Origin of the sequence: Pseudomonas sp. Au-Pse12, assembly GCF_021341665.1 — a bacterium.
Classification (GTDB): domain Bacteria; phylum Pseudomonadota; class Gammaproteobacteria; order Pseudomonadales; family Pseudomonadaceae; genus Aquipseudomonas.
This window is the reverse complement of record NZ_JAJTTH010000005.1, coordinates 224,857-281,311: the sequence shown is the minus strand read 5'-3', so window position 1 is coordinate 281,311 and position 56,455 is coordinate 224,857. Positions and strand designations below refer to the sequence as shown.

General features: G+C 62.5%; 55 protein-coding genes and 2 pseudogenes (2 of these 57 running past the window's edge). 10 read left to right on the top strand and 47 right to left on the bottom strand.

The features are described 5' to 3' along the window. From LXM55_RS16280 to LXM55_RS16270, 3 genes are all read left to right on the top strand, one after another. A protein-coding gene (locus LXM55_RS16280; RefSeq protein WP_233321314.1) for a crotonase/enoyl-CoA hydratase family protein crosses the window boundary here: on the top strand, nt 1-664 show its 3' portion. It extends 26 nt beyond the left edge of the window; the window shows 664 of its 690 coding nt (coding positions 27-690); the start codon falls outside the window, past its left edge; it ends in the stop codon at nt 662-664. A 216-nt stretch (nt 665-880) separates the two neighbouring features. Further along, a complete protein-coding gene (locus LXM55_RS16275; RefSeq protein ID WP_233321313.1) occupies nt 881-1,603 on the top strand; it encodes a lysophospholipid acyltransferase family protein in 723 nt (240 codons plus the stop codon). A gap of 146 nt (nt 1,604-1,749) precedes the next feature. Next, nucleotides 1,750-2,721, top strand: coding sequence for a magnesium and cobalt transport protein CorA (locus tag LXM55_RS16270; RefSeq protein ID WP_233321312.1), 972 nt, complete (start codon nt 1,750-1,752; stop codon nt 2,719-2,721). A gap of 42 nt (nt 2,722-2,763) precedes the next feature. On the opposite strand, the gene LXM55_RS16265 is transcribed toward LXM55_RS16270, so the two are convergent. The 3 genes and pseudogenes from LXM55_RS16265 to LXM55_RS16255 form a co-directional block, all read right to left on the bottom strand. Continuing rightward, entirely contained in the window at nt 2,764-3,486 is a 723-nt protein-coding gene (locus LXM55_RS16265) for an amidotransferase (protein WP_233321311.1), read from the bottom strand. Between the two features lie 105 nt (nt 3,487-3,591). Then, nucleotides 3,592-5,735: pseudogene (locus LXM55_RS16260) on the bottom strand (3-hydroxyacyl-CoA dehydrogenase NAD-binding domain-containing protein). Nucleotides 5,736-5,760: 25 nt separating this feature from the next. Next, nucleotides 5,761-6,966, bottom strand: a complete 1,206-nt coding sequence (locus LXM55_RS16255; protein WP_233321310.1) for an acetyl-CoA C-acetyltransferase — start codon at nt 6,964-6,966, stop codon at nt 5,761-5,763. 609 nt (nt 6,967-7,575) lie between these two features. Between LXM55_RS16255 and LXM55_RS16250 the strand changes: the two genes are divergently transcribed. Beyond that, nucleotides 7,576-7,914 (top strand): rhodanese-like domain-containing protein, encoded by a 339-nt coding sequence (locus LXM55_RS16250; protein ID WP_233321309.1) that lies wholly within the window; start codon nt 7,576-7,578, stop codon nt 7,912-7,914. Further along, entirely contained in the window at nt 7,911-8,717 is an 807-nt protein-coding gene (locus LXM55_RS16245) for a c-type cytochrome (RefSeq protein ID WP_233321308.1), read from the top strand. Before LXM55_RS16250 ends, LXM55_RS16245 begins: the two co-directional genes overlap by 4 nt. Nucleotides 8,718-8,767: 50 nt before the next feature. Here the strand turns inward: LXM55_RS16245 and LXM55_RS32445 are convergent. The 12 genes and pseudogenes from LXM55_RS32445 to LXM55_RS16180 form a co-directional block, all read right to left on the bottom strand. Next, a pseudogene (locus tag LXM55_RS32445) lies at nt 8,768-9,406 on the bottom strand (circularly permuted type 2 ATP-grasp protein); the annotation flags it as partial. Nucleotides 9,407-9,747: 341 nt separating this feature from the next. After that, nucleotides 9,748-10,089, bottom strand: coding sequence for a ribonuclease E inhibitor RraB (locus tag LXM55_RS16230; protein ID WP_011060150.1), 342 nt, complete (start codon nt 10,087-10,089; stop codon nt 9,748-9,750). Between the two features lie 212 nt (nt 10,090-10,301). Continuing rightward, entirely contained in the window at nt 10,302-10,535 is a 234-nt protein-coding gene (locus tag LXM55_RS16225; protein ID WP_233321307.1) for a hypothetical protein, read from the bottom strand. A gap of 143 nt (nt 10,536-10,678) precedes the next feature. After that, on the bottom strand, nt 10,679-11,287 hold the full coding sequence (locus LXM55_RS16220) for an START domain-containing protein (RefSeq protein WP_233321306.1): 609 nt from the start codon (nt 11,285-11,287) through the stop codon (nt 10,679-10,681). A 43-nt stretch (nt 11,288-11,330) separates the two neighbouring features. Next, a complete protein-coding gene (locus LXM55_RS16215; protein ID WP_233321305.1) occupies nt 11,331-11,585 on the bottom strand; it encodes a YkgJ family cysteine cluster protein in 255 nt (84 codons plus the stop codon). A gap of 169 nt (nt 11,586-11,754) precedes the next feature. Beyond that, nucleotides 11,755-12,249 (bottom strand): translation initiation factor 2, encoded by a 495-nt coding sequence (locus LXM55_RS16210; protein ID WP_233321304.1) that lies wholly within the window; start codon nt 12,247-12,249, stop codon nt 11,755-11,757. Nucleotides 12,250-12,325: 76 nt separating this feature from the next. Next, nucleotides 12,326-13,765 carry an aminotransferase-like domain-containing protein gene (locus tag LXM55_RS16205; RefSeq protein ID WP_011060145.1) on the bottom strand — a complete coding sequence of 480 codons (1,440 nt, stop codon included), beginning with the start codon at nt 13,763-13,765 and terminating at the stop codon, nt 12,326-12,328. 208 nt (nt 13,766-13,973) lie between these two features. Beyond that, nucleotides 13,974-14,786, bottom strand: a complete 813-nt coding sequence (locus tag LXM55_RS16200; RefSeq protein ID WP_233321303.1) for an OmpA family protein — start codon at nt 14,784-14,786, stop codon at nt 13,974-13,976. Beyond that, nucleotides 14,783-15,139, bottom strand: a complete 357-nt coding sequence (locus LXM55_RS16195; protein ID WP_233321302.1) for a DUF4398 domain-containing protein — start codon at nt 15,137-15,139, stop codon at nt 14,783-14,785. The genes LXM55_RS16200 and LXM55_RS16195 overlap by 4 nt, the downstream gene beginning before the upstream one ends. Nucleotides 15,140-15,148: 9 nt before the next feature. After that, a complete protein-coding gene (locus LXM55_RS16190; protein WP_233321301.1) occupies nt 15,149-15,973 on the bottom strand; it encodes a substrate-binding periplasmic protein in 825 nt (274 codons plus the stop codon). 82 nt (nt 15,974-16,055) lie between these two features. Beyond that, entirely contained in the window at nt 16,056-16,985 is a 930-nt protein-coding gene (locus LXM55_RS16185; protein ID WP_025128724.1) for an electron transfer flavoprotein subunit alpha/FixB family protein, read from the bottom strand. 2 nt (nt 16,986-16,987) lie between these two features. After that, nucleotides 16,988-17,737, bottom strand: a complete 750-nt coding sequence (locus LXM55_RS16180; RefSeq protein ID WP_015634720.1) for an electron transfer flavoprotein subunit beta/FixA family protein — start codon at nt 17,735-17,737, stop codon at nt 16,988-16,990. Nucleotides 17,738-18,287: 550 nt separating this feature from the next. On the opposite strand from LXM55_RS16180, the gene LXM55_RS16175 reads away from it, so the two are divergent. Further along, nucleotides 18,288-19,952 carry an electron transfer flavoprotein-ubiquinone oxidoreductase gene (locus LXM55_RS16175; protein WP_233321300.1) on the top strand — a complete coding sequence of 555 codons (1,665 nt, stop codon included), beginning with the start codon at nt 18,288-18,290 and terminating at the stop codon, nt 19,950-19,952. Between the two features lie 95 nt (nt 19,953-20,047). On the opposite strand, the gene LXM55_RS16170 is transcribed toward LXM55_RS16175, so the two are convergent. Beyond that, nucleotides 20,048-20,938, bottom strand: a complete 891-nt coding sequence (locus LXM55_RS16170; protein ID WP_233321299.1) for an AraC family transcriptional regulator — start codon at nt 20,936-20,938, stop codon at nt 20,048-20,050. A gap of 180 nt (nt 20,939-21,118) precedes the next feature. Here LXM55_RS16170 and LXM55_RS16165 point away from each other — a divergent pair, with 180 nt between their 5' ends. Next, complete coding sequence (locus LXM55_RS16165; RefSeq protein ID WP_233321298.1) at nt 21,119-22,171, top strand: NAD(P)-dependent alcohol dehydrogenase; 1,053 nt, start codon at nt 21,119-21,121, stop codon at nt 22,169-22,171. A gap of 98 nt (nt 22,172-22,269) precedes the next feature. Here LXM55_RS16165 and LXM55_RS16160 read toward each other — a convergent pair whose 3' ends face one another. Then, nucleotides 22,270-22,749: a GNAT family N-acetyltransferase gene (locus LXM55_RS16160; RefSeq protein ID WP_185699527.1), complete on the bottom strand. Its 480-nt coding sequence runs from the start codon at nt 22,747-22,749 to the stop codon at nt 22,270-22,272. Between the two features lie 211 nt (nt 22,750-22,960). On the opposite strand from LXM55_RS16160, the gene LXM55_RS16155 reads away from it, so the two are divergent. Next, nucleotides 22,961-24,187 (top strand): MFS transporter, encoded by a 1,227-nt coding sequence (locus tag LXM55_RS16155; protein WP_233321297.1) that lies wholly within the window; start codon nt 22,961-22,963, stop codon nt 24,185-24,187. Nucleotides 24,188-24,299: 112 nt separating this feature from the next. On the opposite strand, the gene LXM55_RS16150 is transcribed toward LXM55_RS16155, so the two are convergent. The 20 genes from LXM55_RS16150 to LXM55_RS16055 form a co-directional block, all read right to left on the bottom strand. Then, complete coding sequence (locus tag LXM55_RS16150) at nt 24,300-25,220, bottom strand: PfkB family carbohydrate kinase (protein WP_233321296.1); 921 nt, start codon at nt 25,218-25,220, stop codon at nt 24,300-24,302. After that, nucleotides 25,213-26,679 (bottom strand): purine-cytosine permease family protein, encoded by a 1,467-nt coding sequence (locus LXM55_RS16145; RefSeq protein WP_233321295.1) that lies wholly within the window; start codon nt 26,677-26,679, stop codon nt 25,213-25,215. The genes LXM55_RS16150 and LXM55_RS16145 overlap by 8 nt, the downstream gene beginning before the upstream one ends. 143 nt (nt 26,680-26,822) lie before the next feature. Beyond that, entirely contained in the window at nt 26,823-27,821 is a 999-nt protein-coding gene (locus LXM55_RS16140; RefSeq protein ID WP_233321294.1) for an ADP-ribosylglycohydrolase family protein, read from the bottom strand. After that, nucleotides 27,818-28,531, bottom strand: a complete 714-nt coding sequence (locus LXM55_RS16135; RefSeq protein WP_233321293.1) for a GntR family transcriptional regulator — start codon at nt 28,529-28,531, stop codon at nt 27,818-27,820. Before LXM55_RS16135 ends, LXM55_RS16140 begins: the two co-directional genes overlap by 4 nt. A gap of 70 nt (nt 28,532-28,601) precedes the next feature. Next, entirely contained in the window at nt 28,602-29,165 is a 564-nt protein-coding gene (locus LXM55_RS16130; RefSeq protein ID WP_233321292.1) for a DUF1285 domain-containing protein, read from the bottom strand. Nucleotides 29,166-29,183: 18 nt separating this feature from the next. Further along, the gene (locus LXM55_RS16125) at nt 29,184-29,786 is read right to left on the bottom strand and encodes a DUF4823 domain-containing protein (RefSeq protein ID WP_233321291.1); all 603 of its coding nucleotides are present in this window, start codon (nt 29,784-29,786) and stop codon (nt 29,184-29,186) included. 100 nt (nt 29,787-29,886) lie between these two features. After that, nucleotides 29,887-30,855, bottom strand: a complete 969-nt coding sequence (locus LXM55_RS16120) for a GTP 3',8-cyclase MoaA (RefSeq protein WP_233321290.1) — start codon at nt 30,853-30,855, stop codon at nt 29,887-29,889. 139 nt (nt 30,856-30,994) lie between these two features. After that, complete coding sequence (locus tag LXM55_RS16115; RefSeq protein WP_011060125.1) at nt 30,995-31,633, bottom strand: TetR/AcrR family transcriptional regulator; 639 nt, start codon at nt 31,631-31,633, stop codon at nt 30,995-30,997. A 769-nt stretch (nt 31,634-32,402) separates the two neighbouring features. Next, nucleotides 32,403-33,188, bottom strand: a complete 786-nt coding sequence (locus LXM55_RS16110; protein ID WP_233321289.1) for a TatD family hydrolase — start codon at nt 33,186-33,188, stop codon at nt 32,403-32,405. Between the two features lie 83 nt (nt 33,189-33,271). After that, a complete protein-coding gene (locus LXM55_RS16105; RefSeq protein ID WP_233321288.1) occupies nt 33,272-34,258 on the bottom strand; it encodes a DNA polymerase III subunit delta' in 987 nt (328 codons plus the stop codon). Continuing rightward, nucleotides 34,251-34,883: a dTMP kinase gene (tmk, locus tag LXM55_RS16100; RefSeq protein ID WP_233321287.1), complete on the bottom strand. Its 633-nt coding sequence runs from the start codon at nt 34,881-34,883 to the stop codon at nt 34,251-34,253. The genes LXM55_RS16105 and tmk overlap by 8 nt, the downstream gene beginning before the upstream one ends. Before the next feature lie 19 nt (nt 34,884-34,902). Further along, complete coding sequence (gene mltG, locus LXM55_RS16095; protein WP_233321286.1) at nt 34,903-36,075, bottom strand: endolytic transglycosylase MltG; 1,173 nt, start codon at nt 36,073-36,075, stop codon at nt 34,903-34,905. Between the two features lie 3 nt (nt 36,076-36,078). Then, nucleotides 36,079-36,894 carry an aminodeoxychorismate lyase gene (gene pabC, locus LXM55_RS16090; RefSeq protein WP_233321285.1) on the bottom strand — a complete coding sequence of 272 codons (816 nt, stop codon included), beginning with the start codon at nt 36,892-36,894 and terminating at the stop codon, nt 36,079-36,081. Continuing rightward, on the bottom strand, nt 36,894-38,138 hold the full coding sequence (gene fabF, locus LXM55_RS16085; protein ID WP_233321284.1) for a beta-ketoacyl-ACP synthase II: 1,245 nt from the start codon (nt 38,136-38,138) through the stop codon (nt 36,894-36,896). Before fabF ends, pabC begins: the two co-directional genes overlap by 1 nt. 110 nt (nt 38,139-38,248) lie before the next feature. Further along, the gene (acpP, locus tag LXM55_RS16080; RefSeq protein ID WP_003175607.1) at nt 38,249-38,485 is read right to left on the bottom strand and encodes an acyl carrier protein; all 237 of its coding nucleotides are present in this window, start codon (nt 38,483-38,485) and stop codon (nt 38,249-38,251) included. Nucleotides 38,486-38,681: 196 nt separating this feature from the next. Next, nucleotides 38,682-39,422, bottom strand: a complete 741-nt coding sequence (gene fabG, locus LXM55_RS16075; protein WP_047284730.1) for a 3-oxoacyl-ACP reductase FabG — start codon at nt 39,420-39,422, stop codon at nt 38,682-38,684. Nucleotides 39,423-39,438: 16 nt separating this feature from the next. Next, entirely contained in the window at nt 39,439-40,377 is a 939-nt protein-coding gene (gene fabD, locus LXM55_RS16070) for an ACP S-malonyltransferase (RefSeq protein ID WP_016968270.1), read from the bottom strand. 126 nt (nt 40,378-40,503) lie between these two features. After that, a complete protein-coding gene (gene plsX / locus LXM55_RS16065) occupies nt 40,504-41,514 on the bottom strand; it encodes a phosphate acyltransferase PlsX (RefSeq protein WP_233321283.1) in 1,011 nt (336 codons plus the stop codon). A gap of 3 nt (nt 41,515-41,517) precedes the next feature. Continuing rightward, nucleotides 41,518-41,700 carry a 50S ribosomal protein L32 gene (gene rpmF / locus LXM55_RS16060; RefSeq protein WP_003179396.1) on the bottom strand — a complete coding sequence of 61 codons (183 nt, stop codon included), beginning with the start codon at nt 41,698-41,700 and terminating at the stop codon, nt 41,518-41,520. Between the two features lie 13 nt (nt 41,701-41,713). Further along, nucleotides 41,714-42,241 carry a YceD family protein gene (locus tag LXM55_RS16055; protein WP_009047832.1) on the bottom strand — a complete coding sequence of 176 codons (528 nt, stop codon included), beginning with the start codon at nt 42,239-42,241 and terminating at the stop codon, nt 41,714-41,716. 105 nt (nt 42,242-42,346) lie between these two features. On the opposite strand from LXM55_RS16055, the gene LXM55_RS16050 reads away from it, so the two are divergent. Then, nucleotides 42,347-42,925, top strand: a complete 579-nt coding sequence (locus LXM55_RS16050; protein ID WP_233321282.1) for a Maf family protein — start codon at nt 42,347-42,349, stop codon at nt 42,923-42,925. A gap of 54 nt (nt 42,926-42,979) precedes the next feature. Here the strand turns inward: LXM55_RS16050 and sppA are convergent, their stop codons facing one another. The 3 genes from sppA to rluC are packed head-to-tail and all read right to left on the bottom strand — an operon-like array spanning nt 42,980 to nt 45,599. Continuing rightward, complete coding sequence (gene sppA / locus LXM55_RS16045; protein ID WP_233321281.1) at nt 42,980-43,969, bottom strand: signal peptide peptidase SppA; 990 nt, start codon at nt 43,967-43,969, stop codon at nt 42,980-42,982. Between the two features lie 21 nt (nt 43,970-43,990). Next, nucleotides 43,991-44,653: an HAD-IA family hydrolase gene (locus LXM55_RS16040; RefSeq protein WP_233321280.1), complete on the bottom strand. Its 663-nt coding sequence runs from the start codon at nt 44,651-44,653 to the stop codon at nt 43,991-43,993. Further along, entirely contained in the window at nt 44,643-45,599 is a 957-nt protein-coding gene (gene rluC / locus LXM55_RS16035; RefSeq protein WP_011060111.1) for a 23S rRNA pseudouridine(955/2504/2580) synthase RluC, read from the bottom strand. Before rluC ends, LXM55_RS16040 begins: the two co-directional genes overlap by 11 nt. A 723-nt stretch (nt 45,600-46,322) precedes the next feature. Between rluC and rne the strand changes: the two genes are divergently transcribed. Next, on the top strand, nt 46,323-49,550 hold the full coding sequence (rne, locus tag LXM55_RS16030) for a ribonuclease E (protein ID WP_233321279.1): 3,228 nt from the start codon (nt 46,323-46,325) through the stop codon (nt 49,548-49,550). Nucleotides 49,551-49,615: 65 nt separating this feature from the next. Here rne and LXM55_RS16025 read toward each other — a convergent pair whose 3' ends face one another. The 7 genes from LXM55_RS16025 to kdsB form a co-directional block, all read right to left on the bottom strand. After that, nucleotides 49,616-50,212, bottom strand: coding sequence for a nucleotidyltransferase family protein (locus LXM55_RS16025; protein ID WP_233321278.1), 597 nt, complete (start codon nt 50,210-50,212; stop codon nt 49,616-49,618). After that, on the bottom strand, nt 50,209-51,204 hold the full coding sequence (locus tag LXM55_RS16020; protein WP_233321277.1) for an XdhC family protein: 996 nt from the start codon (nt 51,202-51,204) through the stop codon (nt 50,209-50,211). The genes LXM55_RS16025 and LXM55_RS16020 overlap by 4 nt, the downstream gene beginning before the upstream one ends. Further along, entirely contained in the window at nt 51,204-53,519 is a 2,316-nt protein-coding gene (locus tag LXM55_RS16015; RefSeq protein ID WP_233321276.1) for a xanthine dehydrogenase family protein molybdopterin-binding subunit, read from the bottom strand. The genes LXM55_RS16020 and LXM55_RS16015 overlap by 1 nt, the downstream gene beginning before the upstream one ends. After that, nucleotides 53,516-53,986, bottom strand: a complete 471-nt coding sequence (locus LXM55_RS16010; protein WP_233321275.1) for a (2Fe-2S)-binding protein — start codon at nt 53,984-53,986, stop codon at nt 53,516-53,518. The genes LXM55_RS16015 and LXM55_RS16010 overlap by 4 nt, the downstream gene beginning before the upstream one ends. A gap of 240 nt (nt 53,987-54,226) precedes the next feature. After that, on the bottom strand, nt 54,227-55,246 hold the full coding sequence (gene murB, locus LXM55_RS16005; RefSeq protein WP_233321274.1) for a UDP-N-acetylmuramate dehydrogenase: 1,020 nt from the start codon (nt 55,244-55,246) through the stop codon (nt 54,227-54,229). Beyond that, nucleotides 55,243-55,707: a low molecular weight protein-tyrosine-phosphatase gene (locus tag LXM55_RS16000; protein WP_233321273.1), complete on the bottom strand. Its 465-nt coding sequence runs from the start codon at nt 55,705-55,707 to the stop codon at nt 55,243-55,245. Before LXM55_RS16000 ends, murB begins: the two co-directional genes overlap by 4 nt. Continuing rightward, on the bottom strand, nt 55,707-56,455 hold the 3' portion of the coding sequence (gene kdsB, locus LXM55_RS15995) for a 3-deoxy-manno-octulosonate cytidylyltransferase (RefSeq protein ID WP_233321272.1). Its footprint extends 16 nt past the window's final position; the window shows 749 of its 765 coding nt (coding positions 17-765); its start codon lies beyond the right edge, outside the window — the gene reads right to left on this strand; its stop codon occupies nt 55,707-55,709. The genes LXM55_RS16000 and kdsB overlap by 1 nt, the downstream gene beginning before the upstream one ends.

Here is a 56,455-nt window from a genome sequence, read left to right as displayed (position 1 = left end):
CGAAGACGGTATCGCGACCCTGACCTTGAGCAATGGCAAGGTCAATGCCATCTCCCCGGACGTGATTGCGGCCTTTAATGCGGCGCTGGATCAGGCCACCGCCGACCGTGCGGTGGTGATCATCACCGGCCAGCCCGGGATTCTTTCCGGTGGCTACGACCTCAAGGTCATGACCGCCGGCCCCAAGGAAGCCGTAGCCCTGGTCACCCAGGGCTCGACCTTGGCGCGCCGCCTGCTCGCTCACCCTTACCCGGTCATCGTCGCGTGCCCGGGGCACGCAGTGGCCAAGGGCGCGTTCCTGCTGCTGTCGGCGGACTACCGGATAGGCGTCGAAGGCCCTTTCAGCATCGGCCTCAATGAAGTGCAGATCGGCATGACCATGCACCACGCCGGAATCGAACTGGCCCGCGACCGCCTGCGTCGTTCGGCTTTCCATCGTTCGGTCATCAACGGTGAGATGTTCACCCCCGAGAGCGCCGTGGATGCCGGCTTCCTCGACAAGGTGGTAACCCCCGATGAACTGCAAGGCGCCGCCCTGGCTGCCGCACGCCAGCTGAAGAAGATCAACATGCTGGCCCACAAGAACACCAAGCTGAAGGTGCGCAAGGCGCTGCTGGACGCTCTGGACAACGCGATCATCCTGGACCAGGAACACCTGGGCTGAACGTCCCCGGTGTCCGCTTGAACAAGCCCGGCCCACGCGCCGGGCGTTTTACTGCCGGCCTCGGCTACCGTTGGCAAGCGCTCTAGACCAGCATTGCCAGGCATCGCCGGAAACATGCACTTAAACATCGCCCATCTCCGGGCTGAGAACGGCAATTGCCGAAAACAGTGCACATCCGTACACTGCGCCACCTTTTGTCCCCGGTGGGCCGTTTAGATGCTGTATCTGTTTCGTATGTCGTTGATGGGCTTGCACTTTGTCCTGGCGGGCAGCTTGGGCCTGCTGCTCGGCCTGTGCCGCCCATTCAACCCGGACAACAGCCGCCTATGCGCCCGCCTCTACGCCTGGCCGGCGATGTGCATCCTGCGCCTGCGGGTCAAGGCCGAGGTCGGCCCGCTGATGGACAAGCCCCAAAGCTGCGTGATCATCGCCAACCACCAGTCCAACTACGACCTGTTCGTGTTCGGCAACGTGGTGCCCCGGCGCACCGTGTGCATCGGCAAGAAGAGCCTGAAATGGGTTCCGCTGTTCGGCCAACTGTTCTGGCTGGCGGGCAACGTCCTGATTGACCGCGGCAACCCGCACAAGGCGCGGCGTTCGATGCTCACCACCACCCATACGCTGCAACACAAGGACACCTCGATCTGGGTCTTCCCGGAAGGCACCCGCAACCTCGGCGAAGAGCTGCTGCCCTTCAAGAAAGGCGCCTTCCAGATGGCCATCGCCGCCGGTGTGCCGATTGTCCCGGTGTGCGTCAGCAGCTACATAAAGCACATGCGCCTGAACCGCTGGAATGCCGGCAAGGTCCTGATCCGTTCGCTGCCGGCCATTCCCACCGCCGGGCTGACCCTGGACGACATGCCGCTGCTGATCGCCCAATGCCGCGAGCAGATGCGCGAATGCATTGCCAGCATGGATCGGCAACTGCAAGCCGCCTGAAGCTGAGCAACACCGAAAGCCCGCCTTGCGCGGGCTTTTATTTGTCGGCGAACTCGCGCGCGGCCAGTGACTCTGATGGAGCATTGCAGGCTAAGCTGCACCAGATCTGTCACCGCCCCATTGATAAGAAGAAGTGAATCAGAACCATGGGTAGAGTTGTTGCTGCCGCCGTCTACAGCGGCGGAAAGAAAGTCACGGATATCAGCCTCGACGAAGGCGCTGCCTGGGCCGCCAAACCCGGCCACTTTGTCTGGATCGGCCTGGAAGAACCCAACGCCCACGAGCTGGCCAACCTGCAGCGCCAGTTCAAGCTGCACGAACTGGCCATCGAGGATGCCCTGGAAAAGCACAGCCGACCGAAGCTGGAGACCTTCGGCGATGCGCTGTTCATCGTCACTTATTCGCCGGTGCGCACGCAGGGCAAGCTGGAGTTCATCGAAACCCATATCTTCGCCGGCAACGGCTACATCATTACCGCGCGCAACGGCCACTCCGCCTCCTACGGCTACGTTCGCCAGCGCTGCGAGGCGCGCCCGCTGCTGCTGGAGCACGGCGAAGACTTCGTGCTCTATGCACTGCTGGATTTCGTTACCGAGAACTACCAGCCGGTCAGCGAAGCCATCCACGCGGAAATCGACGAGCTGGAGCGCAATGTGCTCTGTGACTCCCTCAACGAGCGGGACATCCAGCACCTGCACGGCCTGCGCCGCGATGTGCTGCGCCTGCGGCGCCACGTGGCGCCCATGGTGGAGATCAGCGAAGAGCTGCAGAAACTCAGCTTTCCCTTCATCGACAAGAACATGCGGCCGTACTTCCGGGATGTGCAGATCCACGTCACCCGGCAGATGGAAGACCTTTCGACCCTGCGCGATATCGCCAGCCAGACCATCGAGATCGGTGTACTGCTGGAGGCTTCACGGCAAAGCATCGTGCAACGCAAGTTCGCCGCCTGGGCAGCGATCCTGGCGTTTCCGACAGCGGTAGCGGGGATCTACGGGATGAACTTCCAGAACATGCCGGAGCTGAGCTGGCACTACGGCTACTTTGGCGTCCTGGGTTTCATCACTGTGGGCTGTGTCGGCCTCTGGGCCAGCTTCAAGCGTTCCGGCTGGCTCTGAGAACCAACGGCCCTGCACAGTGCGGCAGGGCCATGACCTGGCTCAGGCGGCCTCGGGCTTGTGGGCAACGAAACGCATCATCCACTCCGCCACGGTAGCGCCGTGGTGTTCATGCTCGAGGCTGGCCACGCCCTTCTGGTAGATCTGCTCGCCGAGAAACTCCTGGCGCAGGTCCAGCAGGGCCCGGGAATAGTCGTGGATGAACTCGGGGTGGCCCTGGAAGCACAGCACCTGATCGTTGATGTGGTAGGCCGCGAACGGACAGAAATCGCTGGAAGCGATCACCGTGGCGTTTTCCGGCAAGGCGGTGACCTGATCCTGATGGCTGATCAGCAACGTCAGCTCCTCCACCACCGGGCTCATCCACGGTGCCTTGGCCGCCAGTTTGTAGTTGTGGGTACCGACACCCCAGCCCTGGCTCGCCCGCTCGCTCTTGCCTCCCAACAGCAATGCCAGCAGCTGGTGACCGAAGCAGATGCCCAGCAATTTGTCGCCACGCTCATAGCGGCCCAGCAGGTAGGTCTTGAGGGTCTGGATCCACGGGTCGGTGCCAAAGGAGTCGGCCTTGCTGCCGGTCACCAGATAAGCGTCGAACTCCAACTCATCACTGGGGTAATCACCCTGGACCACGTTGTAGACGCTGAACTGAGCAGCGATGGGCTGCTGGGAGAACAGGCGCTGGAACATCTGCCCGTAACCCTGATATTGATCGACCAGTTCGGGACGCAGGATATCGGTTTCAAGAATGCAGATGCGTAGCGACATAAAAAATTCCTGACAAGGCGATGGCAATAATGAACAGCCCAGAGCCTGCCTTGAAAGACCACGACAAGGCAAGCCCCGGAACGGCTCATTTAGCGCCCGCAGGTGTCAGAACAACTGACCCTGGCGGGCCTTTTCCAGCAGCAGGGTCGGCGGCCTGAAACGCTCGCCGTACTGCTCCGCGAGGTACTGCGCACGGGCGACGAAATCCTGTACCCCGTACTGGTTGATGAACTGCAGGGCGCCACCGCTCCAGGCGGCGAAACCGATGCCGAAGATCGAGCCGATGTTGGCGTCCGCGGTGGACTGCAACACCCCCTCCTCCACACAGCGCACGGTCTCGATGGCCTGGACGAACAGCAGGCGGTCGCGCACATCCTGGGGCGAAATCTGCCCGTCAGCCCGGTAGAAACGCGTGCGCAACTGCGGCCACAGATGCTTCTGGCCATTGGCCGGGTAATCGTAGAAACCGCCACCGGCGGCCTTGCCCGGACGTTGGTACTCGTTGAGCAGCAGGTCGATCACGGCAAACGCTGGATGCTCGATGGGCGGCTTGCCCTCAGCCTGCAGGTCCTTGGCGGTCTGTCGGCGAATATGGCTCATCAGGCTCAACGAGACTTCGTCGGAAATCGCCAGCGGCCCCACCGGCATCCCGGCCTTGCGGGCCTCGGTCTCGATCATGGGCGCCGCGATGCCTTCGCCGAGCATGGCGATCCCTTCGTTGGTGAAGGTGCCGAACACCCGCGAGGTGAAGAAGCCGCGGCTGTCGTTGACCACGATTGGGGTCTTGTTGATCTGCAGCACGAAGTCGAACCCACGGGCCAGGGTTTCATCGCTGGTCTGCGCGCCCTTGATAATTTCCACCAGGGGCATCTTTTCCACCGGGCTGAAAAAATGCAGGCCGATGAACTTGTCCGGATTCGGCACCGCCGTGGCCAGCCCGGTGATGGGCAAGGTCGAAGTGTTGGAAGCGATCACCGCTTCGCTGCCGACCACTTGCTGCGCGGCCCTGGACACCTTGGCCTTGAGCTCGCGATCCTCGAACACCGCCTCGATGATCAGGTCGCAACCGGCCAGGTCGGCGCTGCGGCGGTGGTGCGAATCCGCGCCAGGGTCGCGTCACGCTGCTCGCGGCTCAGTTGCCCGCGAGCCACCTTTTTCTCCAGCAGCGCCGCCGAGTGGGCCTTGCCCTTCTCTGCCGCCTCCAGGCTGATGTCCTTGAGTACCACCTCGATACCCGCCACCGCGCTGACGTAGGCAATGCCCGCGCCCATCATGCCGGCGCCAAGCACCCCGAGCTTTTTCGTGGTTTGCGGCGGCACGCCCTGGGGCCGCGAGCCACCGGCATTGATCTCGTTGAGCTGGAACCAGAAGGTGCCGATCATGTTCTTCGCCACCTGGCCGGTGGTCAGCTCGGTGAAATAGCGGGTCTCGATCAAGTGCGCGGTGTCGAAATCCACCTGGGCGCCTTCGACGGCGGCGCAGAGAATCTTCTCCGGCGCGGGGAAGCAGCCCTGGGTCTTGGTCCGCAGAATCGACGGGGCGATGGCCAGCATCTGCGCAACCTTCGGGTTCGATGGCGTGCCGCCGGGAATCTGATAACCGCGCACATCCCAGGGCTGCTGGGCGGTCGGGTTGGCGAGGATCCAGGCCCGAGCCTTGGCCAGCAGGTCGTCGCGGTCCGTCGCCAGGGCATCGATCAGGCCGGCCTGCAACGCTTGCTGCGGGCGCACTTTCTTGCCTTCCAGCAGATACGGCAGGGCTTTTTCCAGGCCCAGCATGCGCACCATGCGCACCACCCCGCCGCCACCGGGCAACAGGCCCAGGGTGACTTCCGGCAGGCCGATCTGCACCGCCTTATCGTCCAGGGCAACGCGGTGATGGCAGGCCAGGCAGATTTCCCAGCCACCGCCCAGGGCCGCACCATTGATCGCCGCAACCACCGGCTTGCCCAGGGTCTCCAGCGCGCGCAGCTGGCCCTTGAGGGTCAGCACCCTGTCGTAGAACGCCTTGGCCTCGGGCTTGCCGACCGTGATCAGCTCATTGAGGTCGCCGCCGGCAAAGAAGGTCTTTTTCGCCGAGGTGATGATCACCCCGGCAATCGACTCCTGCTCGGCCTGCAGCCGCGCCACGGCAGCAGCCATGGCGTCGCGGTACACCGCGTTCATGGTGTTGGCGCTCTGGCCCGGCATATCAATGGTCAGAACAACGATCTGGTCCTGGCCTTTTTCGTAACGGATGGCATCGCTCATGAAAGGAATTCCTTGAAGTCGGGGCTCAGAGGCGTTCGATGATGGTGGCGATACCCATGCCGCCGCCGACGCACAGGGTCGCCAGGCCATAGCGCTGGCGCCGGGTTTCCAGTTCATCGAGCAAGGTGCCGAGGATCGCGCAGCCGGTGGCGCCCAGAGGGTGGCCCATGGCGATGGAGCCACCGTTGACGTTGACCTTGGCCGGGTCGATTGCCATGTCCTTGATGAATTTGAGCACCACCGAGGCAAAGGCTTCGTTGACCTCGAACAGGTCGATGTCCTCGACCCGCAACCCGGCCTTGGCCAGGGCCTTGCGGGTGGCCGGTGCCGGGCCGGTGAGCATGATGGTCGGGTCGGTGCTGGTGACCGCCGTGGCGACGATCCGCGCCCGTGGCGTGAGCCCCAGTTCACGGCCCTTGGCCTCGGAGCCGATGAGCATCAGCGCCGCGCCGTCGACAATCCCGGAACTGTTGCCCGGGGTGTGCACATGGTGAATGCGCTCCACGTGGCTGTAGACCCGCAACGCGGTGGCGTCGAAGCCCATCTGTCCCATCATCTCGAAGCTTGGCTTGAGCTTGCCCAGCCCCTCCAGGGTCGAATCGGCGCGAATGAACTCGTCATGGTCCAGCAGCACGATGCCGTTCTGGTCCTGCACCGGCACCAGCGACTTGGCGAAGGCGCCACTGGCCCGAGCCTGGGCGGCCTTTTGCTGGGATTGCAAGGCGAAGTGGTCGACGTCCTCCCGAGAGAAACCCTCCAGGGTCGCGATCAGGTCGGCGCCAATCCCCTGGGGGGTGAAATGGCTGTGCAGGTTGGTTTCCGGGTCCAGCACCCAGGCACCGCCGTCGCTGCCCATGGGCACCCGCGACATGGACTCGACGCCGCCGACCACCACCAGCTCCTCGAACCCGGAACGCACCTTCATCGCCCCGAGGTTGACCGCCTCCAGCCCGGAAGCGCAGAAGCGATTGATCTGCACCCCGGCCACGCTCACGTCCCAGTCCGCAGCCTGGACCGCTGTCTTGGCGATGTCGGCGCCCTGATCGCCGATCGGGGTCACGCAACCCAGGACGACGTCGTCCACCTGGCTGGTGTCCAGCTCGCAGCGCTGCTGCAGAGCCCGCAGCAGGCCCGCGGTGAGATTCACCGGTTTCACGCTGTGCAAGGCGCCATCGGCCTTGCCTTTGCCGCGGGGCGTGCGTAACGCATCGAATATCAAAGCTTGGGTCATGACGTCCTCGAACCGCTGTGCAGGGGGAAATGTCGAGCCCCCACCTTAGGCCCGGCAGCCCGGGATTCAATGACCGATGCGCTCAGCCGCCTTGACGTCGACGCTCAGACGAACGGTAGCCAGCTAAGGGCTCTGCCGATGAAGGGTCGCAAGCTGTCTAGCCAGAGGGCGACCAAGGGACGACCAGGCAGATATATAGCGCTTTAATAAACTCCACCGATAACTTCATATGAATTGGATCTAAGCCAGAGGATTCAAGGCCCCTAAGGTAGAGACTGTAGGAAGCTCCAGACGGATTCTGCACTGGAGCAGGTCAGAAAAAGGACACATAGCCGGTTCATAGTGACTCAGAGTGGAGTACACCAACCGGCATGCATTGATGCTCAGGAATAACAACAAAAGGCATTCAGCCATGTTCAAACATTCGAAAGTACGTCAAGCGGGGCTCATCCTCTTCGCAACCACACTGCTGTTGATCTTGCCGAATCTCACCAAGGTGATCGGCTGATCTGTGGCTGCTCGATCCACCAGACGGAAAATTGTCCCCGGCTCGTACCGGGGCACGATCCTGTGCACCCGTCTTTCCGAGGCTCGCCACGGACAAGACTGATGCGCCATTGGAATGCCCTTGCGCCCTTGCTCGGTGCCTCTACCGCTCAGGCTGGAATCGTCGACATCACCCGCGTGGTGGACGAAATCAACGACGGCGCACTGATCCTCGGCCTGCGCAAGGTGGTGCGAGCCTCCAAGGCCACCGTGGCAATCGACAGCGACACTGAACAGCACGCCTTGAAAGCCGAAGACACCCTGGTCAAACACGGCTATTTCGGTATCGTGAACGGCGGCAACTACGAAGAACTCCGGGACGCCCCGTTCGACCCTGTGTCACGACCGGACGGCATGCTTCCCGGCAACGACCTCACCGACGATCCGACGGCCATCAATTGAAAATTTTCCTCCTTGGCGCTGCCCTGCTGTTGAGCAGCCCGCTGCATGCTGCGCAATTACTGATCGACCTGGGCTCCGCCAGCCACACCTGGCAGACCGAGGACCTGCTCAAGCATCCACAGGCCCGGGACATCACCGTCAAGGACGATGTTTCCTACAACCGCGACATGCAGTACCGGGCCGTGCCCATGGCCGCCCTGCTCAATGGCCTGAAGGCCGAAGATCACCTGCAAGCGGTGGCCCTGGACGGTTTTGCTGCGGAGCTGAACGCCGCGCCGCTGCTCAATCGCCAGGGGGCCCAGGCCTGGCTGGCCGTGGAAGACCCGAGCCAGCCCTGGCCTGCACTGGCCACCGACAAACCCAGTGCCGGGCCCTTCTACCTGGTGTGGACCCACCCCGCCGCCGGGCATATCAGCCCCGAGCAATGGCCGTTTCAAGTGGCACGCATCCAGCGCTTGGCGCCAGTGGCGGAACGCTTTCCGGCGCTGACCCCGGATGCCCGGCTGGCGGCCAATGACCCGATCAACCAGGGCTTTGCCCTGTTTCAGAAAAACTGCCTGGCCTGCCATCGACTCAATGGCGCCGGCGACTCACAGTTTGGTCCGGACCTGAATATTCCCTACAGCCCGACCGAGTATTTCAGTGGCGACTTCCTCAAGCGCTATATCCGCGACCCGCAGAGCATGAGGCGCTGGCCCCAGGCGAAGATGCCCGGGTTCAACAACAGTGTTCTGCCGGACGAAGAGCTGGAGTTGTTGCTGGGGTATCTCAAGCACATGGCGGGGCGCAAGCAGGTTCCCTGAGCCGTGCTGCATTGCCTGCGCCGGCAAGCCGGTTCCTACAGGGGCACGGGTTATTGCTGGAGCATCCTGGCGTGCATTTGCTCTCCCGCGGCGCCCCGGCGCATGCCCCGCACCGGGCAGGCATCCAGGTAATCCAGGCCGACGGCCAGCTTGAGGTGGCGCTCGGGCCGTGCCAGTCGATGGGTCACATCGAAGCTGTACCAGGCGCCCCCCAGCCAGGCTTCAGCCCAGGCGTGGGCAACCAGTTGCTCACGGTTGTCGCGATACAGGTAGCCGGAAACGAAGCGCGCCGGAATCCCCAGGCTGCGGGCACAGGCGAGAAAGGCATGGGTATGGTCCTGGCAGACGCCGCTGGGGGTGCGCAGGTTGTCTTCGAGCACGCAGTAATGGCCATCGCCATCACGTACCAGGTCAATCCCGCAGACATGGGCGTAGACATCGCCATGCAGATCCAGCCCTTGCATGGCCAGCTGGTATTGCTGGTTGGCCAGAACCTGCTCGGCAGGAATCACGCCTGCGCGAATGATCCGTTGCTGGTGGTAGAGATCGGCGAGAAACAGGTTCAACGCCCGCACCCGCTGAATGCACCCTTGCTCGATGATTCGCCATTCCCGGGCCGGGATGATGCGAGGAATGGTGTCAAAGGGAATCAAGCGCTCAGTGCCCTGCTCGTCGCCGTACAGGGTGAATCAGTCAGCAGCACCAGAAGGATCGCGCCCGCCCCGGCCCCTGGCGGGTGCGGGTTTTGGCTATCACCAGCATAGTCAGAGTTGATTTCACTGCTCGCTGCCAGCTGCGGATAATCGCGTCCATCGAGCAAACACTTCGCCAGCCTGATGAAGTCGCTGCTGCAACCTTGATGACGCCGATGACAACCGGGTCCGGGCTCTCTCGACCGGTTCCCTCTCCTGACCGGTCTTCCCTTTTAGCCACCCTCTCGGGTGGCTTTTTTTACCTTTTGCAGGCTCAGAAACACAATTGGCCGACCCGGGGGCCAGCCAATTGCCTGTCTCGATCTACGTGCTGCGGGCTATACCAGCCGTCCACGAATCTCCTGTTTCACTCCCCAGCCCTCAATGATGCCGCCCAGGGGCTCGACCACCGCCTCGAAGTCCTGTTCAAAATCCCCGATGCCGCCATAGGTGGCGTACATCACCTTGCTCAACTCCAGATACCAGGCGCCGTCGTCACGCACGCTGACCTGGGCATTCAAGGATTCACCGCGAAAATGTCCTGCCGCCCTGCGCGCCCGCTCCTCGTCCGGGAAAATGGCGTAGAACTCGATGGGGTGGAATCGTGAAAAGTCAAAACCGCCTTCTTTCATGCGGCGCAGCACACTGCTGCTGATGTCTTCTTGAACGGCTGTGCTCATGAAACGTCCTCCTAAAACCGATGGATAGACTTTCCGTGCTTCCCGACTCGCCGGCCAAGGGGGCCGACATCACGGCCCGGGCGGGCCGTCAGGAAACAAGCATGGAGCTGACAAGATCAGAGCTTAGCGAAGAATTCGCTGATCTCGTTTGCAGATTAGCGCCTACCTCTGGACGTCGCCAGAAATTGCTGCACCAGCGCGCTCTACCTTCTCTAGATCGGCGCGATTCCGAGAATCTGAATACTGTTCTGCTCTTTCAGACTCTTGAGAGTGGGGGCCTCCGTACGCCCGTCCAGGTCATTCAGATCCAGTTCGGCACTCACCGGCAGCAGCTTGGCCCGCACCAACTGTGCGGCGCGCTCCATCGTCGGTTGCTGATCGCAATCGAAATGCTCGACGGACTGGACACCATGATCATCAACGAAAGTGATTTGCCACTTTTGCATCAGTGCCTCCTCGATAGCCCCATGGGTGGGCTGACAACATCTCGACCCTGGGCAACGGGCAATCGTTCCACCGCCCGGGCGAAACGCAGGAACGACAAGGCCGCCCGGAGGCGGCCTTGGTCAATCTGCAGAAGCCCAGCCTGTTAAGGCTTTTCAGCCCGTGCCTTGAGTGCCTTGAGGGTGTTGAATGGCGCATCCACCACAAACTTGTTGGCCAACCAGGACGGCACGCTGCCACCCGGCTCGGTGTGCACCTGATAGGTCACTTCGACCTGATCGGCGCCCTTGGGCACGAACTTCCAGTAGCCCTCGACCTGGGCCACGCGCACGAAGCCTTTCTCCTCGGGGATGTAGGTCGGCACGCCTTCCAGCTTGCGGGTCAGGCTGCCGTCGGCCGCTTCGCTGGTGGTGATGTGCAGCACCGAGTCACGGGCCGTGACCGGCCATGGGGTATTGAACTGGGTGTAGGTCCAGGTCTGATCACCCTCGTGCTTGAGCAGCTTCTGGGTCTTGCACTCATGAATCCAGGAGCAGGCGCCCGCTACGTCTTCCTGCAGCGCACGGAGCTTGGCGATAGAGGTCTTCATGGTGGTCACACCACGGTAGGCCTTGTATTTGGAGCCGGCCACTTCGCTCAAGGAGATCTTGATGCCGTCTTCATCCTTGGCGGTCTGCCAGTCTTCGGCCTGGGCCGTTGCCGACAACAGCACGGTTAAACCACAGAGCACAGCCATTCGTTGCAGCGAACCCATTGTCTTATTCCTTATTGTTGAAGTTCCGTTCATTGAGAACACTCTATGCCGCGGTCACTTGTTCCCACCATCCGAGCAAGCGGATGGCGTCTTCCCGGCTTTCGCCACAGACCTCGGGATCTGCCTGAAACGCCCCACACACTGCCGGTCGCTCCGGCAGGCCGAACAGCCCACACAGGTGGTCGACAGAAAGATGCAGGCAACGTTCTCCCGCCGGCTTGCCATTGGGCATTCCGGGAATCGGGGTGCTGATGGAAGGGGCAATGCAGCAGGCGCCACAACCTTCACGGCAGTTCATGGGGAAAAGCTCCTTGCGACAAGCAAAGTGTTGAATGACACCCGCCAAGAGTAACCGCTAAAACAGCTGTTTAAAATTACTCAAAGAACGGATTTAACGCACAACCCTGCGTGACTGATCAGTCTCCGACAAAGTGTCGAGCAAACCCGTCACGGAGAAGACGAAAAATTTACTGCTTGAACTCGAAATCCAGGGCTGCGCCTTCGATCTCGCGGCGCTCCTCGTTGCGCAGCTGCAACTGCATTTCATTGCTGAGCAGGCGGCCGTTGAGCTGGAACGGGCTGCTTTCCTTGGGTTTCTCGCCGAACATCTGCGGCAGCAGCGGCTCACGCTTGGGCAAGGGTACGCTGCCGACCGGCTGCAGGTGCTTGACCATTTCCGGCGGCAGGCTCAAGTCCACCTTGGCGCTGGGCAACGGCGTCTTGATGTCCTGATAAGCCCATTTGGACTTGGGCTTGGCTGGCGCCTTCTGGGCTGCGGCTTTGCTCTTGCTGGCGGCGGGCTTGCCCTTGCTGGCCGGAGCCTTCTTGGCAGCGGCCGCCTTGCTGGAGTGAGCAGCCCCGGCAGCCGGTTTGTCCTGGGTGGAAGCCGCCTGCGCAGGAGCCACAAGTACGCATCCCAACAGGCAGGCACTTAACCAGAGAGCGGGTAAAAAGGCTTTCATAAAGACAGGTAGATCGACAAAAGGTCCTCTATGCTCGCTTGTTGCAGGCCCTATGACAAGCACGGGGCCACACTGATTAAAATCCGCCTGCCGCCTCCTGGCACAACTGGCTGGCCAGCATTCCCAACGTCATCAGCGCACGCTCGGCCTCGCGATTCCAGGGTGTCCCGCAGTTCAAGCGCACGCAGTGGTTGAACTGCTCGGTGTTACTGAAGATCAGCCCCGGGGCAATGCTGATGCCCTGCTGCAAGGCGCGCACATGCAGTTCCTGGGTATTGACCCGCCCCGGCAGGCTGACCCAGAGGATGAAGCCGCCATTGGGCCGGGTAATCTGCGTACCCTCCGGGAAGTACTGCTGTACCGCCAGTTGAAAGGCACTGAGGTTCTTCCGGTATTCCTGGCGGATGTACCGCAAGTGCCGGTCATAACCGCCGTTCTCCAGGTAAGCCGCAACGCCCATCTGGGTCACGCTGCACGCCGAATGAGTACTGAAAGTCTGCAGGCGCTGGATTTCCTGCTGGTACTTGCCGGCGATCATCCAGCCAATGCGCACGCCCGGCGACAGGGTCTTGGAAAAGCTCGAGCAGTAGATCACCCGGTCCAGGCGGTCATAGGCCTTGAGGGCCTTGGTGCGCCCGACCTCGAACATCAACTCGCCGTAGATATCGTCCTCGACCACCTGGATATCAAAGTCCGACGCCAGGCGCAGCAACTGCTTCTGCCGCTCTTCGGGCATGGTGCCGCCCAACGGGTTGCTCAAGCGCGTGGTCAGTACCAGAGCCTTGATCGACCATTGATTGGCCGCCAGTTGCAGGGCCTCCAGGCTCATGCCGGTGGACGGATCACTGGGTATCTCGATGACCTTGAGCCCCAACAGGTCCGCCAGTTGCAACAGGCCGTAGTAGGTCGGCGACTCCGCGGCAATCAGGTCCCCCGGGCGGGTCAGCACCCGCAGCGACATCTGCAGGGCATCGACACAGCCGTGGGTAATCACCACTTCGGAAGGATCGACCACCACCCCTGCATCGCGCATGCGAATGGCCACCTGGCGCCGCAGGGGCTCGAAGCCCGGGCTGAACATGTAGCTGAACGCCCGGGGGCTGTGAAATCGCGTGACCTTGGCCAACTGCTGATGCAGCGCCCGCACCGGCAAATAGTCGACGCTGGGCACCGCGGCCCCCAGGGGAAAAACCCCTTCGCGACGGGACTCCACCAAGACCTGCTGGATGATACTGCTGCGGGTCACCAGCCCCGGACGCTCGACGCGGGCGATATCCGGCGTGGGCGCGGTCAGCGCCGGCGTCTGGTGCACGTAGTAACCCGACTGGGGACGCGCGCGGATCAGCCCCTGGTCTTCAAGGTTGGCGTAGGCCTGGAGCACCGTGGCATGGCTGACATTGAGCTGCGAGCTCATCTTGCGCACCGACGGCACGCGCTCCCCCGGCTGGTAGACACCACGGCGAATATCCTCAGCCAGTTGCTGAGCGATACGTTGATAGAGCAAGAGATTGGTCATGGCGCAGCACTCGATTTCACGGCGTTTTATTCTTGTGTGAAACAATACCGGCACAGTTTAGAAGTGTACTGGGACAGTTTCTACAATAGTCGAGGACACAGGGCAGTGAAAAGCATAACTGTAGGGTTTTTGTGAACCTCTTGGCAGGCATAAAAAAACCCGACGCGGGCAAGGCGTCGGGTTTTTCCAGGGCAATCGGTGGATGCTGTCAGCGTGAAGCGCCGAGCTGGCCCTGCTCGTCAGAGAAGACGATCTCGACCCGGCGGTTCTGCGCCCGCCCCCGCTCGGAGGCATTGGCCTCTACCGGGTAGTCATCGCCATAACCTTCGACCTGGATGCGTTTTTCATCGATGCCCAGGTCCACCAGCACATCGGCCACGGCTTGGGCACGGTCGCGAGACAATTGCAGGTTGTTCTGGCGCTCACCGGTGTTGTCGGTGTAACCCTCGATACGCACCACGCGCTTGGGGTTCAACTGGAGAAACTGCACCACCTTGAGCACCGTGCGGTTCGCCGAGTTCTTCAGCTCTGCTTCACCGGTATCGAACAGCACGTCCCCCAGGGTCATCACCAGGCCACGATCGGTCTGAGTGGTGGCCAGACTGATGATCTGTTCCTCCAGCCATTTGCCCTGTTGCTGCACGCTGAGCAGCTTGGCTTCGCGCAGGGCCAACTGCAGGCGCTGGCGCTCCAGCTCCAGCTTGGCCGCACGCTCGTGGTTCAACGCCTGCTCGGTGTGCTCGCGGGCAATCTCGCTGTAGCGCCGACTCAGGTAGGCGTAGTGCTCCACATCAGCACCACTGCCCCAATACGTAGACAGGCGATCGGCACGGGCTAGGGACTCGCCGGCACGGATCACGTCCTTGGGCGCGATGCGCAGCACATTGGAGTCCTCCTTGACCTTCTGGAAGTCGTTGCTGGCCTGTTGCAGCGCCTCTTCACTGTGCTGGCCGGCGCAACCGTAGAGACTGGCACAGGCCAACAGCAGGGTACTGCCGAAAATCCGGGTAGGGAGGCTCATTGGGCATCCCCCAGTTGTTTGCGCAGACGAGTGATGCGGGTATTGAGCACGTCCACCTGTTCCTTGCTCTTCTGGGTCAGGACCTTCGCCTCAGCCAACCGCGCATCCAGCTCCGCCTGCTCGGCGCGCATCCGCGCTTTCTTGTAGGACTCATCCTGCATATTGCCCTGCGCTCGGGAGAACTTGTCTTCGGCCAGTTTCAACTCGGGCATGTCCTCGGCGGAAGCGCCCACGGCCTTGGCCTGCTCCAGCGCCCGGGCGGTGAGGCGCATCTGCTCGTTGGGCGCCGGATCGGTTGCACAACCCGCCAGGGCGAGAACAGCCATGGCGGCGAAAAGAGGTCGAATAGTCACACAAGATTCCTACTGTTTTGGGCTGCTGACGGGTTGCTGCAACTGAGCCTTCCAGCGCTCCAGATTGCGCTGCAGCAAGGCCTCCGTCAGACCGGACGCGGGCAATTCTGTCATCTTTTTTGCCAGCTGTCCGCGCAACCATGGGTCATTGCAGGCGGAGTTATGGGACAGCGCAAGGAACAGCCCCGGTTTGTCGATGGGCTGGGGAAATGCCGCCAGATCCGCACTCATGCCCAGCGTCTGGGCCATGGCCATGCCGGCATAACGCGGGGCCAGCACATAGTCCACTTCGCCCAGCACCAGGGTCTGGAAGACCTGGGTCAGGTTCGGCAGACGCTTGAGTTGCAGATGCTCCTTGGCCAGGGCGACAAAGGGTTGGGTCAGCCGGGCCTTTTCCGAAACGGCCCCGGGGTGGCCTGCCAGATCGCTCGGCTGGGTGTAGTTGAGGGTGGAATCCTTGCGGGTCCAGACCAGATAGTCGTTCTGCACCAGCGCCGGGTGGATGTAGTCCAACGACTCCAGCTCACTCAAGGTCAGTGGTGCATCGGCCAGCAGGTCCATGCGCCCGGCGCGCACTTCATCCAGGGCCTCGGAACGCTTGCCGGCATACAGCAGCTCGATCTTGAGCCCCAGCTCACCCGCCACCTGCTGCAGCAGATCGGCGCTGGCGCCCATCAGGTGCTTGGGGTTCTGCGGATCACGCCACAGGTAGGGCGGTGCATCCGGGCTGCCGGTGACCACCAGGCGTTCGCACTTGCCCGCGGCGATCGACAGCGATGGCAACAACGCCAGGCCCAACAGCGCAGACCAGCCACTCATGCGGCGCAGATCCATGGCGATACCCTCCCCCGACAAAAAAACACCCATAAAAAAACCCGGCCAAAAGGCCGGGCTCTTTATAAGTGAAGACGCCGGATTAGACCAGCTTCTCCAGCTCAGGTACGGCTTCGAACAAGTCCGCCACCAGGCCGTAGTCAGCCACCTGGAAGATTGGCGCTTCTTCGTCCTTGTTGATCGCAACGATCACTTTGGAGTCCTTCATGCCCGCCAGGTGCTGGATCGCGCCGGAAATACCGACGGCAATGTACAGCTGTGGCGCAACGATCTTGCCGGTCTGGCCGACCTGCATGTCGTTCGGTACGAAGCCTGCGTCCACCGCAGCGCGGGAAGCGCCGACAGCAGCGCCGAGCTTGTCGGCCAGGGCGTACAGGTGCTTGAAGTTGTCGCCGTTCTGCATGCCGCGGCCGCCGGAAACGACGATCTTGGCAGCGGTCAGTTCAGGACGATCGGACTTGGCCAGCTCTTCGCCAACGAAGCTCGACTTGCCCGCATCGTGAGCAGCGCCAACCGCTTCAACCGCGGCCGAACCACCTTCAGCGGCAACGGCGTCGAAGCCGGTGGCACGCACGGTGATGACTTTCACCGCAGCCGAGGACTGCACGGTAGCGATGGCGTTACCGGCATAGATCGGACGCTTGAAGGTATCAGCGCTTTCTACCGAGATGATCTCGGAGATCTGGTCAACGTCCAGCTGAGCAGCAACCCGCGGCAGGATGTTTTTGCCATTGGAGGTCGCGGCAGCCAGGATGTGGCTGTAGCCAGCGCCCAGTTCGGCAACCAGCGGCGCAACGTTTTCCGGCAGTTGGTGAGCGTAGGCGGCGTTGTCGGCCACCAGCACTTTGGCCACGCCAGCGATTTTGGCGGCGGCTTCAGCCACGGCGCCAACGCCCTGGCCGGCAACCAGTACATGCACGTCACCACCGATTTTGGCGGCGGCGGCAACGGTGTTCAGGGTGGCCGGAGCCAGCGCCTTGTTATCGTGTTCGGCGATTACCAAGATAGTCATGATCAGATTACCTTCGCTTCGTTTTTCAGTTTCTCGACCAGTTCAGCCACCGACTTGACCTTGATACCCGCGCTGCGTGCAGCCGGCGCTTCGACTTTCAGGGTCTTGTTGGTGGAGGCGGTGGAAACGCCCAAAGCATCAGGAGTCAGCGTTTCAAGCGGCTTCTTCTTGGCTTTCATGATGTTTGGCAGAGACGCGTAGCGCGGCTCGTTCAGACGCAGGTCGGTGGTGACGATGGCTGGCAGGTTCAGCGCAACGGTCTGCAGGCCGCCGTCGATTTCACGGGTGACGTTGACCTTGTCGCCGGACACTTCGACCTTGGAGGCGAAGGTGCCTTGAGCGTAACCGCTCAGGGCCGCCAGCATCTGGCCGGTCTGGTTGTTGTCGCTATCGATGGCCTGTTTGCCGAGGATCACCAGCTGTGGCTGTTCCTTGTCGACCACAGCCTTGAGCAGCTTGGCCACGGCCAGGGAGTTCAACTCTTCAGCGGACTCGACGAGGATCGCGCGATCGGCACCCAGTGCCAGGGCGGTACGCAGTTGCTCTTGAGCAGTAGCAGGACCGATGGAGACGACGACGATTTCAGTCGCAACGCCTTTCTCTTTCAGGCGTACGGCTTCTTCCACTGCGATTTCGCAGAAAGGGTTCATCGACATCTTGACGTTGGCGAGGTCGACGCCGGAGTTGTCCGCTTTGACGCGAACCTTGACGTTATAGTCGACCACTCGTTTGACAGCTACAAGAACCTTCATGGATTCCTCGTTACTCTCCGGTGAAAAGAAAGTCGCCTAGGCGAGAACCTGGCGGTTGATGCTCATCGGCACAAGGGCACCTCCAAAAACGCCGGCATACATAAGGGATGACCTTGCTCACGGGGGAGATGACCGTTCGTCAGTGGTGACCGACGAGTCATTCAGTATCGCGGCGTGTAAACTGCGCACTTTCAAGCTGCGCGGTGCGTCACCTTTACTGCCTTTGCCCTGTCTTTAGAGGTGCTCTTGAAACCAACAGTCAGCCTACGGCGAGCGCAAAACCGACCGTATCTTGACCGGAACGCCTTTTCCGGTCAATACGGCAAAATAGCCGTTTATAAGCCGCGCTTCTTTGATTTATCTGGGCTGCGGCAATTTCAAACAAACGTTTGTATTGGACGCTGAGAGTGGTGTAGATATAATGCGCCGCCCAGAGAGAAAGGTCGGCCGTCCTCTCCTTCTCCCCCCATGCGCGATGGGAGAAAGCGCGGATGCAACGCCAAACCTCCAATTAGAAAAAACCGTTGAGCCTTGAGTAGGAGATAGCCTAGTGGAACGCGAATACATGGAATTCGACGTGGTCATCGTCGGTGCCGGCCCCGCAGGCTTGTCCGCCGCTTGCCGCCTTAAGCAGAAGGCCGCTGAAGCCGGGAAGGAAATCAGCGTCTGCGTGGTTGAAAAAGGCTCCGAAGTCGGTGCTCACATCCTTTCCGGTGCCGTGTTCGAACCACGGGCCCTGAATGAACTGTTCCCGGACTGGAAGGAACTGGGCGCCCCGCTCAACACTCCGGTCACCCGCGACGACATCTATGTCCTGCGCAGCGGCGAAACCTCCACCAAGGTTCCAGACTTCTTTGTGCCCAAGACCATGCACAACGAAGGCAACTACATCATTTCCCTGGGCAACCTGTGCCGCTGGCTGGCCCAGCAGGCCGAGAACCTGGGCGTGGAAATCTACCCGGGCTTCGCCGCCCAGGAAGCCCTGATCGATGAAAATGGCGTGGTCCGCGGGATCCTCACCGGCGATATGGGCGTCGATCGCGAAGGCCAGCCGAAAGACGGCATGTACACCCCCGGCATGGAACTGCGCGGCAAATACACTCTGTTCGCCGAAGGCTGCCGTGGCCATATCGGCAAGCAACTGATCAAGCAATTCAACCTGGACAGCGACGCCGACGCCCAGCACTACGGCATCGGCCTCAAGGAAATCTGGGAAATCGACCCGGCCAAGCACCAACCGGGCCTGGTGGTGCACACCGCCGGCTGGCCGCTGGACATCATGAGCAACGAGAACACCGGCGGCTCCTTCCTCTATCACCTGGAAAACAACCAGGTGGTGGTCGGCCTGATCGTCGACCTGTCCTACGCCAACACCTACCTGTCGCCGTTCGATGAGTTCCAGCGCCTCAAGCATCACCCGGTGCTCAAGCAGTACCTGGAAGGCGGCAAGCGCATCAGCTACGGCGCCCGCGCCATCTGCAAGGGCGGCCTGAACTCGCTGCCGAAGATGGTGTTCAAGGGCGGCGCGCTGATCGGCTGCGACCTGGGCACCCTGAACTTCGCCAAGATCAAGGGCAGCCACACCGCCATGAAGTCCGGCATGCTCGCCGCCGATGCCGTGGCCGACTCGCTGTTCGCCGGTTCCGAAGGCGCCGACGAGCTGAAGAGCTACGTCGACTCGTTCAAGTCCAGCTGGCTGTATGAAGAGCTGTTCGCCAGCCGCAACTTCGGCCCGGCCATGCACAAGTTCGGCCCGATCATCGGTGCCGGCTTCAACTGGATGGACCAGAACATCTTCGGCGGCAAACTGCCGTTCACCCTGCACGACACCAAGCCGGACTACGCGTGCCTGAAGATGGCCAAGGACTGCGTGAAGATCGACTACCCGAAACCCGACGGCAAACTGAGCTTCGACAAGCTGAGCTCGGTGTTCATCTCCGGTACCAACCATGAGGAAGAACAGCCTTGCCACTTGAAGCTGACCGACCCGAGCATCCCGCTGAGCCGCAACCTGCCGCTGTACGACGAACCGGCGCAGCGCTACTGCCCGGCCGGCGTGTATGAGGTGATCACCCAGGAAGATGGCGAGAAGCGCTTCCAGATCAACGCGCAGAACTGCGTACACTGCAAGACCTGCGACATCAAGGACCCGGCCCAGAACATCACCTGGGTCACTCCGGAAGGCGCCGGCGGCCCGACTTACCCGAACATGTAAGTCGCCGCGGTACAAAAGAGGCCCCCTATATGGGGGCCTTTTTCATGCCCGGCATTCACCGACACAGCAGCCAGCGCCTGCAAGGGGATGGGTGCTCAGGCCGCGCGCTCATCGCCAGGGTTGCGTTCGAAGTAACGTTTGTATTCGCGGCTGAATTGCGAGGTGCTCTGGTAACCCACCCGATGCGCCACCTGGGCCACGCCCAGCCCTTCGCCCAACAGCAACTGCTGGGCCTTGAGCAGGCGCAGGCGCTTGAGGTATTGCACCGGCGAAAGCAGGGTGCTGCGCTTGAAATGCTCGTGGAAGGTCGAGGTGCTCATGTTGGCGCAACGGGCCAGGGTCTCGACGTTCAACGGCTCGGTGTAATGCTCGTGCAGATGATTGAGCGAAGCCGCGACCCGGGCGAACTGCCCCTGCTGCTCCACCAGCGCCCGCAGGGCATCGGCCTGGGGCCCACGCAAGGCAGCGAAGAGCAGCTCGCGCACCCTAGACGCGCCCATGATCTTGCACTCCAGAGGATCGTGCAGGCAGCGCAGCAGGCGCTCCACGCAACCACGCATGGCATCGTCGAGCACCGCCGAGGTCATGGACTCCAGGGTCTGCGCCGAAGCCGCACGGCCTTCGGTGATGCCCATGGCCAGCACCAACTCGCTGAGAACTGCCCGGTCGATGGCAATCGAAATGCCCAGCAGCGGCGCATCGGGCAAAGCGAAGGTTTCACACTCGAAGGGCACCGACAGCGCCTGGATCAGGTAGTGTCCGGCGCCATATTCCAGGGTCCGCGTGCCCAGATACGCCAGCTTGCTGCCCTGGACAATGATCATCAGGCTCGGCTCATAAATCTGTGGCCCTCGCGCCACATCGCAGCTGGCGCGCAGCACCTGGACCCCGGGCAAGGCGGTAGCCACGAAACCATCACGGCTGGCAAGGGGCTGGATCAGCGAAACCAGGGGGGCGTTGGCGTCCAGATGGCGGGTCAGCAGCATGGGGAAAACTTCACGGAAAAAGGGATGAAAACATCATCGCAGGTCTGTCCGCCAATGCCGCGTGAAAACCGCCAATGCCGGAGAAATAGGCATGACATGCCGAGGAATCACCATGGTTGCCCCCGGGCCCGACGCAGAAAATGCCCCGCCTCAATCGTCAGCGTTTTCGCGAGGTCCATCATGTACACCGCCATCGGTTATGCCGCCCAGTCGGCCACCACTCCCCTCGCCCCCATGAGCTTCCAGCGCCGTAGCCCGCGCCCGGACGACGTCGCCATCGAGATCCTCTACTGCGGCGTCTGCCACTCCGACATCCACCAGGCCCGCAACGAATGGGGCATCGCCGTGTACCCACTGATGCCCGGCCACGAAATCGTCGGCAAGGTCACCGCGATCGGCGCCAACGTCAGCAAGCACAAGGTCGGCGACCTGGTGGGTGTCGGCTGCATGGTGGACTCCTGCCGCCACTGCGAGGCCTGCGCTGCGGACCTGGAACAGTACTGCCTGCAAGGCCCGACCATGACCTACGCCACTCCGGACCGGGTCGACGGCAGCAACACCATGGGCGGCTACTCCGACAGCATCGTGGTCAGCGAGCACTTTGTCGTATGCATCCCGGAGAAACTCGACCTGGCCAGCGCCGCGCCGATTCTCTGCGCCGGCATCACCACCTACTCGCCGCTCAAGCACTACGGGGTCAAGCCCGGTGACAAGGTGGGGATTCTCGGCATGGGCGGCCTGGGCCACATGGGCATCAAGTTCGCCAAGGCCCTGGGCGCCGAAGTGACCCTGTTCACCCGCTCGGCGAGCAAGGCCGAAGAAGCCCGGCGCCAGGGCGCCGATCACGTGGTCGTGTCCACCGACGCGGCGCAGATGCAGTCGGTGGCCGGGCATTTCAACTTCCTGCTGGACACCATTCCAGTGCCCCACGACCTCAACCCCTACCTCGATACCCTGCGCTTTGATGGCGTGCACATCCTGGTGGGCCTGATCGAACCGGTGGACCCGGCGCTGCACGCCGGCAAACTGGTGATGAGCCGTCGGGTACTGGCCGGTTCGCTGATCGGCGGCATTGCCGAAACCCAGGAAGTGCTGGATTTCTGCGCCGAGCACGGCATCACCTGCGACATCGAAATGCTCGACATCCGCCAGATCAATGAAGCCTACGAGCGCATGATCAAGGGCGATGTGAAATACCGCTTCGTGATCGACATGGCGAGCTTGAAGGGCTGAATGCCGACGCCATGAAGGCCCGGCCTGGCGGTGGGAGGCGCTCCATGGAGCGCCTTCGCCGGCCAGCCGGCTCCTGTGCAAGCCGGCAGCAGCGGTGGTCAGCCGCGGGCGAAGGCGCGCAGTACTTCGCCGTCCATGCGGTACTTGACCCACTCTTCCTGAGGCTGGGCGCCCAGAGACTTGTAGAACTGGATCGCCGGTTCGTTCCACTCCAGCACGCTCCATTCGAAGCGCCCGCAATCATTGTCACAAGCGATCTGCGCCAAGTGCCGCAGCAGTTGCTTGCCCGCCCCGCCGCCCCGCTGTTCCGGGGTGATGTAGAGGTCTTCCAGGTACAGGCAGTTGCTGCCCAGCCAGGTCGAATAACTGAAGAAGAACACCGCGAAGCCGATCGGCACGCCATCGCGCAGGCAGATCAGGCCGTGGGCCGTGGCCCCCTCGCTGAACAGGCTGCGTTCGATATCGGCGACGCTGGCGATCACCTCATGGCGGGCCCGCTCGTAATCGGCGAGCTCGGTGATGAACGCAAGAATCTGCGGGGCATCGCTGGGCAGTGCAGGACGGATTTCTACGGTCATCGGCGGCTCTCGTGGCGGAATCAGGCGGCCATATTAGAACGACAGCAGAAATACATGCACGGCCATTTGTGCCGGCCCCTCGCCCGCCTGCCACGGATCCAGCACTTACTCCGCTGCCGACTAACCCTGAGGCCTGCAGGAACACAACAAACGCCAGAGAGCGCCATGCTAGAAAGCCCGACACAACTTCAAGCATAAAAGAGGCACTTTCATGTCCGCGCGCCCCCCGCAGGAGTCCCGGGTCTCGGCCCCGTTGTTCGGCCTGTTCTGCCTGGGCAGCTACCTGCTGTCGCTGTCCTACGGCTCGACCTTTCTGCTGTCGCTGCTGATCAGCAGCCGTGGAGGCAATGAGCACGACGCCGGCACGGTGATTTCCGCGGCAATGCTCAGCACCTTTGTCGCGGTGATCGGCTCTGGCCATCTTGCGGACCGTCTCGGCGCCGCGCGCTCGGTGGCGCTGTTCGGCTGCCTGCTGGCCGTAGCCAGCCTGGGCTTCGCCCTGACTCCTGGGTTCGGCCCCAGCCTGCTGTGCTTCGGCCTGACCCTGGGCCTGGGCTGGGGGGTGTTCTATACCCTGGGGCCGATCATCGTGGCGATGCTGGTGCAGCCCGCGCAACGGGCCCGCTACTTCGCCCTGCTGTCGGGCAGCATGATGAGCGGTATTGGCTCCGGGCCATTGCTCGGGCGCCTGGCCAGTGCCTTGGGCTATCCACTGACCAGCGCCTTCGTGATCGCTGCCGGCGCCAGCCTGCTGGGGGTGCTGATCTTCTGGGGGCTGGGCAGCCGGCTGCGTCAGCAGGCCAACCACCTGGGCACCACCGCGGCCAGCATCACCTGGGCCGGCACCGTGCAGGTGCTGACCTCACGCGCTGTCTGGCCGATTCTCATGGTCGGCCTGGGTGGTTGTGTATTCGGCGGCCTATCGAGCTTCCAGACCAGCTACGGACCCTCTCGGGGCGTGGACTACTCGCTGTTCTTCCTCGGTTTCATGAGCGCCGCCATTGCCAGCCGCATGCTGATTGCCGGCATCGTGGTCAAGCGCGATCCCTATCGAGCCGCCTGCCTGCTCTCGGGGCTGATGCTGGTGTCGATCGTGCTGTTCCTGTTTGCCGTCGACAGCAGCGTCAGTTACTTGCTGGCTGCCGTGACCCTGGGGGTCGGCTACGGCCTGACCTATTCAGTGATCAACGGCCTGGCAGCCAATGAAGCGCCCGCCGGCTGCACGTCCCAGGCGCTGCTGCTGTTCAGCCTCTCGTACTTTATCGGGGTCTTCGGTTTCCCTTGGCTGGCCGGGCGGCTCATCGTCGAAGCCGGCATCCAGGCACTGCTGTTCAGCGTGCTCGGCGTGGCCCTGCTGAATTGGCTCATCAGCCTCGCACGCCTGGGCTGGCGGCGCCTGGATCGGTGGCGTATGGCGGCCGACGCCAACACCGCCTGATGCGCAAGCCCCGGGCGAAGAACATTCCGGGCCGCTCGCGCAGGCGCAAACAGCAGTGGATCGAGGCGTCGAGCCAGGCCGGCTGACGCTTGCCAGCCTGGCTCTTGCCGGCTCAGCCGTGCTGCAGCAGCGCATCCACTTCGGCATGCCCCGGGGCGGTGGCTGGGCCGCGCCGGGTCACGGCAATCGCCGCCGCGGCGTTGGCGCGACGGGCTGCGGTCAGCGGCTCAAGACCCGCCGCGAGCCCGGCGATCAGTACCCCGGCATGGGCATCGCCGGCACCGTTGCTGTCCACGGCCTCAACCTTGAAGCCCGGCACCTGCACCGCCCGCCCCTGGTGGCTGATCCAACAGCCCCGGGGGCCATCGCGCAGCACCAGCAAGGCCGCGGGCGACAGCCAGTCTTGGAGCTGCGCCAGAGCCTCGGCAAGCTGCGAAGTGGCGGTGAAATGCAGCGCCTCGGCGCGGTTGCTGCTCCAGATATCGATCCGCGGCAACAAGGCCGCCATCAGCGGTGAATCCGCCGCACCGGCCAATGGCCCCGGATCGAACATCAGCGGGATCGAACGAGGCAAGGCCAGCAGCCAGTCCACCAGGGCCCGGGCCTTGCTCTCCTGCAACAGGCTGTAGCCGCTGACGTAGAGGTAGTCCCCCGGCGCCACTTCGACCTGGGCCAGGTCCTCGGCGGACAACTCGCCTTCGGCGCCAATGTGGGAGATGAAGGTGCGCTCGGCCGAGGCTTCAGTCAGGGCCACGCACAGGCCGGTGTCGGCACCGGCGCTGGGTGGCAGGCTCATCCGCACGCCCTCGCGCTGCATCGCTTCACGCGCCAGGTCGCCAAAGCGCCCCTGGCCATGACGCCCCAGGTAGACCACCGGCAAACCGTTGCGCGCTGCGGCGGCCATGACGTTGAAACCACCACCGGCCTCGAAGCACGCCGACTCCGCCAGCACATCGCCCCCGGAAGCCGGCAGGCGCGGCAGCGCCATCACCAGATCAATGATCACCTGGCCGGTGTGCAGCAACCTAGGCATTGGCGCGCTCGGCAAAGGCAGCGCGCCGATCCCGGGCACCGCCCAGCAAGCCATAACCGCCGCCAGCCACCAGGAACGTGACGATCCAGCCCAAGCCGTTATGGCCCAGCCAGGAATCCGCCAGCGGCCCGGTAAACCAGACATCTTCGGCAGTGGTGCCGATGGTGGTGAAACAGAAACCCAGGACAATGGCCAGCACCCAGGCGCCAAAGGCCCGCCACTCGATGCCGCCCTGGTACCAGTAGGCGCTGCTCGGGCCGACGTTGAGCAAGTCATCGGCGCTGTAGTAATGACGATGGATCAGGTCCACCACGAAAATCCCCACCCAGGCGGTGATCGGCACGGCCAGCAGGGAGATGAAGCTGATGAAAGGGCCGTAGAAGCTGTCGGCAATCAGCATGAAGTAGATCGAGCCGAGGAAGATCGCCACGATATCCACCAGCACCGCGTAGACCCGCTTGACCTTGAGGCCCAGGGTCAGCGCGGTGAGGCCGGCCGAATACACCGACAGATTGTTGGAAAGCAGCAGGCCGCCAAAGGCAGCGATCAGGTACGGCACGGCCATCCAGGTTGGCAGCATGTCGCGGATCGCGATGATCGGGTCCACCGCCGAGGCCAGGTGATCGTTGCCCACCGACAGCAGGCCACCCAGGGTAATCAGCAGCACCAGCGGAATGCCGGCGCCGAACGCCGCCGAAGCCACCAGGCGCCCGGCCGTCACCGAACGGTGCTGGTAGCGCGACATGTCGGCCCCGGAGCTGGCCCAGCCAATCCCGGTACCCGCCGCCATGGTGCCGACACCGATGATCATCGCGCTCATGGGGGCCGGCGCGGCATTGAATACCGCGGCCCAGTCGATGGTGGCGCAGAGGAAACCGCCCACCAGAACGTTCAGCGCGCCAAAACCGTAAGTGGCCCACTTCTGGATCACCAGCAAGGTGGCGTGGCCCAGGCCGGAGACGCTCAAGGTCATCAGCACGAAGATGCCGATGAACAGCAGGGTCAGCAGGGGCGCATCCTTGGCCGACGCCGGGGTCTGGAACAGGATCGAACTCAGGGACAACAGGACAAAGGCCGCCGTGGTGGTATTGACCGTCTCCCAGCCAACCCGCGAAAGCATCGACACCAGGGTCGGGCCGATATTGCCGCGCACCCCGAAGATCGCCCGGGACAGCGTCAGGCTCGGGGCCCGCCCGCGTCGACCGGCAACCGAGATCAAGCCGACCACGGCAAACGAACCCACCGACCCCAGAATGGCCACCAGCAGCACCTGCCAGATCGACAGGCCGCGAAATGCCACCAGGGTCGCCCCCAAGGGCAAGCCGAGAATGCTGATGTTGGCCGCGAACCAGACCCAGAAAAGCTGCAGGGGATGACCGTCGCACTCGGCCTCGGGCACCGGCTCGATACCGCGGGTTTCCAGTTGCCCGGCGCCAGATGCTGCCGTGGATGAACTCATGGATAAAACTCCTGTTGCCGTTGTTATGGTGTTTGGCAATTTCGGAAGTCACAGAACATCCCGGCATTCCTGGCCGTGTTGTCGCTTTCCCTAGCTCTTGGCAACCGGGCCGCAAAGGCTGTGGCCCGTACCTGAAAGGCGGCTTATCGCAACGCCAGCAGCTGTTCTACCAGAGGCTGCAGCTCCAGTTCATTGACCTTTCGCACCTGTGCGATCAGTTCGGCGGGCCAGATCTCCATCCCGAGGCAGGCACCGAGCATGGCGCCGAGAATCGCCGCGATGGTGTCGGTGTCGCCCCCAAGGCCGGCGGCCATGCACAGCGCCTCGAAGGCCGGTAGCTGGCCCAGGGCAACTTGCCGGGCCAGGGCGAAACTCACCACCACCGACTCCTGGGAAGCCACCGAGGTGCCGATCAACTCGTAGAGCATCCGCGCGAAACCTTCCCGGTCGCCATCAACGCGCAGCGTGCTGGTCCATTCCAGCCGGGCAGCGATAGTCGCGCCGGCCACCCAATGGCCCCGGCCCTGCGCTTGCCGGGCAACCTGAACGCCCAAGGCCAATGCCTCGGCCAGGGGCAGCCCATTGATCCCGGCGGACACCACCGCCGCCACCGCGGCCGCGCTGGAAATACCCAGGCTGGTGTTGTGCGTCACCTGGCAGGCCTCGACCACGGCCTGGAGAAAAGCCTCGGGCCGGGCCACGTCGGCCGCGATGCCCACCGGAGTGATGCGCATCGCGGCGCCATTGGTGGTGCCATAGCGGCCCGCCTCCTCCACCGACTCACCGGCGAGGATCAGTTCAATCGCGCGCTTGGTGGAAGGGCCCAGCAGGTCCTGGGAACCCTTGGCCTGCATCTGCGCTTCCCATTCGATCAGGCTCTGGGCCAGTGCCGCCGGGGCGATCCGGCCTTGGCCCTGGACCAGCAGGCGCCCCACCAGGATCGCCTGCTCGGTATCGTCGGTGATGGAGCCGCGGGGCATGTTAGGGGCAATCGGCTGGTCCGGGCCGGCATCCTCCAACGTCCGGATAACACCAAAATGCTGCTGGATCTGTTCCCGGCTCAGGGACTGGGTCGGCATGCCCAACGCGTCCCCCAGGGCCAGCCCGTAGAACGCGCCGAGGGCTCGCTGCGACCTGTTCACCGCGACTCCCCAAATTGCAGGTGCATGCGGAAATGCTGCGGGTCCAGCAGGCTCTCGACCTGCTCCATGAAGCGCCCCTGGCGGTCGTAGGTGGTGCGCAGGGCCTTGAGAAATACTTCACCCGGCGCCCGCCCCAGCAATTCGGCGTCCTCGGCGTTCAAGGGTTCGGCGCCGATCCATTGATCGCCGCGCTCGCCAATGTAGCCGTAGGCGGCCAGGGTAATGGTCAGGGAATCATCGATCAGGCCGACCCGGGGCAGGCCTTCCAGCTCGCCGGAAGCCGGAATCAGCGAACGCTCCAGGGACAGCACCCGGCCATCGGTGCTGCGGCGCCGGCGATCGAGGGCAATGAACTGGTCGGTGCCCAGGCGATGCTTGAGATCCGGACGCCGGATCGCCTCCAGGCGCAACACTTCGGTATTGACCAGCGCACCGCTGTCGGCCAGGGCCTGAGCCCAGCCATGATGCTGGTCCAGGGCCACTCCATCGAAGGTGACGATGGAGCCGACACCGCTTTGCGTGGCGATGTAGTTGCGGCGCTTGAGCTCGGCCAGGGCCTCGCGCAAGGTGCCGCGGCTGACACCGAATTCCTCGGCCAACTGATGCTCGCCCGGCAATTGAAAACCGTCTTCCAGCAGACCGCTTTCTATGCGCCGGATCAGTTCGTCGACCACTCTTGTTTTCTTATCGAATCGGACATGTTTGATCATGTCCGATTTGATACATGAAACGCCGGAGCGAGAGCAAGAAATATCTTCTTACAAGGCTCTGAAACGTCTGTCAGGGCTCAAGACCGATAGGAAAGAACACCCCGGAACTCCACACTCCGAGCCAATTCCGGCCATCGATCTGGCGGGTCTGCGCCAGCTCCACCAACTGGTAGAAGACGTTGCGATGGATCAGCGCCTCAAGGTTGTGTCGCACCAGGATGTAAGGCGCCGGCTCCTGGGTCAGCGGGTCGATTTCCACCCGCAGCGGGTGCTCGCCGTCGGCCACCACCGGTTCGTCGACATTGCTGGTGAAGCGCAGCACCTGCGCCTCGCCCTGCCCTTCGACTTCAAGGGTCACGGCGACGAAGGGAGCATCGTCGACCTTGATGCCAACCTTCTCCACCGGGGTGATGAGGAAATAGTCATCGCCATCGCGGCGAATGATGGTGGAGAACAGCTTGACCATGGGTTTGCGACCGATCGGCGTACCCAGGTAGTACCAGGTGCCGTCACGGGCGATACGCATGTCGATATCGCCACAGAAATCGGGGCTCCACAGGTGGACCGGCGGCAGGCCTTTTTCAGCCTTGGGAATCTGTGCCAACAGGTCGTTGGCCTTGCCGGGTCCACTCATGCCGCTCTCCTCAATCAATCAGTCGCTCAGGCCCAGCAAACCGCGAGCGTATTGCTGCAAGGGCGGGCCGAGCAAATCCTGTGGCTTGTTGTCGTGGAACGTCAGTAAACCGCCACGACTGCGAATACGTGTTGTATCGATCAGGTACTGGGTGCTGGTTTCGATCAGCATGATCTGGATGGTACTGGTATCGACGCCCAGGCGGTCCACCGCTTCCTGGTCCAGCCACTCATCGGAGTTGCCGATACGGTCGTCGGCCTTGGCGAAACGAGCGTAGAGCAGGTAGTGCGCCCCCACTTCCCGAGCTTCGGCCATGGCTTCGTTCAAGCCTTCGGGGGCCTTGGCCCGACGCACCATGGGGAAATACTCGACAAAGCCATTGAACGCTTCTTCGGCCACCACGTTAGGCCGCGGATAGGCGCCACCAGGCGGCACGAAATGCCCCTGAGCGATGAAAATGAACGAATCCGGCTGAATGCGGAACGAGCTGGTCCGACGAGTATCACTGTGATCGAGCACCCCCGCGTCACTCAGGTGATAACGCACCCCTTCGCCCATATCACTGACATTCATGCAGCCGCCGAGCGCCAAAAAGGCCAGCAGCAAAACCAGGCTACGCATCCTACCCTCCAAAATCCGGTGACGGAAAACCGGCGAATGGCCACGAGATGCAGCTTCCGCGCCAGCTACGGACCTGAGGGAAATTCGTCGCAAAGCAGCCTCAGCCACCAATGATTTTCATCACCGTGGCCCCGCCGGAAAAAGCCAGGTCCTGCTTGTCCCCAAGGGCCTTGACCAGCAAACGCTGCAAAGCCGGCAGAGCCTGGTGGCGCGGCTTGTCCAGCAGGTCGCCAACATAGTGACGATTGCTCGACGACAGGCAGCCATGCAACCAGCCGGTGGAGGACAGCCGCAGGCGCGAGCAGGTCCGGCAGAACGGCACGCTTTCGTTGGCGATCACGCCGAAATGACCACGCCCGGGGATCGCATAGCGCACCGCGGTAGCGTCCACCGGCGCGTCGGCCTGCAGGTATTCGTAGCGCTGGCCGATCAGGTCCAGCAACTGTTGCAGGCTGACAAACTGTTGCAGGAAGGCGTTGCCATCACTGGCCAGGTGCCCCATGCGCATCAACTCGATAAAGCGCAGCTCGTAGCCGCGCTCCAGGCAGTAATCAAGCAGCGGCATCACCTGATCCAGGTTCTGCCCGCGCAGCGGCACCATGTTGACCTTAATCTTCAAGCCGGCGCTGCGTGCTTGCTGCATGCCATCGAGCACCGTGGCCAAGTCGCCGCCACGGGCGATGCTGCGAAAGGCGGCAGGATCCAGGGTATCGAGGGAGACGTTGATCCGGCGGATCCCCGCCTCCACCAGCAACGGCAGCTTGCGCGCCAGCAGTTGGCCGTTGGTGGTCAGGCTGATGTCGTCCAGCCCCATGCGCCCCACCGCCCCCATGAAGGCTTCCAGCTTGGGGCTGACCAGCGGTTCACCGCCGGTGATGCGCAAGCGTTCGATGCCGGCCGCTTCAATCAGATACGCCACGCCCCGAGCCATCGCTTCGGCCGACAGTTCGTCCTGCGCAGCCACCAGCCGCTTGCCGTTGGGCACGCAGTAGGTACAGGCGTAGTTGCAGGCTGACGTCAGACTGATCCGCAAGTTGCGAAAGCGCCTGCCTTGACGATCAACGATCATGGATGACTCCGGCGGAGGAAGGGGGAACCGGGCAAAACCTGACCCATAAATCAGGTTTTGGCAAGTCCCATGCCTGAGTATATTCCTCGGACACTGCGCCATACAGATGGGCAATGGCGCAATACAGCGACTGAATGCCTTAGCTGTTCGAGGTGTCGGGGTCGCGCTTGCGCTTGTTGCCCATGCGCACACCGATATCCATCAGGAACTGGAAGAAACCTTCCTGATCTTCCAGCACATTGCTCCAGAACGGCGAGTGGTACAGCGCCACTGCGCCATGTACCAGCGCCCAGGATGCACAGTAGTGGAAGTACGGCGGTACATCCTCCAGCTTGCCTTCACTGATGCGGCCCTTGATCAGCAGGGTCAGGCGCTCGAAGTTGGAAGCACGGATCTTGTGCAGCTCCTCGACCATCTCCGGCACCTGGTTGCCCTTGACCACCTTTTCTTCCAGGCGGTCGAACAACCGGTAGCGCTGCGGATCACGCATGCGGAATTCGAAATAGGCCCGGGACAGGGCCTCCTTGTCCTTGTCGACATCGGCCGAGTGCAGCAGCTCGTTCAGGTCACGCTCGTAGTCGAGCATCAGCCGCAGGTAGATCTCCGCCTTGGACTTGAAATGCTTATAGATGGTCCCTTTGCCGATACCCACGGCATCCGCAATCATCTCGACGGTGACACTGTCTTCACCTTGTTCGAGGAACAGCTTGAGCGCGGTATCGAGAATTTCTTGCTCGCGGCGACGAAACTCACGGACCTTACGAGGTTCTTTCTGCATAAGAAAAGGTCTGTTCGGGGTCAAAATCGAAGCCGCGTATTATGCCTAACTTGCGCCAAAATGCACGGATCATCCTTCGTTGCTGGCGTTTCTGGCACAAAAGCCGCCCCTGGCGACGACCTTGCGCAGCCGCCAAAAGCCCGGAAAAACCAGTGAATACGGGGGTCGCAAGCCGTTCAAATAGCAAACATTACGCCCCTGCAAGCCCCGGATCAGACCACAAAGTCTAGATTCCCTTGCAGCAGGCACCAACCCTGCCCTCAAGCCCCACCCACGACGAAAATCTCCCGATGAGTCGCAATTTCATCATTAAGTGCTAGAACCGGCGCTTTCCCCGGATCAGGAAAGGTATCCACAGCCCTTGATCGCCCCCTGAAACTATCGATGACGTTGATGGGATCAGGGTTGTCGAGAATTTAAACTGCAACAGCTTGTGTGAGCGAACGACAGGAAAAACCGGAAAACAGAAGGTAAAGTTGATAAAACGTCGGGGAATTCAACGTTTTTACCGAAAAAAGCCGCCAACATGACGGAAATGAGAACTCAAGCGAAGCGCGCGTATTCCAAATTTGTTTAAAAAACGAGCAGGGGCAACTGGACTGAACGCAATAGTGATCAATACTTCAACTGTCGGCGGGACATCTCCCCCAAGTGAAACGCCGATCAAGGTACCAAGGGACCGCGTGCCTTAGTTTTACTCCTAATGGTCTTAACCCGGATTCACCCCCCAGAACCCGGGTTTTTTTTGCCTGCGATTTGGCCTCTCGCCTCAGCCCCTGACTCGCGCCAGGGGGAACAGACGCTTGAAGTTTGCCGTGGTCTGCTCGGCAAAGGCCTCGTAGCTTTCCCCCCGCAGCATCGCCAGGAACTCCGCCACTTCGCGCACGTACTGCGGCAGGTTGGGCTTGCCGCGATACGGAATTGGCGCCAGGTAAGGCGCATCGGTTTCCACCAGCAGCCGGTCGGCCGGCACCTGGCGCGCCACATCCCGCAGGGCATCGGCATTGCGGAAGGTGACGATCCCCGAGAGGGAAATATAGAAGCCCAGGTCCAGGGCCGCCCTGGCCATTTCCCAGTCTTCGGTAAAGCAATGCAGCACCCCGGCATTGGGCAAGGCGGCCTCGCGCAACAGTGCCAGGGTATCGGCACGCGCACCACGGGTATGCACCACCACCGGTTTGCCGGTCTGCTGCGCGGCCTGCAGATGCAAGCGGAACGAGGCCTGCTGCAGTTCGGCGGCTTCCGGCTCGTAGTGATAGTCCAGGCCAGTCTCGCCGATGGCCACCACCCGCGGATGGTTCAACTCACCCAGCAGCCAGTCCAGGGCCGGCGCCGCGCCCGGCTGCAGATCCAGCGGATGCACACCCACCGAGCAATCGACATCGTCATAGCGGTCGGCCAGAGCCTTGACGTCCGCGGCATTCTCGGCACTGACGCCGATACACAGGAAGTGCCCGACGCCACGCTGGCGGGCCGCCGCCAGCGCAGCATCCAGGGAGCCGTCGTGGGCGGCGAGGTCGAGACGATCAAGGTGGCAATGGGAATCTACGAGCATAGGAGGCTACAACTACATCCGTTCAATGAAAGGCCCGGGCTCTGCACCCGGGCGGAAACAGCGTTGATTCTAGGCGCCGCGGGTCAATGCTGGGTAGGCAGGGCCGCCCATTGCACCAGCAAGGCTTCCAGCAGCAGCACGCGGTTGAGGTTGGCCTTGCTCAGGACCTTCTGGCGCTGGGCCAGGATCCAGTCCTGAATATTCAGCACCTTGGCCTGGCTGGATTTCTGCGCCAGGTATTGCAGCACCTTGCGCATGTCCTGCAGCCCCAGCCCCTGTTCGTCCTGGGTCAGTTGATAACGCAGCACCAGGTTCGACCAGTCGCAAAACCAGTCGAACAGCAGCAGCAAGGGAATGGCATTCCAGGATTCGGCCAGTTGCGTTGGCGACTGCTGCTGCTTCAGCAGTTTCTTCACCCCTTCCACCACCAGCGCGCGCTGCTCGCGAACCCCTTGGGCCTGCAAGCTGACCGCCGCCAGCGGCGAGCCGGCGGCCAGGGTCAATAGCTCTACCCGCTCCTCTTCGGAGCAGTCAGGCAGGGCCCGGGACAGCCATTGCAGGCTCATCGCCTCGCTGGGCAACGGGCAGGCCTGCTGCACGCAGCGGCTCTTGATAGTCGGCAGCAGCCGACTGGGCTGGTGGCTGACCAGCAACAGCACTGTGTTGCCGGAGGGCTCTTCGAGGCTCTTGAGCAGGGCGTTCGCGGCGTTGATGTTCATCGACTCCACCGGCTCGATCAGCACCACCTTGCGCCCGCCCAACTGGGCGGTCTGGACCACGAAGCTGACCAGCTCGCGGACCTGGTCGACCTTGATCGCCTTGTCCGCTTCCTCGGGTTCCAGCACATAGTTGTCCGGATGACTGCCAGCCTGCAGCAACAGGCACGACTTGCACTGCCCGCAGGCATCCAGGCCTTCCGGGCGCTGGCACAGCAAGCACGCCATCAGGCGCTCGGCCAAGGCCCGCTTGCCGATGCCCGCCGGGCCATGCAGCAGGTAGGCGTGAGCGTGTTGCGCACGCCCCGCCAACTGCTGCCAGAGGCTGTCCTGCCAGGGGAAGACCTCAGCCACGGGCGCGCTCCAGCAACTGCGGCAGCAGCGCATCCAGGGACTGCTGGACCTGGGCCAGAGGCTGCGCCGCGTCCACCAGTACATACCGCTGCGGGGCTGCGGCGGCACGGGCCAGGAAAGCCTCGCGAACCTTCTGGAAAAACGCCTGGCCTTCCTGCTCGAAGCGATCCAGCCGACCACGGGCACTGGCCCGCGCCAGGCCGACATCCACCGGCAAATCGAAGACCAGGGTCAAGTCGGGGCGCAGATCGCCTTGGACGAAATCCTCCAGCGCGGCAATACGTTCCAGGCTCAGGCCGCGGCCCGCCCCTTGATAGGCGTAGGTGGAATCGGTGAAGCGGTCACACAGCACCACCGCGCCCCGGGCCAGAGCCGGGCGAATTACCGTTGCCAAGTGCTGGGCGCGCGCGGCGAATACCAGCAACAACTCGGTGTCGGCATTCATGACCTCTTCGACTGGGGTCAACAGCACCTCGCGAATTCGCTCAGCCAAAGGCGTGCCCCCGGGTTCACGGGTCAATAGCACCTCGATCCCCGCCGCGCGCAGGCGCTCGGCGAGGTATTCGCGGTTGGTGCTTTTGCCGGCACCTTCCGGGCCTTCCAGGGTAATAAACAAGCCAGTCACAGGCAGTCCTTAATCAAAGTCATTGCGGGCTTTTCGGCGCCGGCTCGCGCTCGCCAGGAGCCTCGCTCGCAGCCGGCGCTTGCGGAGCATCGGCCGGAGCCGTCTGCACCGTGGTGGATGGCGCCGGGCTCACAGCCTCCGGAGCCGCCGGGGCACTGGCCGGCGCCGGGCTGGAACGATAGTCGGCACGGCGCTTGAGCTGGAACTCGCGCACCGCACTGTTGTGAGCATCCAGGTCATCGGAGAACACATGGCTGCCGTCACCCCGCGCGACAAAATACAGGCTCTTGCCCGGTACCGGGTTGAGGGCCGCGTGAATCGCCTCGCGCCCGACCATGGCAATCGGCGTCGGCGGCAAGCCGGCGATCACGTAGGTGTTGTAGGGCGTGGCTTCCTTGAGATGGGCGCGGGTCAGCTTGCCGGTGTAACGCTCACCCAGGCCATAGATCACCGTGGGATCGGTCTGCAGCAGCATGCCAATCTGCATGCGCCGCACAAACACACCGGCGATCTGCCCGCGCTCCTGAGGCACACCGGTTTCCTTCTCCACCAGCGAGGCCATGATCAGCGCCTGATAGGGGTCGCGATAAGGCGCATCGTCAGCCCGTTTGCTCCACTCCTTGGCCAGCACATCATCAAGACGGTCGTAGGCCTTTTCCAGGAGTTCGGCATCGGTCATGCCCCGCACGAAGCGATAGGTATCAGGAAAAAAACGTCCTTCAGGGAAGACGCCGGGGTGACCGAGCTTTTCCATCACCTGGCTGTCGCTGAGACCGCCCAGGGTCTGTTGCAGTTTGTCGCTCTTGGCCAGGGCGCTGCGCACCTGGCGGAAATTCCAGCCCTCCACCAGGGTCAGGCTGTATTGCACCACCTCGCCACGCTGCCAGAGGCCGATCAGGCCTTCGGCGGTCATGCCCGGGGTCATGCGGTACTCGCCGCTGTGCAGCGGCTGGCCCGCCAGGTTGAAACGCCAGTACAGGCGCAGCCAGAATGCGTCGTCGAGCACGCCATCGGCCTGCAAGCGATTGAAGGTGCCGGTGGGAGTCGAGCCCGCGGGAACATCGAGCAACTGTTCCTGACTCAGGTTCAGCGGTTGTTCCAGGGCCGAGTGCAACTTCCAGGCACTCGCGCCCAACAGCAGCCCTGCCAGGACCAGTCCGGTTTCCAGCAGGAGCAGTAATTTACGTCTCACGAATCAAGCATCCAGTAGTGCGCGGGTAATGCCCTGCAGTTTACGGGTGAGCGCACCCGCCGACCAGCTCATCCCAGCACAGCCAAGCACTGGCCAAATGCCGTAGACGCTGTTGCAGGCGAAGACTTCATCAGCCTGCTGCAACTGATCGAGACTGATATCCAGGACTTCCACGGGAACCCCCAATGACTCGGCCTGAAACAATATTTCAGCGCGCATCACGCCGGCCACGCCACAGCGACTCAGGTCAGCCGTCAACAGCCGCCCCTGGCTGACCAGGAACAGATTGCTGAACACACCCTCGATGACTCGCCCGGAGGTATCTCGCATCAAGCCTTCGGCATGCTCGCTATCACGCCACTCGGCGCGGGCCAGAACCTGCTCAAGACGATTGAGATGCTTGAGACCAGCCAACAAAGGTTGTTCGGCCAGACGCGTGGCACAGGGGAACAGGCGAATGCCTTGCTCGGCATGGGCCTGGGGATACGCCGGCAAGGCAGAACCCTGGAGAATCCGCCGGGCCGGGGTCGTGGGGTCGGCGGCATAACCACGCAGGCTGTCGCCCCGGGTCAGGATCAGCTTGAGCACGCCATCGCCCAAAGCAGCCGCGCAGGCCAGCACTTCACTGCGGATCAACGCGTGATCCGCCGTCAGTGCCAGGCGCCGGCCACCTTCAGCCAGACGCTGCAGATGCCGCTCCAGCAGTTGCGGCCGCCCGGATCTGACGGCGATGGTCTCGAACAGGCCGTCGCCGTAAGCCAGGCCGCGATCCTTGAGCGACAGTGCGTCAGCTGGCTGACCGTCGACCCAGCTGTGCATCACTCGGCGAACCGGCGGAACACCAGGGAGCCGTTGGTACCACCAAAACCGAAGGAGTTGGACAGCACTACGTCGATGTCCATGCTGCGCGCAGTGTGCGGCACGAAATCGAGGTCGCAGCCTTCATCCGGCTCATCCAGGTTGATGGTGGGCGGTGCGACCTGGCTGTTGATCGCCAGCACGCTGAAGATCGCCTCGATCGCCCCGGCAGCACCCAGCAGGTGACCGGTCATGGACTTGGTGGAACTGATCGCCAGCTTGTAGGCGTGGTCGCCAAACACACTCTTGATCGCTTCGGCTTCTGCCAGGTCGCCAGCTGGGGTCGAAGTGCCATGGGCGTTGATGTACTGCACCTGGTCCACATTGAGCTTGGCGTCGCGCAGGGCATTGGCGATGCAGCGAGCGGCACCGGCGCCATCGGCAGGAGGCGAAGTCATGTGATAGGCGTCGCCACTCATGCCGAAACCAATCAGCTCGGCGTAGATGGTGGCGCCACGAGCCTTGGCGTGTTCCAGCTCTTCCAGAACAAGGGCACCGGCACCGTCGGACAACACGAAGCCATCACGCCCCTTGTCCCAGGGACGGCTGGCGCGGGTCGGCTCGTCGTTGCGGGTCGACAGCGCACGGGACGCGCCGAAGCCGCCCATGCCCAGGCCGCAGGCGGCCATCTCGGCACCGCCGGCAATCATCACGTCGGCTTCACCGTAGGCGATGTTGCGCGCGGCCATGCCGATGCAGTGAGTGCCGGTGGTGCACGCCGTGGAAATGGCGTAGTTCGGCCCCTGGGCACCCAGGTGGATGGACAGGAAACCGGAAATCATATTGATGATCGAGCCAGGCACGAAGAACGGAGAAATCCGTCGTGGGCCGGATTCGTGCAGGGTGCGGCTGGTTTCTTCGATATTGGTCAAACCGCCAATACCCGAGCCCATGGCCACGCCGATGCGTTCACGGTTGGCGTCGGTGACTTCCAGACCCGCGTTACGCACAGCCTGAAACCCGGCCGCCAGGCCGTATTGAATGAACAGGTCGAGTTTGCGGGCCTCTTTGGCCGACAGGTATTCCTCGACATTGAAGCCCTTTACCGAGCCGCCAAAACGGGTGGAATAGGCAGAAAGGTCGGTGTGCTCGATCAGACCGATGCCACTTTGGCCAGCCAGAATGCCCTGCCAGCTACTCGGTACATCCGTACCCAATGGCGACAACATACCCATACCGGTGACTACGACGCGTCTACGCGACACAGCACTCTCCTTTTTCTAATGACGACACTTTGTATCAGGCCTAAAGAAAAAACCGCACGCCGTAACGGCAGTGCGGTTTTTCCATGACAGCAAAAGACGACTACAAACGATTAAGCCTGGTGGCTGGTAACGTAGTCGATAGCTGCTTGAACGGTAGTGATCTTTTCAGCTTCTTCGTCAGGGATTTCGGTCTCGAATTCCTCTTCCAGAGCCATCACCAGCTCAACGGTGTCAAGGGAGTCGGCACCCAGGTCTTCAACGAAGGAAGCGGTGTTCACAACTTCTTCTTCTTTAACGCCCAGTTGCTCAGCAACGATTTTCTTGACGCGCTCTTCGATGGTGCTCATACCTTGTTTTCACTCCTAATGGACAAATTCAGGCAGCTGGCCAGTGGGTAAGTGTATAGAAAGGCTTTTCAGCTTTTCAACTGAAAGCTTTGTCCCTCAAACCCTTTGGCCATCTGCCTATAAATAGATTGCAGCTTTATAACGGATTTTAGACAGCTCGTATGACATTTTTTTGAAGCAATCCGTCACATTTGACTCACATATACATCCCGCCGTTGACCGGGATTGTAGCCCCAGTAACGTATGCCGCACCGTCGGATGCCAGAAAAGCGACCACTTGCGCGATCTCTTGAGCCTGACCCAGACGACCCAGCGGAATTTGCGTCAGCAGGGCTTCACGCTGTGCTTCCGGCAGCTCGCGGGTCATATCGGTGTCGATAAAACCTGGAGCCACCGAGTTCACGGTGATCGACCGCGAACCCACTTCACGCGCCAGGGCACGGCTGAAACCTTCCAGACCGGCTTTGGCGGCGGCGTAGTTTACTTGGCCTGCGTTGCCCATGGCACCCACAACCGAGCCAATACTGATAATTCGACCCCAACGGGCCTTGGTCATGCCGCGCAGAACGCCCTTGGACAGGCGATACAGGCTGTTGAGGTTGGTATCGACCACGTCGTACCACTCGTCGTCCTTCATGCGCATCATCAGGTTGTCGCGAGTGATGCCGGCGTTGTTCACCAGGATCGCCGGCGCACCGAACTGCTCGGTGATGCTGGCCAGGACCGCTGCCACGGATTCGTCGCTGGTAACGTTCAGCTCAAGACCAGTGCCCTGGATGCCGTTTTCCTTGAGGGTTGCTGCGATGCGCTCGGCACCCGAAGCAGACGTGGCGGTACCCACCACGATGGCGCCCATACGCCCCAGCTCAAGCGCGATGGCCTGGCCGATACCGCGGCTGGCGCCGGTCACCAGTGCAACTTTACCTTGCAGACTCATGCAAGCTTCTCCTAGTTCAGGCCAACGCTGCACGGGCGGCAGCGAAGGCATCTGGGGTATTCAGGTTAGAGGTCGACACGCCTTCGGCGCAGCGCTTGTTAAGGCCTGCCAGGACCTTGCCCGGGCCGCACTCCACCAACTGAGTGGCGCCTTGGGCTGCCAGGGTCTGCACGGACTCAACCCAACGCACAGGCTTGTACAGCTGCTCCAGCAAGTCACGCTTGAGGGTATCGAGGTCAGCCGCCACAGCGGCGCTGACATTTTGTACCAGAGGAATCTGCGGTGCCTGCCAGTTGATCGCCGCGATCGACTCGGCAAAACGCTCTGCCGCAGGGCGCATCAGCTCGCAATGGGATGGCACGCTGACCGGCAGCGGCATGGCACGCTTGGCACCGCGAGCCTTGCAACCCTCGATGGCGCGATCCACTGCCGCCTTGGCGCCGGCGATGACCACCTGGCCCGGGGAGTTGTAGTTCACCGCACTGACCACTTCGCCCTGCGCCGCTTCTGCGCAGGCCGCCACAACGTCGGCATCGTCCAGACCGAGAATCGCCGCCATACCGCCCTGCCCTGCTGGCACGGCTTCCTGCATCAACTGACCACGGCGCTCCACCAACTTGACCGCTTCGGCCAGAGTCAGGCTACCGGCAGCCACCAGGGCACTGTATTCACCCAGGCTATGGCCTGCGACGAAAGCCGGGCGCGCGCCGCCTTCGGCCAGCCATACACGCCACAAGGCGATGGAAGCCGTGAGGATTGCAGGCTGGGTCTTATCCGTTTGATTGAGCAGCTCTTCGGGACCTTGCTGGGTCAGGGCCCAGAGGTCATAGCCCAGAGCATCGGAGGCTTCTTTGAATGTATCGAGGATCAGCGGGTACTGCGCGCCCAGCTCGGCCAACATGCCGAGGGACTGCGAGCCCTGTCCTGGAAAGACGAATGCGAGGGATGCAGACATGTAACAAGCCCCTAATGATCTTGTCGTCGGAGAATTGACGTCACACCGTGGTGGACGCAAGAAACTGACAGTTGGATGGCCAATTGAACTGAGCGGTCACATTTAAGCACTCCACAGGATAAACGCCTAAAGCAACAAGTCTTCAAGACGCCCATGCAAGCGTCGGGGCAGGTCTTCCTGGATCTCGATCAGCGCACGCTGAATCGCACTCTGAAACCCCTGAACGCCCGCAGAGCCATGGCTTTTCACCACAATCCCCTGCAACCCGAGAAAGCTCGCACCGTTGTGCCGAGCCGGCGCCAGGTCCGCCTGCAATCGCCGCATCAGCGGCAAGGCCAGCGCCCCCACAACCCGGGACAGCAGATTCTGCCTGAACAACGCCTCGATACGGGCAGCGATCATGGTCGCCAGGCCCTCGCTGGACTTGAGCAGGATGTTGCCGACAAAACCGTCACACACAACCACATCCGCTTCGCCGCGATACAGCCCGTCACCCTCGACAAAGCCGATGTAGTTCAGGCCACGCGCCTGCTGCAGCAAGCTCGCCGCCAGCTTGACTTGCTGGTTGCCCTTGATGTCTTCGGTGCCGATGTTCAGCAAGGCCACCCTCGGCCGCACTATGCCCAGGCTTTCCGCCGCAACCGACCCCATGATCGCGAACTGCAACAAGTGCTCGGCGCTGCAATCGACGTTGGCCCCCAGGTCCAGCAACTGGCAATAACCACGCTGGGTGGGAATGGCCGCCACCATCGCCGGGCGATCGATACCGGGCAAGGTCTTGAGCACGTAACGCGACAGCGCCATCAGCGCCCCGGTGTTGCCGGCACTGACACAAGCCTGGACCTTTTCATCGCGCAACAACTCAAGCGCCACCCGCATCGAAGAATCAGGTTTGCCACGCAGGGCCTGGGAAGGTTTTTCGTCCATGGTGATCACCTCGCTTGCCGGGGTAATCGTCAGGCGCGCGCGATCCACAGCCGCTTGACCGGAAATCAGTTCTTCAAGAAGGGAGGGTTGACCGACCAGGGTCAGGTGCAGCGAGGGGGTAGCAGACAGACAAGCAATACTTGCCTGAACAATGCTGCGGGGACCGAAGTCCCCGCCCATTGCGTCAATCGCGATGACTTGAGCGGACAAGGATTACTCGTCAGCGCCCTTGTCGATCACTTTACGACCACGGTATACGCCTTCTGGCGATACGTGGTGACGCAGGTGAACTTCACCGGTGGTCTTTTCTACGGACAGGGTGCTAGCCTCGAGAGCATCGTGGGAACGACGCATGTCACGGGCAGAGCGGGATTTTTTGTTCTGCTGAACAGCCATAATTGATTAACTCCTAAACGTTTGGGTCACGCTTTAACTGCGCCAATACACTGAACGGGTTGGACCGCGTTACCTCGTCCTCGCTCGGTTCGGGCTCATCGAGCCCCGCCGGCTGCTGGCATTCTTCCGGATGATGAGCAGGCACGATGGGCAAGGCAAGCAAAAGCTCCTCCTCGATCAACGCCTGCAGATCCAAAGGATCTTCGCCCAGTTCCAGCACGTCATAACCTTTCGGCAACGACTGGGTATTCGCACCCTCCTTCACCACGGCGTAACTGCACTCGCTGTGGATCGGCAGGGTGACCAGCTCAAGACAACGCTGGCAAACCATTTTGACTTCGACGTCGATGGAGCTGTGGATAACTACAGCTTTACGCTCGTCACGCTCGAAAACGAATTTAGCCTGCACCGTACCGACATTGTCGGAAAGCGGGTCGCAGAGTCTCTCCAAATCGGCCAGCAGCAGTTCACCTTGAAGGGTGGTGCCACGGTCAGCCAATTTGCGCGGGTCAACGTGAGGTGGAATCGGGTCATTCAACATAGGCGCAGCATTATAGGGATGCCCCCGGCCATGTCAAAGGAAATTCAGCCCTGTCCGTCACTTGCGAGCCCCGCTAGAATTCCCGGCCTGCCTCAGGAGATGCGCATGCTGCCTTTATTACTCGCCTCAAGCTCGGTCTACCGCCGGGAATTGCTGTCCCGCCTGCACCTGCCCTTCACCTGCAGCTCCCCTGATATCGACGAAAGCCATCGCCCGGGCGAGCCTGCCACTGAGCTGGTGAAACGCCTGGCCGAAGAAAAGGCCCGCGCCCTGGCACACACCCACCCAGCACACCTGATCATTGGTTCGGACCAGGTCGCCGTACTGGGCGAGCGCATCATTGGCAAACCCCACACCTTCGACAGGGCCCGCCAGCAATTGCTGGATGCCAGTGGCGCCAGCGTAACCTTCCTCACCGGCCTGGCCCTGCTCAACAGCCAGACCGGCCACTGCCAGGTTGACTGCGTCCCCTTCACGGTCAATATGCGCACCCTGGACAGCGCCCGAATCGAACGCTACCTGCACACCGAACAACCCTACGACTGCGCCGGCAGCTTCAAGGCCGAAGGCCTCGGCGTCAGCCTGTTCCGGAGCACGGCCGGCAGCGACGCCACCAGCCTTATCGGGCTGCCACTGATCCGCCTGGTGGACATGCTGCTGGCCCAGGGCGTGGAGATCCCCTGAAGCGGTCATAAAAAAGCCGGCACTCATGCCGGCTTTTAATGGGGTAGTGCCCGATCAGCGCAAGGTCGGCCCCTGAAAGCCCATCCACATGGCAATCTGCTCAGCCACGCTGGCACCCAGCTTTTTCGAGAAGCGATCAAATGGCGACTCCTGAACAGTAAAGTCCACCACCTCCTTCTCACCAATCACATCCCGCGCGACCGAACTGGTATTGCCCAGGCCATCGATCAGCCCCAGCGGCAGCGCTTGCTCGCCCGACCAGACCAGCCCGGAAAACAGCTCAGGGTGCTCCTTATCCTTCAGGCGATCGCCACGCCCCTGCTTGACGCTGGCAATGAACTGGCGATGGGTAGTGTCCAGCACGCCCTGCCAGAATTGCGTCTCTTCAGGCTTTTGCGGCTGGAACGGGTCCAGGAACGACTTGTGCTCGCCCGAGTTATAAGTACGACGTTCAACCCCCAGCTTCTCCATGGCACCGACAAAACCATAACCGGCCGCCGTCACACCAATGGAGCCCACCAGACTCGCCTTGTCGGCATAGATCTCGTCAGCAGCACTGGCAATGTAGTAAGCACCCGACGCCCCAAGATCAGAGATCACCGCATAGACCTTGGTGTCCTTGTGCAAAGCCCGCAGACGACGGATCTCGTCATAGACATACCCCGACTGTACCGGGCTGCCACCTGGGCTGTTGATGCGCAAGACAATGCCCTTGACCTTGGGGTCATCGAAGGCGGTACGCAGGCTGCCGACAATATTGTCCGCACTGGCCGACTCCTTATCGGCAATCACCCCGGTGATATCGATTACCGCGGTGTAGCTGCCGCCACGGGCAGCGTTCTTTTCCATGGTCATCAGCGGCGTGAACAGAGCCAACGCCACAAACAGATAGACAAAGGTCAACAGCTTGAAAAAGATCCCCCAGCGCCGCGAACGACGCTGTTCCTGGACGCCGGCCAGCAGTGTCTTCTCCAACAGCTTCCAGCTTTTATCCTCACCACCTTCAGCGCCCGCCTTGCTCGGCGCCTTCCATTCGTCGGTCATGCCTGCTACCCCAGCAAAAACTTATTCAACACCCTGACTCAGCCAGGCATGCAATTGAGGAAAACGGTCGATGGACAAGCGCGGCTCAAACGCCTGCAAAGCCTCGATGGACTGAGCACCGTAACTCACGGCCACTGAATCCATTCCGGCATTGCGCGCCATCAACAGATCAAAGGAAGAATCGCCCACCATCAGAGCCTGCCTTGGCCCGACGCCGCAATGAGCAAGAATTTCCTCCAGCATCAATGGGTGAGGCTTGCTGGCGGTTTCGTCGGCCGCCCGAGTGATATCGAAATAGTCTTCCCAGCCGTGCGCCTTCAGCACCCGATCCAGCCCGCGACGAGCCTTGCCGGTGGCGACTGCCAGCTGATAACCCTCGGCTCGGAACGCATCCAGCGACTGCACCACACCCGCAAACAAAGGCGAAGGTTCAGCCTCGAGTGCGATGTAGTGGTCCGCATAATGCTGACGAAAGGCGACTAACTGGCCATCATCGATCTGCGGATACAGCGTACGAATCGCCTCCGGCAATCCCAGACCGATAATGCCCTTGACGGCAAAGTCGTCGCAGCGCGCGAAACCGGAGCGATCGGCAGACACATGCATTGCCTCGACAATCCGACCAATGGAGTCAGCCAGTGTGCCGTCCCAGTCAAAAATCAGCAGCTTGTAGTCAGGGCGCACTCAAACGCTCCACGGTCTTGGCCCACATTTCATCCACCGGGGCCTGCAACTTCAGCTCGCCGCCATCCGGCAGCGGCACCGTCAACATATAGGCATGGAGAAACAGGCGCTTACCGCCCAGCTCTCGGATCTCGCGAGTGAAATCGTCGTCGCCATACTTGCTGTCACCGGCGATGCAATGCCCCGCATGCAGGGTGTGCACGCGAATCTGGTGGGTACGCCCGGTCACCGGCTTGGCCTCGACCATGGTGGCGAAATCACCGAAACGGCGCAGCACTTTGAACACGGTCAAAGCCTCCTTGCCCTCTTCGTTGACCTCCACCATGCGTTCGCCGGAGCGCAGGTTGCTCTTGAGCAACGGCGCACGCACCTGTTTCACGGCAGTCGCCCAATGCCCGCGGACCAGCGCCATGTAGCGCTTGTCCACGCCATCACCACGCAGCGCGGCGTGTAGATGGCGAAGCATGCTGCGTTTTTTCGCGATCATCAGCAGGCCGGAGGTGTCGCGATCGAGGCGATGCACCAGCTCCAGCTCCTTGGCATCCGGGCGCAACTGACGAAAGGCTTCGATCACCCCGAAATTCAGGCCGCTGCCGCCATGCACGGCAATCCCGGCAGGCTTGTTGATCACAATCAGCGCCTTGTCTTCGAAGACGATCGAGGCTTCCAGTCGCTGCAGCAACCCTTGAGCCAGCGGCACCGGCTCATCGCGTTCAGGCACGCGCACCGGAGGCACGCGCACCACGTCGCCCGCCTGCAGCTTGTACTCGGGCTTGATCCGCCCCTTGTTCACGCGCACTTCGCCTTTACGCAAAATGCGGTAAATCAAGGTCTTGGGCACGCCTTTGAGTCGCGCGAGAAGGAAGTTATCAATACGTTGGCCGGCATATTCCGGCGAGACCTCAAGCAATTGAACGCCTGGGGTCGAGGGGGCAGTAGTCGTCATGGCGCGAATGATAACAATTTTTTATGGATTTGAAGCACTTAATGATTGCTGCTATAGTCGCGAACGCCGCCAAAAGCGGCTGGACAGAGGAACAGCGGCAAACAGCCGGCCCTGACCAACGCAATTCATGAGGACGCAAGGCCGTCCTACGCAGTTTTCGCTACCTAACGGAAGAGTTCGGCGTTGTAACAAGCGCAGGTGACATGAGGCCTGAAACCCGTAGAAAGCAGAGTCACTACTCGCCTTTTACGCAGCGATTAACGGCCAGTTCACAAAGTGCAGTCAGCGACAAACAATCCCGAGCGCAAGTTGCGGAAACAACGCCTTTAGCCATGATGCGTGGCCTCCCCTTTCGGAGTTCACGGTAAATGCCAACCCGCTGCGGATTCTGCGCGCGGCAGCACCCGAATTATCAGGGATACGTGTAGGGTGGAGATGCACAACCGTCGGACTGTGTAGCATTAGGCTTTATCAAGACGCTTCATCTCGTCCACAGTCGCCGGTTGATTCCTCCTCCTGACAGACTTTTGCTTAAGCGGTGCCTTAGTCACCACAGCAAGCAGGACGCGTAAGTCGCGACTTCGTCCTTAGTTACTTGAGTTACTTGGACGAACCTCGCTAGACACTCGAGTGGCCAACCACTCCTGACGCACCTGACACCGACCGTGAGAAGTCGTGTGTGCCGAACGCCGTTTCCGGCAGCCCGGAAACCGACGGTACTACATGAAAAGAATGCTGATTAACGCAACTCAACCCGAAGAGTTGCGTGTTGCCCTGGTAGACGGCCAGCGCCTCTACGACCTGGACATCGAGTCCGGTGCACGCGAGCAGAAAAAGGCCAACATCTATAAAGGCCGAATCACTCGTATCGAACCTAGCCTCGAGGCTGCCTTTGTCGATTTCGGCTCTGAGCGCCACGGCTTCCTGCCCCTCAAAGAAATCTCCCGCGAATACTTCAAGAAAGCCCCCGAAGGCCGCGTCAACATCAAGGACGTCCTGAGCGAAGGCCAGGAAGTCATCGTCCAGGTCGAGAAAGAAGAGCGTGGCAACAAGGGCGCTGCCCTGACCACCTTCATCAGCCTCGCCGGTCGCTACCTGGTACTGATGCCGAACAACCCGCGTGCCGGCGGCATCTCCCGTCGCATCGAAGGCGAAGAACGCAACGAACTGCGCGAAGCGCTGAACGGCCTGGTGGCTCCTGCCGACATGGGCCTGATCGTGCGTACTGCCGGCCTGGGCCGCAGCAGCGAAGAGATGCAGTGGGACCTCGACTACCTGCTGCAACTCTGGACCGCCATCAAGGAAGCCTCCCTGGATCGCTCCGCGCCCTTCCTGATCTACCAGGAAAGCAACGTGATCATCCGCGCGATCCGCGACTACCTGCGCCAGGACATTGGCGAAGTGCTGATCGACAGCGTTGAAGCCCAGGACGAAGCCCTGACCTTCATCCGCCAGGTGATGCCGCAGTACGCCAGCAAGATCAAGCTGTATGAAGACAGCGTGCCGCTGTTCAACCGCTTCCAGATCGAAAGCCAGATCGAAACCGCCTTCCAGCGCGTGGTCGAACTGCCTTCCGGCGGCTCTATCGTCATCGACCCGACCGAAGCCCTGGTGTCCATCGACATCAACTCGGCCCGCGCCACCAAAGGCAGCGACATCGAAGAAACCGCCCTGCAGACCAACCTGGAAGCAGCCGAAGAAATCGCTCGCCAGCTGCGCCTGCGTGACATCGGCGGCCTGATTGTCATCGACTTCATCGACATGACCCCGGCCAAGAACCAGCGCGCCGTGGAAGAAAAAGTCCGCGAATGCCTGGAAGCCGACCGCGCTCGTGTGCAGATCGGCCGCATCTCGCGCTTCGGCCTGCTGGAAATGTCCCGTCAGCGCCTGCGTCCATCCCTGGGCGAAAGCAGCGGCATCGTCTGCCCGCGCTGCAACGGCACCGGCATCATCCGTGACGTCGAGTCGCTGTCCCTGGCAATCCTGCGCCTGATCGAAGAAGAAGCCCTGAAAGACCGCACCGCCGAAGTTCGCGCTCAAGTGCCGATTCCGGTCGCCGCCTTCCTGCTCAACGAAAAACGCAACTCGATCACCAAGATCGAACTGCGCACCCGTGCCCGCATCGTCATCCTGCCGAACGACCATCTCGAAACGCCGCACTTCGAAGTGCAGCGCCTGCGCGATGACAGCCCGGAAGCCAACACCAACCAGTCCAGCTACGAAATCGCTGCAGCCGCTGCCGAAGCCGAAGAAGTTCAGCCGGCCGCCGCCACCCGCACCCTGGTTCGCCAGGAAGCCGCGGTGAAGACTGCCCCTGCCCGCGCCAACGCTCCGGTTCCGACCGAAGTCGCCGCGCCTGTCGCCGCACCTGCTCCAGTGGCCGAGCCGAGCCTGTTCAAAGGCCTGGTGAAATCCCTGGTCAGCCTGTTCGCGACCAAGGAAGAGCCAGCGGCTCCGGTCGTGGCCGAGAAGCCCGTCACCGAGCGCCCTGCTCGCAACAACGAAGAACAGCGTCGCAATGGCCGCCAGCAGAGCCGCAACCGCAACGGTCGCCGCGATGAAGAGCGCAAGCCACGCGAGGAACGTGCCCCGCGTGAAGAACGCGCACCACGCGAAGAACGTGCTCCGCGCGAAGAGCGTCAGCCGCGTGAAGTCCGCGAAGCCCGTGAAGAAGTTCAAGCGGTAGCCCGTGAAGAACGTGCACCACGCCCACCGCGTGAAGAGCGCCAGCCACGTGCACCGCGCGAAGACCGCAAGCCGCGTGGCGAGCGTGAAGAACGCGTGCGCGAACTGCGCGAGCCACTGGACGCTGCTCCTGTGGCCGCCGCAACTGCTGCCGTGGTCGCCGAAGAACGTCCGGCTCGCCAGCCGCGCGAAGAGCGCCAGCCACGTCCACCACGCGAAGAGCGTCAACCACGTGCCGAACAGGCTCAGGCCGCAGCCGCCAGCGAAGAAGAAACACTGCCTAACGAAGAGCAACTGCAGGAAGAAGGCCAGGACAACGCCGATGGCGAACGTCCACGTCGCCGCTCCCGCGGCCAGCGTCGTCGCAGCAACCGTCGCGAGCGTCAGCGTGATGCCAACGGCAATGTGATCGAGGGCTCGGAAGAGAACGCCGAAGAGCCAAGCAGCGCCGACCTGGCTGCCGGCCTCGCGGTTACCGCCGCGGTTGCCAGCACCGCCATCAGCGCCAACGCTGAAGCCGAGGCTCACCAGCAAGCCGAGCGCGCGACTGCCGCCGTAGAGGACAACACTCCGGAAGCCCCGGTGGTTGAAGCCACTACGCCAGTAGAAGCCCCAGTGGCTCCAGCGGTGGAAGTAGCTCCCGTTGTTGAAGAGCAAGCCCAGGTTGAAGTGATTGCCGAACCGGCCGTGGTGGTTGAAGCCCAGCCAGTGGTGGCCGAGCAACCTGCTGCCGAACCTGCAGCCCAGGCGCCAGTCGCTGAAGAAAAGGCCATCGAGCCTGCTCAAGAAGCGCCTGCACCGGCTCCGGTTGTCGAGCCTGTAGTGGTTGAAGAGCCAGTGGCTGCCCAGCAGCCAGCCCAGGTGGAAGCGCCAGCTCCGGTTGCCGCACCTGTGGTGGTCGAAGAGCCAGCGCCTGTGGTTGAGGCTGCACCGGTCAGCACCCTGACCAGCAACGGCCGTGCACCGAACGACCCACGTGAAGTGCGTCGCCGCAAGCGTGAAGCCGAGCGCCTGCAGAAGGAAGCCGAACTGGCTGCCGCTGCTGCTCCGGCTGAAGCCGTGGTAGCCGCCGAGCCAGCGCCGGTGGAAACGCCAGCAGTGGCCGAGGCCGCTCCAGCCGTTGCCGAAGTGGCTGAAGCCGCACCGGCACCTGTGACCGAGCCTGTGGTCGAGCAAGCTGCCCCGGCGGCCGAGGAAGCACCTCGCGCTGTCGAGCACGTTGCGCACACCGAGGAAGAGCAGCACGAGCCTAAACCCCTCGTCTGATTCCATCGGTCCATGAAAAAGCCCCGCCCGGGTAACCGGGCGGGGCTTTTTTATGCCTGCATCCATCAGCAATCCCGGTAGATCAACGCCTCCGGTAAATCCACATCCCAGGTCACTCCCGAATCCGTCACCGGTACTTCGATCACCTGGCCCGAAGCGAACAACAACCGGGCACCACGATCACCGGACAAGCCCTGCAACGCCGGCCCATAAGACCGACCAAAACCCACCGGATGCCCCAGCTCAGCCCCCAGTCGCGGCACGCAGATGCTCTGTTCGGTCAACGCCTCGATCACCCGACGAGCAGTGGCCGGCAAGATAAACGGCATATCCCCCAACCAGACCACCCAGCCATCGGCATCGGCACAGGCCGCCACTGCCGCCGCCAGGCTGTGCCCCATCCCCGCCGAGTCGAGCAACTGCACCTCACAGCCATGGGTTCGGGCCAGATCCGCCACCTGCGGCCGATCCGGCGTGGTCACCAGCACTCGCCGGACAAGCTCCGCCGGCACATTCATCAGCACCTGCTCCAATACCGGCCGCAACAGCCCGTCACGCCCGCGACAGGGTGCCAGCAGCTTGTCCCGGTCCGCTCCGGCTGCCTGACGGAAACGCCTGCCCTGCCCCGCCGCGAGGATGATCGCGCAAGGCAACCGACTCACCGAAGCACCTCGGCCGCGCGCACGAGCGGCGGCTTCTGCAACGGCTCGACGCCATTCTTGATCGCGACGATTTCCGCCAGCAGCGACAAGGCAATTTCTGCCGGTGCATGGCTGCCAATGTGCAACCCCACCGGCCCGTGCAAACGCTCGATGGCCTGCGCCGACAAGCCCAGCAGCGCCAGATTGTCCCGGCGCTTCTGGCTGTTGGCCCGGGAACCCAGAGCGCCGACATAAAACGCCCGGGAGTCGAGTGCCGTCAGCAACGCCATATCATCCAGGCGCGGATCATGGGTCAAAGCCACCACCGCCGTACGCTCATCAGGCTCGATGCTCAGCACCGCATCGTCGGGCATACCGGCGACAAACCTTGCATCCTGCCCCTCCCAACCGTGCACGAACTCCCGACGCGGATCACAGATCAGCACTTCAAAGTCCAGCAAGCGCGCCATCTGCGCCACATAGCGCGACAACTGCCCGGCGCCGATCAGCAGCAAGCGCCAGCGCGGCCCATAGATGGCCCGCAAGAGAGCCCCGTCGAACGCCAGCTCATCGCGTTTGCTCGCCGCCTTGAGCTGCACCTGGCCACTGCCCAAGTGCAACTCGCGAGCCACGATCTGGTGCGCATCACAGCGCGCCAGCAGCTCCGCGACCCAGGCCGGATCGCCGACCCGCTCCTCGGTCAGGCGCAAGGTGCCGCCACAGGGCAGGCCGAAACGCGCCGCTTCTTCCTGCGTCACGCCGTAAGTCACCAGTTGCACCGGCGGCCCGCCTCGGGACAATCGCCCGTCACCCTGGCGAGTGATCAGGTCGTCCTCGATACAGCCACCGGACACCGAGCCGATCACCACCCCATCATCGCGCAAGGCCAGCATCGCACCGGGCGGCCGGGGCGCGCTGCCCCAGGTCTGGACCACGGTGTAGAGCAGCACTCCGCGCTCGGCGCGGCGCCACTCCAGGACGCTGCGCAAAACATTCAGGTCGACGCTGTCCATCAGGCACTCGCCTGCCGCCAGCCCTGCAGCTGGTAGCGCACCGGCAGGTTGCGAATGCGCTTGCCGGTGGCCGCGAAGATCGCGTTGCACAGGGCCGGCGCAATCGGCGGTACGCCGGGTTCGCCGACACCGCCCAGGGGCACATCCCCCGGCGGCGTCACCAGGTGCACCTGCACCTGCCTGGGCGCCAGGGACATGCGCGCCACCTCGTACATATGGAAGTTGTCCTGCTGGACCTTGCCGTCCTTGAAGCTGATTTCCCCCAGCACTGCGTTGCCCAGGCCCATGACACAGGCACCCTCGAACTGCGAGCGGATGCGCTCGGGATTGATCTGCGGGCCGCAGTCCACCGCGATGTCGGCCTGATGCACGATCAACGTGCCATCGTCCTTGACCTCCACCTCGATCACCGCCGCCACATAGGTGACAAAGCTGTAGTGCACCGCCAGCCCCAGGCCACGCCCCTTGGGCAGCGAGCGTCCCCAACCGGCCGCCTTGGCCGCGGTTTCCAGCACCGTGCGCAAGCGTGCGGTATCGATCGGGTAACGCTCGGGGGATTCGCCATAGTTCCACTCTTCGCTCAAGGTTCGCGGATCGATCTGACGATCCGGCCCCAGCAACTTGAGCTGGTACTGCAGCGGGTCCTGACCGGCCTTGTGCGCCAGCTCGTCGACAAAGCTCTGGATCGCGAAGCCATGGGGAATGTTCGACACCGAGCGATACCAGCCGACCCGGGTATGGGCGGCCGCCTCGGGGTTTTCCAAGCGCACGTTGGGAATCGCATAGGCCATGTTGGTAAACCCCATGCCCAGCTCGAAGGCGCCTTCGTGCGTCATTCCCGGCGCGAATAGCGCGGTGATGCTCGGCGCCACGGTGCGGTGCAGCCAGGCGGCCAGCAAGCCATCCTTGTTCAACCCGGCCTTGAGGTATTGCGCCGACACGGTATGAAAGTAGGAATTGTGGATATCGTCCTCGCGAGTCCACTGCACCCGCACCGCCTTGCCGGGAAAAGCCTTGGCCAGGATCGCCGCTTCAAGGATGAAGTCCGGCTTGGATTTACGGCCGAAGCCACCGCCCAGCAAAGTGACGTTCACCGTAACCTGCTCGAAGCCGATTCCCAGGCGCTCGGCGATCCGCTCGCGGGTCACTTGTGGCGCCTGGCTTGGCGCCCAGGCCTCGCAGCGACCGTCCTGGAAACGCGCCACGGCCACCATCGGCTCCATGGGCGCCTGCGCCAGATGCGGCAGGTAATAGCTCGCCTCCAGGGTGCTTTCGGCAGCGTTAAGGGCCTCATCCAGGTTGCCGGTGCTGCGCACCACCTTGCCCGGTTGCAGCGCCGCCGCCTCCAGTTGCTTGCGGTATTCGATGGAGTCGTAACCGGCATTGACCCCATCCTCCCACTCGATCTTCAACGCATCGCGGCCCTTGATCGCCGCCCAGGTGTTGCTTGCCACCACGGCCACGCCACCCAGCGGCTGGAACTCGGAAGGCAAGGGACGGCTTTCAATGGGCAGGACCTTGATCACCCCGGGCACCTTCAAGGCTGCACTGTCATCGACCGACTTGAGCTTGCCGCCATAGACCGGGGGGCGCGCCACCGCCGCGAACAACATGCCGTCAAAATGCACATCGGCGCCATACACCGCACGGCCGTTGACAATGTCCCGGCCATCGATGGCACGAGTCGCCTCTTTGCCAATGTAGCGAAACTCCGATGGCAGCTTCAGCCGCAAGCTGTCCCGAGCCGGCACCGCCAAGGCGCCCGCCGCCGCGGCCAGAGCTCCGTAGCCCAGCTCACGCCCGCTCGGCGAGTGAACGACTTTGTGCAACTGCGCCCGACACTCCGCCAGCGGCACTTGCCACTGCGCGGCCGCGGCCTGCTCCAGCATGGTCCGCGCGGCTGCGCCGCAGCGGCGCATGGGTTCGTACCAGTGGCGCATGCTGCGCGAGCCGTCAGTATCCTGGTTGCCGAAACGCGCCTCGTCACCCGGTGCCTGGCGAACCTTGACCTGCGCCCAGTCGGCGTCCAGTTCATCGGCCACCACCATGCTCAGGCTGGTGCGCACGCCCTGGCCCATCTCCGAACGGTTGCACAGCACCGTCACGCTGCCGTCGTTGGCAATGCTCAGGTAGACCTTGGGGTCATCGACCCAGCCATGGGGCATGCCGTCGGCGCCAAACTTCTTGTCCTCGGCAAAGGCTTCCTGCCAGCCCCAGCTCGCGGCCAGCACCAGGGCCCCGGTGGCGCCCACGCCCTTGAGAAAGCCCCGGCGGCTGAGGTTGCTCAGGGCAAAATCCTGCGGTAGGTGGTTCATGCCTTGGCCTCCTGCAGGTGGCTGGAGGCCTGGCGAATCGCACTCTTGATGCGGTTGTAGGTGCCGCAACGACAGATATTGCCGAGCATCGCCTCTTCGATCTGCTCGTCGCTGGGATTGGGATGGACCTTGAGCAGAGCCGTGGCAGACATGATTTGCCCGCCCTGGCAGTAACCGCACTGGGCCACCGCGATGTCCAGCCAGGCCTGCTGCACCACCTGCCCCACCGGGTCGGTGTGCAGGTTGTCGATGGTACTGACGTGCTTGCCTTGCACCGCGCCGATGGGAGTGATGCAACTGCGCGCCGGGTCACCGTCGATATGAATGGTGCAGGCGCCGCACAGGCCCATGCCGCAGCCGAACTTGGTGCCGTTGTAGCCCGCCACATCGCGGATCGCCCACAACAGCGGCATGTCCTCGGTGACGTCCAGTTGATGATCTTGACCGTTGAGTTTCAGGGTAATCATGGGCACGCCCGCATTCTGTCAGGTGATGGGGTCGAGCCATCCGCCGTGCAGTACCGCGGCCGCGGTGCACGCAGATCGGCTCAGGCTAATCGGGCTCTCTTGTGAAGGCAGGGCTTCACCGGGCCTTTGGCAACAGCAAAAGCAGATTCTTAGCCTGCTAAGTTAAGCCGTAATTAATAAAAAAGCCTTGCCCGAATGTCAGCCGGGCAAGGCTTTTTGATCACCGCGGGCGAGCCGCCGCTAATAGAGGTTGGGCTCCATCTCCAGCTCGACACTGAAACGCTCGGCGATATCGCGCTGGATCCGCTGCGCCAGTTCCAGCAACTGCAAGCCGCTAGCACCGCCATAGTTGACCAGCACCAGCGACTGCAACCGATGAACCCCAGCATCGGCTTCGCGAAAGCCCTTCCAGCCCGCCTGCTCGATCAGCCAGCCGGCCGCCAGCTTGACCTGCCCGTCGGCCTGGGGATAACCCACCAGCCCCGGGTACGCCAGCTTGATCTGCGCGGCCAGTGCTGCCGATACCACCGGGTTCTTGAAGAAGCTGCCGGCATTGCCGAGCACTGCCGGATCCGGGAGCTTCTCGCTGCGGATGCTGCAGATCGCCCGGCTGACATCGCTGGCCGTCGGCTGCTCGATGCCCTGCTCGCTCAGGCGCTGGCGCACCGGACCGTACTCGAGGTGCAGATGGTCGACGCGATTCAAGGCAAAGCGCACCCGCAGGATCAGCCAGCGGCCCGCCTGATGCTTGAACAGGCTGTCGCGGTAAGCGAACTGGCACTGCGCCAGGTCGAAATCCCGCAGCTCGCCGGTCTGCCGATCGAGGGCGGTCAAGCCGGCGAACACGTCCTTGATCTCCACTCCGTAGGCGCCGATGTTCTGCATCGGTGCGGCGCCGACAGTGCCGGGAATCAGGCTCAGGTTCTCCAGCCCGGACAGGCCCTGCTCCAGGGTCCACTGGACGAAGGGATGCCAGGTTTCCCCAGCCTCGGCTTCGACTACCACTCGCTGTCCGTCATCACTGAGCAGGCGAATGCCGCGGCTGGCCATGCGCAGCACCAGGGCCTGGATATCCGCGGTCAGCAGCAAATTGCTGCCACCGCCGATCACCAGCAGCGGCAACTGGTGCTGGGCGCAATAGGCCAGGGCCTCGTGCACCTCGTCGTCGCTGTGGGCCTGGGCGAACCACTTCGCCTTGACCTCGACCCCAAAGCTGTTGAACGGCTTGAGGGAAACATCGGGCTCGATGTGCAGGGTCATAGCCGTCCCCGCAATTCGCTCACCAGCCGGTCACAGGCGTCTTCAATCAGGTCCAGCACCTGCTCGAAGCCCTGCTCGCCGTCGTAGTAAGGGTCCGGCACTTCATCCAGGGCCGCCTCGTAGCGACGCAGGAACAGATCCAGCTCAGCCTTGCCACGAGCCGGTTGCAAGGCCTTGAGGTGGCGCAGGTTGCTCTGATCCATGGCGAAGATCAGGTCATAGGCCGCGAAGTCGGCGCTACTGACCTGCTGCGCCCGTTGCGCGGAAAGGTCGTAGCCGCGGCGCAAGGCAGCCTGCTGGCTGCGCTTGTCCGGGGCCTTGCCGATGTGCCAGTCGCTGGTGCCAGCCGAAGCGACCTGCACCTGGTCACCCAGGCCAGCCTCGTGCAACTTGCGGCGCAGCACGCCTTCGGCGGTGGGCGAGCGACAGATATTGCCCAGGCAGACGAACAGAACCCGCATCAAGCCTCCAGCAGGCGCCGAACGCGCTCAAGGTCTTCGGCGGTATCAACGCCGGTAGGCGGTGCTTCCACGGCCTCGCCCACGTGGATGCGCACGCCGTGCCACAGGGCCCGCAACTGCTCCAGGGATTCCGTGTTCTCCAGCCAGCACGGGCCCCAGCTGACGAAGTCATGGAGGAAACCGGCACGGTAGGCGTAGATGCCGATGTGACGGCGATAAGGCACGCCTTCCGGCAACTGCTCACGGCTCTGGGCGAAGGCATCCCGGGCCCAGGGCAAGGTGGCACGGCTGAAGGTCAGGGCCAGGCCGTTGAGGTCGCTGACCACCTTGACCACGTTGGGGTTGAACAGGGTCTGCACATCCTCGATCGGCTCGGCCAGGGTGGCCATGCGCGCTTCGGTATGGGCCGCCAGGTTGGCCGCCACCTGATTGATCACCGACGGCGGGATCAACGGCTCGTCGCCTTGCACGTTGACCACGATCGCGTCCGCGGCCAGGCCCAGCTGGGCGGCGACTTCCGCCAGCCGGTCGGTGCCGGAGTTGTGGTCTTCCCGAGTCAGCAGCGCTTCGGCACCAAAGCCCTGGCAGGCTTCGACGATGCGCGGGTCATCGGTGGCCACCACGACCCGCTCGGCACTGCTCTTGCGCGCCTGCTCCCAGACCCACTGGATCATCGGCTTGCCGGCGATCAGTTGCAGCGGTTTGCCCGGCAGGCGGGTGGAGGCATAACGCGCCGGGATGACAACGG

Excerpts from the sequence above, each read along its gene's own strand:
- rpmF (WP_003179396.1), bottom strand. The coding sequence starts at position 41,700 with ATGGCTGTTCAGCAGAACAAAAAATCCCGCTCTGCCCGTGACATGCGT.
- LXM55_RS16015 (WP_233321276.1), bottom strand. The coding sequence starts at position 53,519 with ATGAACCACCTACCGCAGGATTTTGCCCTGAGCAACCTCAGCCGCCGG.
- LXM55_RS16210 (WP_233321304.1), bottom strand. The coding sequence starts at position 12,249 with ATGAAAGCCTTTTTACCCGCTCTCTGGTTAAGTGCCTGCCTGTTGGGA.
- LXM55_RS16190 (WP_233321301.1), bottom strand. The coding sequence starts at position 15,973 with ATGGATCTGCGCCGCATGAGTGGCTGGTCTGCGCTGTTGGGCCTGGCG.
- LXM55_RS16220 (WP_233321306.1), bottom strand. The coding sequence starts at position 11,287 with ATGGGTTCGCTGCAACGAATGGCTGTGCTCTGTGGTTTAACCGTGCTG.
- LXM55_RS16000 (WP_233321273.1), bottom strand. The coding sequence starts at position 55,707 with ATGCGGGTTCTGTTCGTCTGCCTGGGCAATATCTGTCGCTCGCCCACC.
- LXM55_RS16180 (WP_015634720.1), bottom strand. The coding sequence starts at position 17,737 with ATGAAGGTTCTTGTAGCTGTCAAACGAGTGGTCGACTATAACGTCAAG.
- LXM55_RS16230 (WP_011060150.1), bottom strand. The coding sequence starts at position 10,089 with ATGAGCACAGCCGTTCAAGAAGACATCAGCAGCAGTGTGCTGCGCCGC.
- acpP (WP_003175607.1), bottom strand. The coding sequence starts at position 38,485 with ATGAGCACCATCGAAGAGCGCGTCAAGAAAATCGTTGCTGAGCAACTG.
- LXM55_RS16255 (WP_233321310.1), bottom strand. The coding sequence starts at position 6,966 with ATGACCCAAGCTTTGATATTCGATGCGTTACGCACGCCCCGCGGCAAA.
- rne (WP_233321279.1), top strand. The coding sequence starts at position 46,323 with ATGAAAAGAATGCTGATTAACGCAACTCAACCCGAAGAGTTGCGTGTT.
- LXM55_RS16200 (WP_233321303.1), bottom strand. The coding sequence starts at position 14,786 with ATGAGCCTCCCTACCCGGATTTTCGGCAGTACCCTGCTGTTGGCCTGT.
- LXM55_RS16270 (WP_233321312.1), top strand. The coding sequence starts at position 1,750 with ATGGGTAGAGTTGTTGCTGCCGCCGTCTACAGCGGCGGAAAGAAAGTC.
- fabD (WP_016968270.1), bottom strand. The coding sequence starts at position 40,377 with ATGTCTGCATCCCTCGCATTCGTCTTTCCAGGACAGGGCTCGCAGTCC.
- LXM55_RS16010 (WP_233321275.1), bottom strand. The coding sequence starts at position 53,986 with ATGATTACCCTGAAACTCAACGGTCAAGATCATCAACTGGACGTCACC.
- sppA (WP_233321281.1), bottom strand. The coding sequence starts at position 43,969 with ATGACCGACGAATGGAAGGCGCCGAGCAAGGCGGGCGCTGAAGGTGGT.
- LXM55_RS16150 (WP_233321296.1), bottom strand. The coding sequence starts at position 25,220 with ATGCCTAGGTTGCTGCACACCGGCCAGGTGATCATTGATCTGGTGATG.
- LXM55_RS16170 (WP_233321299.1), bottom strand. The coding sequence starts at position 20,938 with ATGCTGCTGACCCGCCATCTGGACGCCAACGCCCCCCTGGTTTCGCTG.
- fabG (WP_047284730.1), bottom strand. The coding sequence starts at position 39,422 with ATGAGTCTGCAAGGTAAAGTTGCACTGGTGACCGGCGCCAGCCGCGGT.
- LXM55_RS16115 (WP_011060125.1), bottom strand. The coding sequence starts at position 31,633 with ATGCAGAAAGAACCTCGTAAGGTCCGTGAGTTTCGTCGCCGCGAGCAA.
- LXM55_RS16250 (WP_233321309.1), top strand. The coding sequence starts at position 7,576 with ATGCGCCATTGGAATGCCCTTGCGCCCTTGCTCGGTGCCTCTACCGCT.
- LXM55_RS16215 (WP_233321305.1), bottom strand. The coding sequence starts at position 11,585 with ATGAACTGCCGTGAAGGTTGTGGCGCCTGCTGCATTGCCCCTTCCATC.
- LXM55_RS16135 (WP_233321293.1), bottom strand. The coding sequence starts at position 28,531 with ATGATCAAACATGTCCGATTCGATAAGAAAACAAGAGTGGTCGACGAA.
- LXM55_RS16125 (WP_233321291.1), bottom strand. The coding sequence starts at position 29,786 with ATGCGTAGCCTGGTTTTGCTGCTGGCCTTTTTGGCGCTCGGCGGCTGC.
- LXM55_RS16155 (WP_233321297.1), top strand. The coding sequence starts at position 22,961 with ATGTCCGCGCGCCCCCCGCAGGAGTCCCGGGTCTCGGCCCCGTTGTTC.
- LXM55_RS16275 (WP_233321313.1), top strand. The coding sequence starts at position 881 with ATGCTGTATCTGTTTCGTATGTCGTTGATGGGCTTGCACTTTGTCCTG.
- LXM55_RS16225 (WP_233321307.1), bottom strand. The coding sequence starts at position 10,535 with ATGCAAAAGTGGCAAATCACTTTCGTTGATGATCATGGTGTCCAGTCC.
- LXM55_RS16205 (WP_011060145.1), bottom strand. The coding sequence starts at position 13,765 with ATGACCAATCTCTTGCTCTATCAACGTATCGCTCAGCAACTGGCTGAG.
- LXM55_RS16055 (WP_009047832.1), bottom strand. The coding sequence starts at position 42,241 with ATGTTGAATGACCCGATTCCACCTCACGTTGACCCGCGCAAATTGGCT.
- LXM55_RS16185 (WP_025128724.1), bottom strand. The coding sequence starts at position 16,985 with ATGACTATCTTGGTAATCGCCGAACACGATAACAAGGCGCTGGCTCCG.
- LXM55_RS16050 (WP_233321282.1), top strand. The coding sequence starts at position 42,347 with ATGCTGCCTTTATTACTCGCCTCAAGCTCGGTCTACCGCCGGGAATTG.
- LXM55_RS16160 (WP_185699527.1), bottom strand. The coding sequence starts at position 22,749 with ATGACCGTAGAAATCCGTCCTGCACTGCCCAGCGATGCCCCGCAGATT.
- LXM55_RS16110 (WP_233321289.1), bottom strand. The coding sequence starts at position 33,188 with ATGCTCGTAGATTCCCATTGCCACCTTGATCGTCTCGACCTCGCCGCC.
- LXM55_RS16165 (WP_233321298.1), top strand. The coding sequence starts at position 21,119 with ATGTACACCGCCATCGGTTATGCCGCCCAGTCGGCCACCACTCCCCTC.
- LXM55_RS16265 (WP_233321311.1), bottom strand. The coding sequence starts at position 3,486 with ATGTCGCTACGCATCTGCATTCTTGAAACCGATATCCTGCGTCCCGAA.
- murB (WP_233321274.1), bottom strand. The coding sequence starts at position 55,246 with ATGACCCTGCACATCGAGCCCGATGTTTCCCTCAAGCCGTTCAACAGC.
- pabC (WP_233321285.1), bottom strand. The coding sequence starts at position 36,894 with ATGCACAGCTGGGTCGACGGTCAGCCAGCTGACGCACTGTCGCTCAAG.
- rluC (WP_011060111.1), bottom strand. The coding sequence starts at position 45,599 with ATGACGACTACTGCCCCCTCGACCCCAGGCGTTCAATTGCTTGAGGTC.
- LXM55_RS16130 (WP_233321292.1), bottom strand. The coding sequence starts at position 29,165 with ATGAGTGGACCCGGCAAGGCCAACGACCTGTTGGCACAGATTCCCAAG.
- LXM55_RS16020 (WP_233321277.1), bottom strand. The coding sequence starts at position 51,204 with ATGGACAGCGTCGACCTGAATGTTTTGCGCAGCGTCCTGGAGTGGCGC.
- LXM55_RS16120 (WP_233321290.1), bottom strand. The coding sequence starts at position 30,855 with ATGATCGTTGATCGTCAAGGCAGGCGCTTTCGCAACTTGCGGATCAGT.
- LXM55_RS16145 (WP_233321295.1), bottom strand. The coding sequence starts at position 26,679 with ATGAGTTCATCCACGGCAGCATCTGGCGCCGGGCAACTGGAAACCCGC.